At 64.9% G+C, this 56,058-nt stretch carries 60 protein-coding genes and 1 tRNA gene (1 of these 61 cut by a window edge); 4 read left to right on the forward strand and 57 right to left on the reverse strand.

Annotated features, from left to right (window positions below; genetic code table 11):
* Positions 1-166: 166 nt before the first annotated feature.
* Together F7O44_RS10845 and F7O44_RS10850 are read right to left on the reverse strand one after the other, a co-directional pair.
* Positions 167-2,182 carry a CocE/NonD family hydrolase gene (locus tag F7O44_RS10845; protein WP_162450258.1) on the reverse strand — a complete coding sequence of 672 codons (2,016 nt, stop codon included), beginning with the start codon at positions 2,180-2,182 and terminating at the stop codon, positions 167-169.
* A 152-nt stretch (positions 2,183-2,334) separates the two neighbouring features.
* Positions 2,335-4,812, reverse strand: a complete 2,478-nt coding sequence (locus F7O44_RS10850) for an FIMAH domain-containing protein (RefSeq protein WP_162450259.1) — start codon at positions 4,810-4,812, stop codon at positions 2,335-2,337.
* Between the two features lie 171 nt (positions 4,813-4,983).
* On the opposite strand from F7O44_RS10850, the gene argS reads away from it, so the two are divergent.
* Positions 4,984-6,747, forward strand: coding sequence for an arginine--tRNA ligase (gene argS, locus F7O44_RS10855; protein WP_162450260.1), 1,764 nt, complete (start codon positions 4,984-4,986; stop codon positions 6,745-6,747).
* Positions 6,748-6,801: 54 nt separating this feature from the next.
* Here the strand turns inward: argS and F7O44_RS10860 are convergent, their stop codons facing one another.
* From F7O44_RS10860 to F7O44_RS10890, 7 genes are all read right to left on the reverse strand, one after another.
* On the reverse strand, positions 6,802-8,586 hold the full coding sequence (locus F7O44_RS10860; RefSeq protein ID WP_162450261.1) for a peptidase M64: 1,785 nt from the start codon (positions 8,584-8,586) through the stop codon (positions 6,802-6,804).
* Positions 8,583-9,542 (reverse strand): M64 family metallopeptidase, encoded by a 960-nt coding sequence (locus F7O44_RS10865; protein ID WP_162450262.1) that lies wholly within the window; start codon positions 9,540-9,542, stop codon positions 8,583-8,585. Before F7O44_RS10865 ends, F7O44_RS10860 begins: the two co-directional genes overlap by 4 nt.
* Positions 9,543-9,791: 249 nt before the next feature.
* Positions 9,792-10,262: a methyltransferase family protein gene (locus F7O44_RS10870; RefSeq protein ID WP_162450263.1), complete on the reverse strand. Its 471-nt coding sequence runs from the start codon at positions 10,260-10,262 to the stop codon at positions 9,792-9,794.
* 358 nt (positions 10,263-10,620) lie between these two features.
* A complete protein-coding gene (locus F7O44_RS10875; RefSeq protein WP_162450264.1) occupies positions 10,621-12,252 on the reverse strand; it encodes a LuxR family transcriptional regulator in 1,632 nt (543 codons plus the stop codon).
* A gap of 67 nt (positions 12,253-12,319) precedes the next feature.
* Positions 12,320-13,408, reverse strand: coding sequence for a flavin-containing monooxygenase (locus F7O44_RS10880; protein WP_162450265.1), 1,089 nt, complete (start codon positions 13,406-13,408; stop codon positions 12,320-12,322).
* A 172-nt stretch (positions 13,409-13,580) separates the two neighbouring features.
* Positions 13,581-14,876, reverse strand: coding sequence for an alpha/beta fold hydrolase (locus tag F7O44_RS10885; protein ID WP_222851265.1), 1,296 nt, complete (start codon positions 14,874-14,876; stop codon positions 13,581-13,583).
* 94 nt (positions 14,877-14,970) lie between these two features.
* Complete coding sequence (locus F7O44_RS10890; protein ID WP_162450266.1) at positions 14,971-15,387, reverse strand: hypothetical protein; 417 nt, start codon at positions 15,385-15,387, stop codon at positions 14,971-14,973.
* Between the two features lie 126 nt (positions 15,388-15,513).
* On the opposite strand from F7O44_RS10890, the gene F7O44_RS10895 reads away from it, so the two are divergent.
* Positions 15,514-15,972: a DUF6098 family protein gene (locus tag F7O44_RS10895; protein WP_162450267.1), complete on the forward strand. Its 459-nt coding sequence runs from the start codon at positions 15,514-15,516 to the stop codon at positions 15,970-15,972.
* A 39-nt stretch (positions 15,973-16,011) separates the two neighbouring features.
* Here the strand turns inward: F7O44_RS10895 and truA are convergent, their stop codons facing one another.
* From truA to F7O44_RS11130, 47 genes are all read right to left on the reverse strand, one after another.
* Positions 16,012-16,890: a tRNA pseudouridine(38-40) synthase TruA gene (gene truA, locus F7O44_RS10900; RefSeq protein WP_162450268.1), complete on the reverse strand. Its 879-nt coding sequence runs from the start codon at positions 16,888-16,890 to the stop codon at positions 16,012-16,014.
* Between the two features lie 146 nt (positions 16,891-17,036).
* Entirely contained in the window at positions 17,037-17,666 is a 630-nt protein-coding gene (gene rplQ / locus F7O44_RS31750; protein WP_162450269.1) for a 50S ribosomal protein L17, read from the reverse strand.
* A 60-nt stretch (positions 17,667-17,726) separates the two neighbouring features.
* Positions 17,727-18,740, reverse strand: coding sequence for a DNA-directed RNA polymerase subunit alpha (locus tag F7O44_RS10910; protein ID WP_162450270.1), 1,014 nt, complete (start codon positions 18,738-18,740; stop codon positions 17,727-17,729).
* Positions 18,741-18,843: 103 nt separating this feature from the next.
* The gene (gene rpsD, locus F7O44_RS10915) at positions 18,844-19,449 is read right to left on the reverse strand and encodes a 30S ribosomal protein S4 (protein ID WP_162450271.1); all 606 of its coding nucleotides are present in this window, start codon (positions 19,447-19,449) and stop codon (positions 18,844-18,846) included.
* Positions 19,450-19,481: 32 nt separating this feature from the next.
* Positions 19,482-19,880, reverse strand: a complete 399-nt coding sequence (gene rpsK, locus F7O44_RS10920; RefSeq protein WP_162450272.1) for a 30S ribosomal protein S11 — start codon at positions 19,878-19,880, stop codon at positions 19,482-19,484.
* A 170-nt stretch (positions 19,881-20,050) separates the two neighbouring features.
* Positions 20,051-20,428 carry a 30S ribosomal protein S13 gene (gene rpsM, locus F7O44_RS10925; protein WP_162450273.1) on the reverse strand — a complete coding sequence of 126 codons (378 nt, stop codon included), beginning with the start codon at positions 20,426-20,428 and terminating at the stop codon, positions 20,051-20,053.
* 210 nt (positions 20,429-20,638) lie between these two features.
* Complete coding sequence (gene rpmJ, locus F7O44_RS10930; RefSeq protein ID WP_129665307.1) at positions 20,639-20,752, reverse strand: 50S ribosomal protein L36; 114 nt, start codon at positions 20,750-20,752, stop codon at positions 20,639-20,641.
* A gap of 67 nt (positions 20,753-20,819) precedes the next feature.
* The gene (gene infA / locus F7O44_RS10935) at positions 20,820-21,041 is read right to left on the reverse strand and encodes a translation initiation factor IF-1 (protein ID WP_162450274.1); all 222 of its coding nucleotides are present in this window, start codon (positions 21,039-21,041) and stop codon (positions 20,820-20,822) included.
* Between the two features lie 239 nt (positions 21,042-21,280).
* Positions 21,281-21,760: a DUF1707 SHOCT-like domain-containing protein gene (locus tag F7O44_RS10940; RefSeq protein ID WP_162450275.1), complete on the reverse strand. Its 480-nt coding sequence runs from the start codon at positions 21,758-21,760 to the stop codon at positions 21,281-21,283.
* 116 nt (positions 21,761-21,876) lie between these two features.
* Entirely contained in the window at positions 21,877-22,701 is an 825-nt protein-coding gene (gene map / locus F7O44_RS10945; RefSeq protein WP_162450276.1) for a type I methionyl aminopeptidase, read from the reverse strand.
* Positions 22,702-22,717: 16 nt separating this feature from the next.
* Positions 22,718-23,293, reverse strand: coding sequence for an adenylate kinase (locus F7O44_RS10950; RefSeq protein WP_162450277.1), 576 nt, complete (start codon positions 23,291-23,293; stop codon positions 22,718-22,720).
* Positions 23,290-24,600, reverse strand: coding sequence for a preprotein translocase subunit SecY (secY, locus tag F7O44_RS10955; protein ID WP_162450278.1), 1,311 nt, complete (start codon positions 24,598-24,600; stop codon positions 23,290-23,292). Before secY ends, F7O44_RS10950 begins: the two co-directional genes overlap by 4 nt.
* Positions 24,601-24,784: 184 nt before the next feature.
* A complete protein-coding gene (gene rplO / locus F7O44_RS10960) occupies positions 24,785-25,237 on the reverse strand; it encodes a 50S ribosomal protein L15 (protein ID WP_162450279.1) in 453 nt (150 codons plus the stop codon).
* Complete coding sequence (gene rpmD, locus F7O44_RS10965) at positions 25,230-25,424, reverse strand: 50S ribosomal protein L30 (protein ID WP_162450280.1); 195 nt, start codon at positions 25,422-25,424, stop codon at positions 25,230-25,232. Before rpmD ends, rplO begins: the two co-directional genes overlap by 8 nt.
* On the reverse strand, positions 25,421-26,038 hold the full coding sequence (rpsE, locus tag F7O44_RS10970; protein ID WP_162450281.1) for a 30S ribosomal protein S5: 618 nt from the start codon (positions 26,036-26,038) through the stop codon (positions 25,421-25,423). Before rpsE ends, rpmD begins: the two co-directional genes overlap by 4 nt.
* 52 nt (positions 26,039-26,090) lie before the next feature.
* Entirely contained in the window at positions 26,091-26,474 is a 384-nt protein-coding gene (gene rplR / locus F7O44_RS10975) for a 50S ribosomal protein L18 (protein WP_162450282.1), read from the reverse strand.
* A gap of 3 nt (positions 26,475-26,477) precedes the next feature.
* Complete coding sequence (gene rplF / locus F7O44_RS10980; RefSeq protein ID WP_162450283.1) at positions 26,478-27,017, reverse strand: 50S ribosomal protein L6; 540 nt, start codon at positions 27,015-27,017, stop codon at positions 26,478-26,480.
* 22 nt (positions 27,018-27,039) lie between these two features.
* Complete coding sequence (gene rpsH / locus F7O44_RS10985; protein ID WP_162450284.1) at positions 27,040-27,447, reverse strand: 30S ribosomal protein S8; 408 nt, start codon at positions 27,445-27,447, stop codon at positions 27,040-27,042.
* Between the two features lie 107 nt (positions 27,448-27,554).
* Positions 27,555-27,740 (reverse strand): type Z 30S ribosomal protein S14, encoded by a 186-nt coding sequence (locus F7O44_RS10990; protein WP_162450285.1) that lies wholly within the window; start codon positions 27,738-27,740, stop codon positions 27,555-27,557.
* A 30-nt stretch (positions 27,741-27,770) separates the two neighbouring features.
* A complete protein-coding gene (gene rplE, locus F7O44_RS10995) occupies positions 27,771-28,337 on the reverse strand; it encodes a 50S ribosomal protein L5 (RefSeq protein ID WP_162450286.1) in 567 nt (188 codons plus the stop codon).
* A gap of 16 nt (positions 28,338-28,353) precedes the next feature.
* A complete protein-coding gene (rplX, locus tag F7O44_RS11000) occupies positions 28,354-28,689 on the reverse strand; it encodes a 50S ribosomal protein L24 (protein WP_162450287.1) in 336 nt (111 codons plus the stop codon).
* Between the two features lie 3 nt (positions 28,690-28,692).
* Positions 28,693-29,061, reverse strand: a complete 369-nt coding sequence (gene rplN / locus F7O44_RS11005; RefSeq protein ID WP_162450288.1) for a 50S ribosomal protein L14 — start codon at positions 29,059-29,061, stop codon at positions 28,693-28,695.
* A gap of 76 nt (positions 29,062-29,137) precedes the next feature.
* A complete protein-coding gene (rpsQ, locus tag F7O44_RS11010) occupies positions 29,138-29,446 on the reverse strand; it encodes a 30S ribosomal protein S17 (protein ID WP_162450289.1) in 309 nt (102 codons plus the stop codon).
* A complete protein-coding gene (gene rpmC, locus F7O44_RS11015; RefSeq protein ID WP_162450290.1) occupies positions 29,443-29,715 on the reverse strand; it encodes a 50S ribosomal protein L29 in 273 nt (90 codons plus the stop codon). Before rpmC ends, rpsQ begins: the two co-directional genes overlap by 4 nt.
* Positions 29,715-30,134 carry a 50S ribosomal protein L16 gene (gene rplP / locus F7O44_RS11020; protein WP_162450291.1) on the reverse strand — a complete coding sequence of 140 codons (420 nt, stop codon included), beginning with the start codon at positions 30,132-30,134 and terminating at the stop codon, positions 29,715-29,717. The genes rpmC and rplP overlap by 1 nt, the downstream gene beginning before the upstream one ends.
* 4 nt (positions 30,135-30,138) lie before the next feature.
* The gene (gene rpsC, locus F7O44_RS11025; RefSeq protein WP_162450292.1) at positions 30,139-30,999 is read right to left on the reverse strand and encodes a 30S ribosomal protein S3; all 861 of its coding nucleotides are present in this window, start codon (positions 30,997-30,999) and stop codon (positions 30,139-30,141) included.
* Positions 30,999-31,370, reverse strand: a complete 372-nt coding sequence (rplV, locus tag F7O44_RS11030; protein WP_162450293.1) for a 50S ribosomal protein L22 — start codon at positions 31,368-31,370, stop codon at positions 30,999-31,001. Before rplV ends, rpsC begins: the two co-directional genes overlap by 1 nt.
* 29 nt (positions 31,371-31,399) lie before the next feature.
* Positions 31,400-31,681: a 30S ribosomal protein S19 gene (gene rpsS, locus F7O44_RS11035; protein ID WP_162450294.1), complete on the reverse strand. Its 282-nt coding sequence runs from the start codon at positions 31,679-31,681 to the stop codon at positions 31,400-31,402.
* Between the two features lie 16 nt (positions 31,682-31,697).
* The gene (rplB, locus tag F7O44_RS11040; RefSeq protein ID WP_162450295.1) at positions 31,698-32,534 is read right to left on the reverse strand and encodes a 50S ribosomal protein L2; all 837 of its coding nucleotides are present in this window, start codon (positions 32,532-32,534) and stop codon (positions 31,698-31,700) included.
* Positions 32,535-32,569: 35 nt separating this feature from the next.
* Complete coding sequence (gene rplW, locus F7O44_RS11045; protein WP_162450296.1) at positions 32,570-32,878, reverse strand: 50S ribosomal protein L23; 309 nt, start codon at positions 32,876-32,878, stop codon at positions 32,570-32,572.
* Positions 32,875-33,549, reverse strand: coding sequence for a 50S ribosomal protein L4 (gene rplD / locus F7O44_RS11050; protein WP_162450297.1), 675 nt, complete (start codon positions 33,547-33,549; stop codon positions 32,875-32,877). The genes rplW and rplD overlap by 4 nt, the downstream gene beginning before the upstream one ends.
* Positions 33,546-34,220 carry a 50S ribosomal protein L3 gene (gene rplC, locus F7O44_RS11055; protein ID WP_162450298.1) on the reverse strand — a complete coding sequence of 225 codons (675 nt, stop codon included), beginning with the start codon at positions 34,218-34,220 and terminating at the stop codon, positions 33,546-33,548. The genes rplD and rplC overlap by 4 nt, the downstream gene beginning before the upstream one ends.
* Before the next feature lie 13 nt (positions 34,221-34,233).
* On the reverse strand, positions 34,234-34,542 hold the full coding sequence (gene rpsJ / locus F7O44_RS11060; RefSeq protein WP_026877498.1) for a 30S ribosomal protein S10: 309 nt from the start codon (positions 34,540-34,542) through the stop codon (positions 34,234-34,236).
* A 625-nt stretch (positions 34,543-35,167) separates the two neighbouring features.
* A complete protein-coding gene (gene tuf, locus F7O44_RS11065; protein WP_162450299.1) occupies positions 35,168-36,367 on the reverse strand; it encodes an elongation factor Tu in 1,200 nt (399 codons plus the stop codon).
* 118 nt (positions 36,368-36,485) lie between these two features.
* A complete protein-coding gene (fusA, locus tag F7O44_RS11070; protein ID WP_162450300.1) occupies positions 36,486-38,591 on the reverse strand; it encodes an elongation factor G in 2,106 nt (701 codons plus the stop codon).
* A 60-nt stretch (positions 38,592-38,651) separates the two neighbouring features.
* The gene (gene rpsG / locus F7O44_RS11075; protein ID WP_162450301.1) at positions 38,652-39,122 is read right to left on the reverse strand and encodes a 30S ribosomal protein S7; all 471 of its coding nucleotides are present in this window, start codon (positions 39,120-39,122) and stop codon (positions 38,652-38,654) included.
* Entirely contained in the window at positions 39,122-39,496 is a 375-nt protein-coding gene (rpsL, locus tag F7O44_RS11080) for a 30S ribosomal protein S12 (RefSeq protein ID WP_162450302.1), read from the reverse strand. Before rpsL ends, rpsG begins: the two co-directional genes overlap by 1 nt.
* Before the next feature lie 343 nt (positions 39,497-39,839).
* Entirely contained in the window at positions 39,840-43,751 is a 3,912-nt protein-coding gene (locus F7O44_RS11085; protein ID WP_162450303.1) for a DNA-directed RNA polymerase subunit beta', read from the reverse strand.
* Positions 43,752-43,850: 99 nt separating this feature from the next.
* The gene (gene rpoB / locus F7O44_RS11090) at positions 43,851-47,318 is read right to left on the reverse strand and encodes a DNA-directed RNA polymerase subunit beta (RefSeq protein ID WP_246220955.1); all 3,468 of its coding nucleotides are present in this window, start codon (positions 47,316-47,318) and stop codon (positions 43,851-43,853) included.
* Positions 47,319-47,724: 406 nt separating this feature from the next.
* Positions 47,725-48,114, reverse strand: coding sequence for a 50S ribosomal protein L7/L12 (rplL, locus tag F7O44_RS11095; protein WP_162450304.1), 390 nt, complete (start codon positions 48,112-48,114; stop codon positions 47,725-47,727).
* A gap of 57 nt (positions 48,115-48,171) precedes the next feature.
* Entirely contained in the window at positions 48,172-48,720 is a 549-nt protein-coding gene (gene rplJ, locus F7O44_RS11100; RefSeq protein ID WP_162450305.1) for a 50S ribosomal protein L10, read from the reverse strand.
* 410 nt (positions 48,721-49,130) lie between these two features.
* On the reverse strand, positions 49,131-50,915 hold the full coding sequence (locus F7O44_RS11105; RefSeq protein ID WP_162450306.1) for an alpha/beta hydrolase: 1,785 nt from the start codon (positions 50,913-50,915) through the stop codon (positions 49,131-49,133).
* Positions 50,916-50,969: 54 nt separating this feature from the next.
* A complete protein-coding gene (gene rplA / locus F7O44_RS11110) occupies positions 50,970-51,680 on the reverse strand; it encodes a 50S ribosomal protein L1 (RefSeq protein WP_162450307.1) in 711 nt (236 codons plus the stop codon).
* Positions 51,681-51,782: 102 nt separating this feature from the next.
* Positions 51,783-52,211 (reverse strand): 50S ribosomal protein L11, encoded by a 429-nt coding sequence (gene rplK, locus F7O44_RS11115; RefSeq protein WP_162450308.1) that lies wholly within the window; start codon positions 52,209-52,211, stop codon positions 51,783-51,785.
* Positions 52,212-52,288: 77 nt separating this feature from the next.
* Positions 52,289-53,110, reverse strand: coding sequence for a transcription termination/antitermination protein NusG (gene nusG, locus F7O44_RS11120; RefSeq protein WP_162450309.1), 822 nt, complete (start codon positions 53,108-53,110; stop codon positions 52,289-52,291).
* Positions 53,111-53,119: 9 nt separating this feature from the next.
* The gene (gene secE / locus F7O44_RS31060; protein WP_162450310.1) at positions 53,120-53,368 is read right to left on the reverse strand and encodes a preprotein translocase subunit SecE; all 249 of its coding nucleotides are present in this window, start codon (positions 53,366-53,368) and stop codon (positions 53,120-53,122) included.
* 103 nt (positions 53,369-53,471) lie between these two features.
* Positions 53,472-53,544 (reverse strand) — tRNA-Trp (locus F7O44_RS11130).
* A gap of 245 nt (positions 53,545-53,789) precedes the next feature.
* Between F7O44_RS11130 and F7O44_RS11135 the strand changes: the two genes are divergently transcribed.
* Together F7O44_RS11135 and F7O44_RS11140 are read left to right on the forward strand one after the other, a co-directional pair.
* Positions 53,790-54,401, forward strand: coding sequence for a DMT family transporter (locus tag F7O44_RS11135; RefSeq protein ID WP_162450311.1), 612 nt, complete (start codon positions 53,790-53,792; stop codon positions 54,399-54,401).
* Between the two features lie 40 nt (positions 54,402-54,441).
* A complete protein-coding gene (locus F7O44_RS11140; RefSeq protein WP_162450312.1) occupies positions 54,442-55,674 on the forward strand; it encodes a pyridoxal phosphate-dependent aminotransferase in 1,233 nt (410 codons plus the stop codon).
* Positions 55,675-55,774: 100 nt separating this feature from the next.
* On the opposite strand, the gene F7O44_RS11145 is transcribed toward F7O44_RS11140, so the two are convergent.
* On the reverse strand, positions 55,775-56,058 hold the end of the coding sequence (locus tag F7O44_RS11145) for an SDR family oxidoreductase (RefSeq protein ID WP_174255910.1). 583 nt of this gene lie beyond the right edge of the window; only the last 284 of its 867 coding nucleotides appear in the window; the start codon falls outside the window, past its right edge; the stop codon is at positions 55,775-55,777.

Genomic DNA, 56,058 nt, shown 5'->3' on the forward strand with positions numbered 1-56,058 from the left:
TATAGCGCCTAAACGGGGACAATGATCAAGCCCGGCCGCAAGTGGTGTGGGGTTGATGGGATGGTTGAAGCCCGACGGGGTGCGGACGGGCATCGAAAGGCGAGGAACGAGCCTTTCGCGGGCGAGGAGGGCTTCAACCATCCCGGCAACCCCTCACCACCCCCAATCAGTTCAGGGCCCGCCGCAGGGCGTTCGGACCGCCGACCACCGGCAGGTGCACGTGGCTACCGTTCAGGTTCACCTCGATGTCGTTGCCGTGGTTGAACCTCGCCTGGATGTTCGTGTCGATCCCGGCGATCACGATGCCGATCCGGTGGCCGGCTTCGAAGGTGTAGTCGTCGGTCATGATGTCCCACTCCAGCCGGTGCCCGGAACCCGGTCGCAGTTCGTCGGCATCGGCGAGGAAGCTTGCGCTCGCCCAGCCTCGGGCCACGGCTTCGTGTCCCAGCGTACGGGTGTTGCGCTCGACGTCCGGGTAGCAGCCGGTGTCGGCTTCAGTGCCCTGCCCGAAGCAGCTGATGGTCTCCAGGTTGCGGATCCCGCCGCTGGCGGTCCAGTTGGTGCGCTCGGCGGTGCCGTAGTCCACCAAGTACGCGGACAGCCCCGCGTCGGTCCCGTCGATCGACGCCCGCAGCGACACCGTCGCCGAGCCGCTGATCCGTACCGGTTCGGTGAGCTCGCCGGTCATGAAGACGAGCCGGTGATCATCGTCGGCGAAGCCGTTCTGGACGACCGTGTTAAGCGGGCGCCGTGCCTCGGTGAAGGACTGTGTCCGCGGCGAGAGGTTGCGCTGGTCGAGACTCAACACACCCTGGCGGACGTCGTCGGCGTTCTCCGGCTGCCCGAGCCGGAGCAGAGTGTGTGTGCCACCAGGCCAGTCGTCGTACGTCTCCCAGCGGTCGCGGTCGTATTCGACGTCGGCGACCGGCTCGTCCATGATGCCGTTCTCGATGCCGTGCAGCCAGTGGTCGAACCAGCGGTGGATCGTCACGAGCCACTCGTCGCGCCGGAAATCGAACGCCTTCTCGTGCGCCACGGGCGACAGCCAGATCTTGCGTGGCACATCGTTGTCGGCCAGCGCGTCCCACCACTCGCCGTAATTGACCGGCTTGACGTTGTAGTCCTGGGTGCCGTGGACGATGAACACACTCGCCTTGACCTGGTCGGCGTTGCGGATGTAGTCGCGTTCGACCCAGAACTCGTGATCAGGGTCCCGGGTGATGTCACCTAGAGCCAGCTCCTCGCGCACGCCGGTGCACTCCGAGAACGGAGGAAGCTGGTTGGAGTTCTGGATCGATGTCGCCAGGCTCAGCGCGGTGTGTCCCTGGAAATGGACGCCGTTGTGCCAGTACCAGTGGTACCAGCTCGAGATCGCCGTGATCGGCACGATGGTCGCCAGGCCTTCGACTCCGGTCGCTGCCACACCGTTGGCGACGGTGCCGTCCCACGACTTCCCGACCATCGCCGACAACCCGTTGGACCAGTCGGCTTCGACTTCATTGCCGTCAAGGTCGTAGGCGACGCCGGACCCATTGAGCCATTCGACGAGTTTCACGGTGTTCTCGATCTCGGCCGGACCGCCGATGTCCAGGCAGCCGGTCGAACCGCGGGTGCCGGCCAGGTCCAGCAGCGCTACCGCATAGCCGCGAGGGACGAAATAGTTGTCGTAATACAACGGGAAATGGTCGAGCGGTTCGCCCGGGGTCGCCTTTCGCTCGGCCAGCCGGCCGCGACCGTTGGCATGGTAGTAAGGGCTCGGGACGATGATCGTCGGCACTTTCAAGTCGCCGTCGGATGCCGCGGGGCGGATGATGTCGACATATAGGGTGTCGGTTTCGTCGCCGTCGACGCTGCTCACCGCGCCGGGGATCTCGACGGCCTCACGGACCGCGCCGGCGTAGTCGAACACCGGCTGGGTGACGCCGTCATCGACGACGATCTCGTCCGGCTCCGGAACCGACAGCAGCCGCGCCCGCGTGTCGTCGAACCGCTGCCGGGCTTCCCAAGCTTCGCCCTCGTCGAGCTCGGCCTCCTCGGGAAAAATATCGACCGCCGGTTGCCCAGGCAGCTGCGACTCCGCGCCCGGTTGGGCTTGGCCCGCCAGCGGCACTGCCATGGCGGTGATCAAGCCAGCGCCGACGGCGATCACGGCTACCCGCCTGACGTGCATGAATCTTCGCATCGATCCTCCTACACCTCGTGCTCGGACATCGATCCTGATCAAGCGACGGGGTGCTCCGGAGCCGGGGGATGGAAGGCTCCGGAGCACCGCCGTGTGGGTGCTGCCCCACCGCCGGCCGATCAGCCCGCGGTGACGCTTCCCCTTGGGCCGGCTTACAACTCAGCGCGCAAATCATCGGCGAGCGATACGAGAGCCGCGCTCGCCAGGCTGTACACGCCGGTGTCGCCGATGTTCTCGGCCAGGTCCACGAACCGGTTCAGCGCCTGTTCGGCACCTCGCCCGCTCGCACGCTCGGCCGCCCGGAGGTGGGCGAGCAATTGCTGCCGCTCCGGACGCTCCAAGAGACCGTCCGCGTAGTAGGAATCCACCAGTTCGGCAGCGCCGCCAAAGGTCACCTTCAGATCGGTGGTGGTGAGCTCCACCTCGAAGGTCGACGTCGCGTCCGGGTCGGACTCGCTGGTAGCGGTGATCGTCACGGTGGCCGACTCGGCAGCGCCATCGTCCGCGGCCGCGTAGACATAGGCCGGAGCCGTCTGACCCGCGTTGACCGCCTTGACCTCATACGGCAGCCACACGTCCCAGCCGTCCTCGTCGACGGACGCCGAAAGCCGGTAGACGTCCGCGCTGTAGAGGTCCTGGCCGGCCTCGCCGTTGTTGGTCAGTGGGAGCCGCAACAGGCCGGTGGAGTCGCCGACGGCGAACGTGTCCACGCCGCCCAGTGAGACGTCCCGGCCGAAGTCACCAGCGCCGTCGAGGTGCCGTACCGCGACATCGTAGAGCAGCACGCCGGCGTCATCGCGGTACGTGTCGAGGATGTAGAAATGCAGCTTGTTGTGCTCGTCGACGAACTCGAAGCCGCTGTCGGAGTCCGTGCCGGCATGCCAGGTGGCGTTGTTCACCTGACGCGGGTCTCCGCGCAACACCGGGACAGGCGTGCCATCCGGACGGTGATAGTCGATCAGGTCGAGAGTCTCCGGATTCGGATCGATCAACCACACCTGCGGGAAGGTGTTGTTGTTCCTCGTCATCGCGATGAGGACACCGTGACCCGGGACGAAGGAGTCGTTGCCGACGGTGTCGACGACCTCCACCTCGTAGTTGTGGTAGTTGTCGTTCCCGTGACACCAGAACGAGTCGTCACCGACGTGCCCCAGGGCTTCGCAGGTGCGCAGGTTCTGACCGTTCGCGGTGGTCTCGCCGAACCGGACGCGCATGCCGAGCTGCCCGTCGGCGCCAGGCTGGTGCGCCCGGGCCTGCAGCGTCGCCACGGCGATCCCGTCGTCCGGCAAATCGTCGCGCTGGAGCTCGGCGATCTCACCCGGCTGGAAGAAACCCATGTCCCGCTTGTACTTGGTCATGTGGTGCGGGCCGAGCGCCGAACCACCCTGGTTGGGGACCTGCCATCGGTTGTGGGTGCCGCCGGGGCCGTTGAAGGTGCCCCGCGACATCATCTCCCAGTAGCCGGTGGCGGTGCGCATGTTGTCCGCGAACGGGTTGTTGTAATTGTCCGGCAGGCCGAACAAGTGGCTGATCTCATGCGCGAACGTACTCTGGCCGGAGGACTCCGCCTGGGTGGAGCTCGGCCGCGCACCTCCGGTCGCGTTGGGCCATTGGCTGGCGCCGGCCCGCCAGGAGGTGAAGCCGCCTTCCTCGGGCGTCAGGCCGGCGGCGTGAAGATACCGGGTGCCGACGTAGTTGGGAATCGGATTGCCGGCGCTGTTGAGCACCGGCCCGTCCTCGGCGCCCGGAGGGCCGAAAGCATCTGGGACGTCCTCGTGCGTCTGGAAGATCATCCTGCCTTGTTCTTCCCACGTCGACGACTCGTCGTGCCCCGCGGTCACGTACAGCACGAAGTCGTAGCCGCAGTCGGCCACGTCGAGATTCGTCGCCGTCGGGCAGGACAGGCCCTCCGCCTCCATCTCGGCACGCCATGGCAGGTTGCCGTCGCGGCGGATGTTGCGCCCGTCGGGATTCTGCGTCGAGAAGGTCGTGCAGTTGTCGCCGGCCGGGCAGACCGAGTCGGGCTCGTCGCCCAATGAACGCCCGCCGGTCGGGCCGTGTCCGAGTCCCCACTCGTGGTATTTGCCCGGCAAGGTGTACGGGCCGAACGTATCGACGCTGACGCCGGTGCGGCCGTGGCTGGTCTCCATCCAATACGAGTGGATGGTCTGGCCGCCGTTGAACTCGTTCGGCGTCGTGAAGTAGTCGTCGAACCACCCGCGGACGTCGTCGACGGGCTCCCACTCCCCTTCCCACGGCGATCCTGGAGGCGCCGGGTTGCCGAACGGGTGCGCGCCTTCCTCCTGGGCGATCAAGAACGGCTCGTCTTCGAAGTCAAGGAGTATGACGGCGGCCTCGAACTGCGTCTCACTGCCGTGGTTCGAGTCGTCGTTCCATTCCTCGGGCCGGATCGGCACGTAGTCGTCCCAGGTTTTGAACTCCATGTCGACCCAGTCCTGCGGGTCTACCGGGACGATGGGCCCGGTGCCGGGAGCTTGCGATGGCTCGTCCTGCGCCGTCGCCATGCCGATGCCACCCAGCATCGACAGCGCGAGGACAACTGAGCCGGTGATACCGGCTGCTCGTAGGCGGGTTGCTCGTCGTGGTGGGTGGCCTTTCCGTACTGCCATGTGACCCTCCCAAGGCCGCGCGAAAGCCGGCCGACGTGGGCACTGATTTCTGGGACCCTAAGGGAGGCAGACACCGGCCGTCACCGCGCATCTGACCTGAAATCTCAGCAAATCGTGCGACATCTGTTGAGACCGCCGCCGTTGGATAGCCTGACCGAAGGAAGCGTTCCAATGAGCCACCACGAGGTACCGCCGTTACTCGACCGCGTCGCCGGAATCGTGTCAGAGGCGATCAGTCGAGTTCGTCCCGAGTTCTTTGGAACGGATTCCGTGGTCCGACGTTCCGAACATGCCGACTTCCAGTCCAACGCCGCTCTCGCGCTGGCCAAGCGGGCACGTACCAGACCCGTGGATCTTGCCGCTGAACTGAGTACCGCGCTCAACAACGCCCACGACGGACCAGTGGGACTCGTGGAGGTGTCTGGGCCGGGCTTTCTCAACATCGCCGTTCCCGACCACGCGATATGGCAGCACGTGTCCGGTCGCCTTGCCGATTCTCGGCTGGGCGTAGGCCTTGTCGGCGAACGCCGGGTCGTCATCGACTACTCAGCGCCGAATATCGCCAAAGACATGCACGTGGGGCACCTGCGCACCACCGTCATCGGCGACTGCCTCGCCCGTGTGCTCGGCTTTCTCGGCGCCGACGTGCTCCGGCAGAACCACCTGGGCGACTGGGGCACTCAGTTCGGCATGCTGATCCAATACCTGGACGAGCATCCGGACGCGGTCTGGCACCACAACGAACTCACGTCCGGCACGTCCACGGTCTCGGCGCTGGACGGGCTGTACAAGTCCGCGCGCGCATTGTTCGACGCCGACCCCGAATTCGCCGAGCGCTCCCGCGCACGCGTCGTGGCCCTGCAGTCCGGGGATCCCGCCACCCTCGCCCGGTGGGAGGAGATCGTCGCGGAGTCCGAGAAGGCCTTCCGGGACATCTACGATCGGCTCGGCGTGCTGCTCACCCCGGAGGACTCCGTGGGCGAGTCGTTCTACAACCCGATCCTCCCAGACACGGTCGCCGAACTCGTGGCCGCGGGCATCGCGGTCGAAAGCCAGGGTGCACTCGTCGTCTTCTCGCAAGAGGTCAAGGGCCCTGAGGGCACGCCGGCTCTGCTCATGGTGCGCAAAGCCGACGGCGGATATGGCTACGACACCACCGATCTGGCCACCATCAGGTACCGCCTCAAGGATCTCGGAGCCGACCGGCTGCTCTACGTCACCGACTCGCGCCAAGCGCTGCACTTCCGGTTGATCTTCGAATCGGCTCGCCGCGCGGGCTGGCTGACCGATGACGTCAGTGCCGAACACGTCGCCTACGGCACGGTGCTGGGTCCCGACGGACGCCCGTTCAAGACTCGTGCGGGCGGCACCGTACGTCTGATGGACCTCCTGGACGACGCCGTGCAGCGCGCCCGGGCCGTGGTTGCCGACCGGGAGACGGTGCTGAGCGAGACAGAGCTCGCCCAGATCGCCGAGCAGGCCGGCATCGGCGCGGTCAAGTACGCCGATCTCTCCGCGTCGCGGGTCAAGGACTACACCTTCGACCTGGAACGTATGGTGTCGCTGACCGGCAACACCAGCGTCTATCTCCAGTACGCGCACACCCGCATCCGGTCGATCCTCCGCAAGGCGGGCGATCAGACCGTCGAGATCGATCACACCATCCCGCTCGAACCGGCCGAACGTGCGCTGGCGCTGGAGCTGGACGCCTACTCCACCGTGCTCGCGGAGGTCCACGACACACTCGAGCCGCACCGGCTCTGCAGCTACCTCTACGAACTCGCGCGTGACTTCACCACGTTCTACGAGGCGTGTCACGTGCTCAGCGCCGACGAGCCCGTGCGCAGCAACCGGCTCGGGCTGTGCCAGCTCACCGCCCGGACGCTACGCCACGGGCTCGGGCTCCTCGGCATCACCGCTCCCGAACACATGTGACGCCCGGACGGCGGTGCCGCGTGCCCTCCGGCAATGGAGGGCACGCGGCCTGTGTCACAACCGCGCGCAATCGCCCGCCGCGGGACCGTTGATCTCATTGGTCGCCCCGAAGTCGCTCGCCGGTGCGTTGTTGCCCGAGCAGGACAACCGGCCGTTGACCGTATTTCCGGCCAGAATCGGCCCGTACTCGCCCTCGTACTCGGCGAAGCGCTCGGCCGACTCATCGTGGGGAACCTGTTCGTTGCCCGTCAGGGTCAGCGCACCGCGGAAGGTGCTCCCGACGACGGTGACCCCCGTGGTTGTCCCCGAGATCCGGGTCTGGCCGCTGACAGCCGTGTCGAATATCTGAACGACGCCGGCCCGGTCGGTCAGCACGCTGCCGTTGACGGACCCGCCGTGGACCACGAGCGACGCTCCGCCTCGGACGGTCACCGTGCCGTTCACCTGCGCCTCGTCCAGGCAGATCACACCGCTGGTGACGAGAAGGTTGCCGTTGTGCGTGCCGGAGACGGTCCGGGTGCATTCCGGCGACTCGCCAGGCAGAACGGTGGCCCGGTACTCCTCGGCGTCGCCGATGTTGCCGGCCGGGTCGATGGCGCGATGTTCCACCGTGTGGGTGCCGTACCCCGGGATGAACGGGCCGTTCGGGTCGTCGGGACCGTATTCCTGCTCGAAGGTGGCCTTGGACAGCCCTCCGGTGCCGAGGTTGCCGTACGTCAGCGCTTTGACGTCCGTTCCGGAGTGGCGGAAGCGGAACGGCGACTCCGGCATCGGCTCCTCGGGAAAGCCGAAGTAGTTGAACCACCCGTCGTGGTTCAGCCGGAGTTCGCCGACGACGTAGGGCTCGCCGTCGTACCCGGTGAGATCGTCCTGCGGCTCCAGCCACATGTCCCAGCCCTCGAAGTACACCGGATGCTCCACGTCACCGCCGACGGTGGCCAACGGCTCCGAAAGTGTCCGGGGCGCCGTGGGAAGGACGTTGTCAACCGTCCACGCGATGGTGTCGCTGCCGGCATGCGGGCGGCCCGGGTCGGTCACAGTGGCGGTGAGTTCGTACGTCCCGCTCGGCAGGCCGAGCGCGCCGAGATCGAGGTTCCGGCTGTTGAGCGGGTTCGCCAGCTCTTCCCCGTCGAGGTGCCACGCCACGTCCAGAACCCGGTCGGCGGGGTGCGTGGTCTCGACATAGACGACTTCATCACCGGCGACCGGCCGATGGGCCGGCGTCGAGTCGGTGAACTCCACCGGCGGCGACGACGGCACTACCCGGTTTCGTCCCACCGTCCATTCGCGGGTCTGGACGAAACGTGGGCCGTTGTAACCGGAGTCCGTTGCGCCGCTGCCCGTCGACGGATTGCGCACCCAGTCGATCCCATCCGGGCCGACCGGATCCCGGACCTCCACATGGACCACTGTGCCTGGCTCGAGCCCGAGCGGACCCAGTTCGAGACTGCGGCTGCTGGCGTTGTCCACGATCTCGCCTTCGGGCCCACCGATCCGCCAAATGACGTCCAGTTCGTGGTACTTCGGATGCATCGTCTCGACCCAGATCACGCTGCCGCGGCGGACCTCGCCTTCGGGGGTGTGGCGCAGATTCATCTCGCCGAGGTCACGCTGGCCGGTGATGCGGGCCACCATGTGCTCGCGACCGACCTGATCGAAGTAGGACCCGATCCACCGCATCATCGAGTTCGGGCTGGGCCGCCACACGTTCGAGCCGCGGTAAAGGCCACTCTCATAGCCGTCCGGATCGGCCGCTCGGATGATGCCACCTGACTCGCTCTCTTCGCCCAGCCAGCGCCACCATTTGGCCTCGGCCTCGATCATCTCCTCCGATGTCATCCGGGTGTGGTGGAACGAGCTCGGTTCCGAATCCGGGTGTGGTGGAACGAGCTCGGTTCCGAATCCGGATGTGGCGGCCCCGGCTCCGGCCGGTTCGAGTACGGGTATTCGTCCTGCATCGTGCCCAGTGAATGCCCGAGTTCGTGCAGGGAGATCAACGGTGCCTGCGGGCTGCCGCCCGACGTGGTCGCGTCGCGGCCACCGATCCCGCCATAGGTGAACGTGTTGGAGATCGCCAGTGTCTGGATGTTCTGCGGCCCGGAATTCTGACCGCCGGTGGGCCGGAAACTACCCGCGGGTACACCGAGCGCCGGGGCGACATAGCTGTTCAGGTACATGGCCCGTTGCTGGTGGCCATTACACCTGGGGTCGCCCAGGATGCCGGCGTCCAGCGGATACTCCGGGTTCGTCGTCGGTGTGGGATGCCCAGGACACCCGCTGCCGTTCGACGGACCTTCCAGCGGTTGCCCATAGGTGATACCGCGCGCCAGCGGGTTAGTCAGGCCGTCGGCGTACCAGAGGCGCAACGGCGTGTTCTTGGCGTCACGCTCCTCCGGTGGTGCGTCCTCCTCGGGGTCACGACGGATCCCGCTGTCCTCCGAAGAGATCTCCAGCAGATAGACGTTGATGTAGTCGCGGTACGTCCGGAACGGCTCCACGCTCCACTGAACTGCCTGGTTGCGGTCGACGTCTTCGTGACATGCGTCGACTTCCGCGGCCTGATATCCGTCGCAGATGACGATCAAATTGAGCCGCTCGTCGGCCGGTCCGGTCTCCTGCAACGGGACCACTCGGGCGCTTCCAGGCTCCGGCCAGGGTGGCAGGTTCTCGGTGTTGGCCTCCGGCCGCGCCGGTTCGGCCGGCTCATCGGCTGCAGTTCCGGCGACGGGCACCGTCAGCAACCCGGCCACCAGGAGAATAGATGCGAGAGGAACTAGTGTCCTGCGGGGTCTCATCGGGCTCACCACGAACGCGATTGGGGCGGCGGCCCGATCCGCATCAGCCGGTACACTAGCGCTGCGCCGAGCCGTGGGAACTACCAGCACGGTAGTAGGAACCGGCGCAGGCGAGCACCCGTCATCTGACGGAACTTCACCCTCCCCACTCCGTCCAACGTCGAAGGCACCCTTTCCCTTTCCATCGCCCCCGTTATTCCCTCGCGCCGGCGTCATTGGCGATCCCGCAAAAGACGAGACGCACGGGCGTCAACGATGCCGGGAGCGACGCCGGCCGGCGTAGCGCGGCACGTGCATCCGGTACTCCTCGTATTCACGGCCGAACCATTCGAGTAGCCACCCTTCCTCCCGGAACACCCAACGGTGCAGCAGCAGGGCCGACACCGGCCAGGTGGCAGCGGTCCACGCATTACGCGTGGCCAACGCCAGCCCCAGGTGCAGAGCCTCACAGCCGACGTACATGGGGTTACGAGACCAGCCGTGCACGCCAGACGTGGCGAGGAACTGCGGCTCGTCCAGTGATCCCGGTCCTCGCTCCAGCGTCGCGCGCCCCGCCAACACCACGCCCGCGACGACGAGTGTCATGCCGGGCGCCCGCAGATACCCGGGCAAGGTCACCGGTCGCCACCGCTGCAGCAGCGCACCGAGCACCATTGCACCTGCGGTTTCCGCTGGAAGCGGCACTCGTTCCCACAGGTTCCGCACTCGTGCGTAACGCATTTCGCGCTCCCCTCAAAGGACCATGGCGGTACCGCACCCACCAGAAAAGCATGAGGGCGGAAGTCAGCAGATAGAAACTGTGCAGGAACCAGATCGGACCAAACGGCAGGTGAAAGACGTAGATCGAATGAATCCCGTTACCGGTGTTCGCGAGTATCAGATTGCCGACACTGTACGACGAGAGGTCCTGGGTCCTGGCCGCTTTGACCAGCATCGGCAGCGCGCTGCCGGCGAAGACGGCGGTCGAGACCATCCCCGCTATCACCGGAAGCGTCGTACCCATGCGTCGACGGTACGGAGCTGTCCCTCCATCCCACATCGGGCAGATTCCGCATTTCGGAGCTCCTCGATGGGTCGTTCACACCAGATGGTGCTCGTACGCATACGCCGCAGCGGCCGTTCGAGAGTTGACGTCGATCTTGGTGAAGATGTTGCTCAGGTGCCGGGAGACGGTCTTCTCGCTGAGAAAGAGCTCCCCCGCGATCGCGGCGTTGCTCTTACCCGCCGCCACCAGCCGCAACACTTCGACCTCACGGGTGGTGAGGCCGCCCGGTGCCGGCGCTCGGCCAAGGAGTGCCTGCGCCTCAGCGAGCAGCGGGCCCGCACCCAGCTCCCCGAGCACGACGGCGGCCGCCGATACCTCCATGCGAGCGGAGTCCTCGTCCCCCGCCTTCAGGCACGCTCGCCCCAGCTGGAGCCGGGCCCGCGCCGCCTCATAGCGGGCGCCGAGGTGGTACCAGTGCTGCCACGCCTCGCGGAGGCCCACCAACGCGGCGGACGCGTCACCATCCGCAAGAGCCACGACGGCTCGGCTGGCGGCGGCCTGCGCCAGGAGCGCCGTACACCCGAATCTCCGTGCAATGTCAGTGAGCTCGTGTGCGACTGCGCGGGCGGCATCAATGTCACCGTCCGCGAGAAGAATCTCGGTGCATGCGGCCAAGATCCCCGACCGCTTCACCACGTCGTCGGCCTCATCGAGCAACCTGCGGACCGCTGCGACAGCGACGTCGGTTCGCCCCTGGGCGAGCCGTAGCAGCGCGAGGCCCGGCTGCGGGTCGCAGCCGAGACTGCTGGCTTCCTGGTAGGCAGCTTCGGCGGCAGCGTAGGCACCGCGCATCCGGTACACCTCGCCCAGCTCGTAGACGGCGAGTCCAGAGGCATAGATCGCACCGCTGTCGGCGTACCTTCGGCACGCGAATCGCAGCTCCTCGATCGCGTCCTGCAACGCTCCGTGCAGCCGCATCAGTTGCCCGCGGTGTACAGCGCACTGCCCGGTGTACGGAACGAGGTCGGGCTGCTCGTCGCACCACCGGGTCAGGGCCTTCGTCCACTGGCGAGCACGGTCGAAGTCGGAAATCTCCTGGCACGCCTCGATGGTGCTGCAGTAGATCGTTCCAGCGATGACCGGTGAGACCTCACCAGCAGCGACGCCGACGAGTGCCTCGTCCATGAGAGCGACACCCTCCGGAACGCGATCCTGGTACAGCAGAGCGCGCCCGCGTGCGTGCAACCCCATGGCGATCAGGTCTGCGTCTGCGAACCTGCGCCCCAGCCGTTCCACCTCGGCGCCGGTCTCAACGGATGCGGCAACGTGCCCAGACTTGATCTGTTGGATGCCCTGCGGGATCAACAGGTAACCCCGCTCCACCGTGTCCGTGCCCAGCTCCTCCACCAGCCGCCAGCCGCGGCTCCACCAACCTCCGGCGACCGCCGTGTCGCCGGCGAGCATGTGGGTCATGCCGAGCCAGAAACAACAGCGAATGGCTCGCTCCATGTCACCGTCATCGAGATGCTGCTGGAACGCGCGCTGCAAGGCGCGCAGGCAATCATCCGTGCGGCCGAGCAGATGCGCGGCGGTCGCCCACATCGCCAGCGCGTCCGCCGGGAGCGGACCGTCCGCATCGGCCTCGGAGAGATGACCATAGGCAGCGGCCCAGTCGCGCCGCTCGTACGCCTCGCGACTCCTGGCCAGCTCCTCGACCACGCCCATGGGCACACCTCTGCAACAAGGCTAACCGCATGCGCGTGTCGGGCGCAGCACACGTGGGCGGTCGGTCTCACGCGGCCACGGAAGCCGGCGCCCGCTCTGCGATCCGTCCAGCGATGTACGCCGCGTCGTCACCTGCACCACCGACCAGCATCGACCGGAACGACCACTGCAACGACAGACCGCAGAAGAACAGACCCGGCACCTCCGCGACCACACCCCGCCGCTCACGCGGCCAGCCGCCGTCGCCCTCGATACTCGGCTGTATCCAATCCAAACGCTGCCGGAATCCGGTCGCCCACACCACCGCGGCCACCTCCAGGACCCTGCCATCGGCAAGAACGGGCTTGCCACTCTTCACACCGACGACGCGCTGCGTCACACGTTCGACCCCCGCGTCGAGCAGATCGGCGCGCCGTACCCGCAACGCCGGCCCACCGTGGAACCGGACATGCCGTACGGCCCTGCGGCCCATCGGTGTCCTCCGATTCACAACGTTTCCCCAGACGAACCACAGCAGCGGGAAGAGCGCTTGCATACGTCGGCTCTCCAGCGGCACCGGGATCTGTCCACAGTCGCGCCCCGCGAGGATCACAGGGCGAGTGCGCACTAGCTCGAAGGCGATGTCGTGACCCGAATGCGATGCGCCGACCACAAGCACCGATCCCGCTGGCAACTGTCCCGGGCGGCGGTACTCGCTGGAGTGAAGTTGCGTTATCGCCGGATCCAGGTCCGGAGCGAACTCGGGGATCTCCGGCGTGCGGCCAAAGGTACCAGTGGCCACGACCACGTTATGGGCCGCATACGTTCCCGTCGCCGTGTCCACCCGGAATCCGTCGCCGTCAGCGACGACCAGGTGAACCCGCGCTCCCAGTCGTACCGGCAACGCGTTCCGGCGGGCGTAGAGCTCCAGGAAATCCGCGGTTTCGTCCTTGGTCGGATAGTGCCACGGCTTCGCCGGGAAGGCCATGCCTGGTAGCCCGCAGTACTTCGCGGGAGTGTACAGGCGCAATGAATCCCACTGCTGTCGCCAGTTGTCCCCGATGCGCGCGTTGCTGTCCAGCACCAGGCATTCCCTGCTCTGACGCGTGAGGTGGTAAGCGGTGGCCAGGCCAGCCTGGCCGGCTCCGATGACGAGTGTTTCGACATGTGTGTTCATGCTGGCGACGGTAAAGACGTGGGCCTGCCTACCGCGTCGGGTATCCACCCCATCTCCGCAACTCGGCTTGAGGTGAACTATGCATTTCGGCCGGTTGCGCCCTCCCAATGATCATCAGCGATATCGGGCAAATGCGGTGCGAGGAGGTCAACGATCACGGGAGAGGACAGGGCTATATCTCGCCGCGCGCCATCCGGATCAGGCGGTCCAGAACGTCCTCGCTTTCGCGCAACCCGTCATGTTCAAAGGCATTTGTCTTCCATACCCGCAGCCCACGCACCGCCTCAGCGGTCTGCGCCGACAGGTCCGCATCCACGTACATGTCGTCGAGGTAGAGCGCCGCCGCTGCCGGCACCTCGTTGCTGGCAAGCACCCTTGGGTCGTACAGCGGCGGCCAGTCCGCACGCTCGGCCAGCACATGCGCGGCATCGCGGAACGGACGCAGCGCGGGGTCGTCGTCGAACATCCACGGATAGATCATTTCGCCGGTCAGCAGAAGCGGTACGGCATCGGGAGCGAAGTCGGCCGGACGCAAGCGCTCGGCTGCCCAACGCGGCGCCGAACCTTGTGCGTAGATCGGCTCATGCAGCGCAGCGAAGAGCGGCCGCCCGGCGAAGGAGAGCATGCCGTGTACATCTGCGAGGAATGTGTCCGACAGCTCCCGCCCGTCCGGCCCATCAACGAATGCCTCCTCGAGCAGGTACTGGAGCGACGGAGCCCGGCCACGGCTCCCCAGGGCGTCGCCGGCGCTTTGCATCCGGCGCACCGACAGCGGTGATCCGTCCGGTAGCCGCACGTCGTGCGACCGGAGGTGTTCCGCCACGGCCTCCAGCTTGGCCCGGGCCTCGGGAAAGGCGGCGTGAAACGCACTGTTCTTGGCTCGAACATGCTGATACGTCCGCTGGTAGACGTCGTCGGCCGCGGCGAGGATCGGCGCCAGCCCACCGGTGATGTACGCGGCGGCAAGGCCGCCCGGAGCGAACGAGAGGTAGGTCAAGGTACAGAAGCCGCCGAACGACTGTCCTAGGACACTCCACTTGCCGTCCGCTCCGAGAAGACGCGTCCGGATCAGCTCGGCGTCGGCGACGATCGAGTCCGCCCGGAAATGGCCCAGATAGCTGGCCTGGCCCGCAGCGTCGCCGTGCCGGAGGATGGTGCGGGATGTGACAGGTGCCGAGCGTCCGGTTCCCCGCTGGTCGAGCAATAGCACGCGGAAGTCCTGGACGGCCCGGCCGAGCCAGCCGCTCGCGTTCGCGGGCCGAGGGCCTTTTCCACCCGGACCACCCTGGAGAAACAGCAGCCACGGCAGACTGGTGTCGTCGGCTTTGCCGGCCGCCGCGACCTCACGCCCGAATATCCGGATGGTCTCGCCGCCGGGCGCGCTGTGATCCAGCGGTACCTCGAACCAATGATCACGTAGGGCAAGCCCGCCCAGCCGCACGGTTGCGTCGGTCCTCGCCGGAATCACTCTGATCTCCTTCTCGGCGCTCACGGGTCAGCGCAAGAGCCCATGCGGCCGCGCCGCGGCCGGGCAGCTGCCCGGCCGCCGTTATCTGGTCGCCCTATTCGATGCCGTGCTTGCGCAAGATCGCCTGGATGTCGTCGAAATCGTCGTCGACATCGTCGCCCTTGGACTTCTTCCTGCCCTTGGGGGACTGCTCAACGGCGGGCTTCTTCTTCCCGGACTCCTCGACCTTCTTGGTCTTCTCCGGTTTGGCGGAGGGGCCTTCGAGTTTCTGCCCGACCACGAACAAGACACCTGCCAGCGACAATAGCCCAACACCGATCCACGCCAGCGGGTTGAAGGCGATCTGGGTCACGAAGCGGACCAAACCGGTCGCGGAGGCGCCCACCAGCAAGAGGCCGAACGCTGCCATCTGCAATGCCGCGGCAGCGCCCTTGGTTCGGACCTCCCGGACGGAGACGGCAACCATGCCTGTGCCGAGGACGGCGACCAGAATCGAGATCAAAGTGCCCATACCTCCAGGCTACGCGTCATGGCCGCCGGATGTCTCAGGGAGATCCCCCAGTTTCCGTCGTCCGACCGCCGTGGACCCACCTGATCGGCACGCATATTCCTGTGGTGCCCGGGTACAAATGCGCACATGTTGCGGGGTCGCGAGTTGCCGGTCGTTCCCGACCTACACACCTTGAACGAGCTTGTCAGGTGCAGGCCCGGACTTTTCCTCCGGCAATCCGAAGGGCCTGAGGTGGATCTGTTGTCACCCACAAGCCGGGACTACGAGTCCGGCGTGGAGATGCCCGGCCTCTCGGTGACCACGATCGCACCGGAACCGTGGTGGCCGCGGCCGGCCATAGACTGGCTCGCCCGCAGGATTTGCAAGTACGCCGACCTGGGACTCACCGAACAACGACGTCCGTGGCTCCTGCAGGGACGAGTTGTCGGCAGAGGTCCTGACCACGAACCCCTCGTGACCGACGTGCAACCAGTGGCCTGGCTCGACGACACCGTCATCCGCGAAGCCAGGGATCGGTACCAGTCGTGCTTCGACGTCGGCAACGATTCGAAGAACGGCCACCGCCGGCGCCGGGTGGCAAGCTGACCACCAAGGGTCCTCCGCCGCCTCGCAACGCGGCCCGGCCTAACCAGGCGGCAGGGTGCGGACCCGCCGCGTCCGACGCGCCTGTTCAGCTAGCTGAGCATCCGGCGGATAGCCGACCTGTTCGAGAGTCAGCCCGTGCGGCGGAACCACAACAACCGCCGAGTCACGGGAACGACGCGACAACACCGTCGCCGGCCAATCGACGCGACGACGCCCGTCGCCCACCGAGAGCAGCGCACCAACCATGGCCCGGACCTGATTGTGACAGAACGCGTCCGCCTCGACGGTGCCGCACACAACCCCGTCAAGGTTTCGCTCCCAGTGCAGCGCGCGCAGCGCACGGATCGTCGTCGCGCCTTCTCTCGCCCGGCAGTACGCAGCGAAGTCGTGCTCACCGAGTAGACCGACGGCGGCCGCGTTCATCGCTTCCAGGTCGAGCGGGCGATCATGTCGCAGCACGTGTGATCGCACGAGCGGATCGACGCCATACGGACGGTCCGACACCCGGTAGACGTAACGACGCCATGTCGCCGAGAAGCGTGCATCGAATCCGGCCGGCGCGATGCTGGCGGCGGTGACTCGCACGTCGTCCGGCAACACACCCGCGAGGCGCCGCACCAGAGCTTGCTCAGGGCGCCGGGATGAGCGCCCAGGCACCGCCTGCCAGGCCGAGGACGCGATGTCGGCATGGCAGACCTGGCCCCGCGCATGCACCCCGGCATCGGTCCGGCCGGCGACGGTGAGCTGTGGCGATTCGCTGCGCAGGATCATCCCGAGTGCCTCTTCGAGGACGCCCTGCACGGTCCGCCGGCCTGGTTGTCTCGCCCATCCGGAGAAGTCGGTTCCGTCGTAGGCGACGTCCAAGCGCACACGCAGCAGCCCACCGTCCCGGGTGCGGGATTCGGTGGGCTGCATCATGCGTCGCTCAACGGTTCAGTGATCATGCGCGGCTTTCTGCTCTCCCCCTCGGTGATCGTGTACCGAATCAGGTCGCTATAGCGACCTCATATCGCTCACGATCACCGGGGGAATGGGCGCAAATCTGCTCACGATCACCGGTGTGGTCAGGACTTCGCTTCGTCGTCCGAGGCGTTGTCGTCCGACTCGGCGTCCACGGACTCGCTGGCGTCGTCGCTGCTGTCAGCGGCGGCCTCCGGCTCGTCCTGGGACCCCTCGGCTTCGTCGACAGCCGCTTCGGGGGCTGTCGGCTCGGCCTTCGAAGTGTCGGCCGCATCGGCGGTCACGTTGGCCTCGTCCGCTGCCTCAGCAGCCGGAGCCGCGGTGTCAGCCGCCGCACGCCGGGTGGCGCTGGTTGCTTCCTCGACGACCTGCTCTGCCAGCGGCTCAACGAGCTCGATGACAGCCATCGGTGCGTTGTCGCCCTTGCGGGGGCCGACCTTGACGATGCGGGTGTAGCCGCCGTTGCGGTTCTGGTAGCGCGGCCCGATCTCGGTGAACAGGACGTGCACGATCTCCTTGTCACGGATCGTGCTCGCTACCTGCCGCCGAGCGTGCAGGTCGCCTCGCTTGGCCTTGGTGATCAGCCGCTCCGCCACCGGGCGCAGCCGACGAGCCTTGGTCTCGGTGGTGGTGATGCGACCGTGCTCGAACAGCGCAGTGGCCAGGTTGGCGAGGATCGCACGCTGGTGCGACGGCGAACCGCCCAGGCGAGCACCCTTGGTGGGCGTGGGCATCGTGATCTTCTCTCCTGTGTTGTCAGTAGTCGGCCTCGGCGTCCAGAGGCGTCATGACGGTTAGTACTGCTCGTCCTCGGCAAAGGACTGGTCGTCGTCACCGTAGCTGTCCACAGCCGCGGTGGGGTCGAAGCCCGGGGCACTGTCCTTCAGCCCGAGGCCCATAGTGACCAGCTTGGCCTTGACCTCGTCGATCGACTTCTGCCCGAAGTTGCGGATGTCGAGCAGATCGGCCTCGCTACGCGAAACCAGCTCACCCACGGTGTGGATGCCCTCCCGCTTGAGGCAGTTGTACGACCGGACCGTGAGTTGAAGGTCCTCGATCGGCAACGCGAGATCGGCGGCAAGCTGCGCGTCGACCGGCGACGGGCCGATCTCGATACCCTCGGCCTCGACATTGAGCTCCCGCGCCAGGCCGAACAGCTCGACGAGGGTGCTACCGGCCGAAGCAAGGGCATCACGAGGCCGCAGCGCAGCCTTGGTCTCGACGTCGACGATCAGCTTGTCGAAGTCGGTGCGCCCCTCAACCCGCGTGGCCTCGACCTTGTAGGTCACCTTCAGCACCGGCGAGTAGATCGAGTCGACCGGAATCCGGCCGATCTCGGCGTCGTTGCGCTTGTTCTGAACCGCGGAGACGTAGCCACGGCCGCGCTCGACCGTCAGCTCCATCTCGAGCTTGCCCTTGCCGTTCAGGGTGGCGATGTGCAGTTCGGGGTTGTGCACCTCGACGCCGGCCGGCGGCGCGATGTCCGCCGCGGTGACGGCGCCCGGTCCCTGCTTGCGCAGGTACATGACCACCGGCTCGTCGTGCTCCGAGGACACGACCAGACCCTTGAGGTTCAGGATGACGTCGGTGACGTCCTCCTTGACCCCGGGGATGGTGGTGAACTCGTGCAGCACACCGTCAATCCGGATTGAGGTGATGGCCGCGCCGGGAATCGACGACAGCAACGTACGGCGCAACGAGTTGCCGAGCGTGTAGCCGAAGCCAGGCTCGAGTGGCTCGATGGTGAACCGAGAGCGGTAATCCGACAGCGACTCTTCGCTGAGATTTGGACGCTGGGTGATGAGCACGGGAACTTCCTTTCCGCGACGCCCGCTATATGACGGCCGCGATCAGGGACGGTGCTGGACGAGCGGCAGCCCGCCCAGCACCATGACGTTTTCTGGTGGTGCCTTACTTAGAGTAGAACTCGACGATCAGCTGTTCCTGCACCGGCGTGTCGATCTGCTGCCGGGTCGGAAGCTGGTGGACGAGGATCCGCATGGCGTTGGGAATGACTTCGAGCCACGCGGGGACCGGGCGCTCGCCGTGCGTCTCGCGAGCGATGATGAACGGCGTCATCTCCTTGGACTTGTCCCGAACGTCAATGACGTCGTGTGCGCTGACCTGGTACGACGGGACGTTGACCTTGCGGCCGTTGACCACGAAGTGGCCATGGACGACGAGCTGCCGGGCGTGCCGGCGGGTACGCGCAAGACCTGCTCGGTAGACGACGTTGTCAAGACGGGACTCAAGAATCTGCAGCAGCCGCTCGCCGGTGCGACCCTTGGTCTTGTTCGCCTCTTCATAGTAGCGCCGAAACTGCTTCTCCAGGACGCCGTACGTGTAACGCGCCTTCTGCTTCTCGTGCAGCTGGACGCGGTACTCGCTCTCCTTCTGTCGCGCCCGTCCGTGCTGGCCGGGCGGGTAGGGGCGGCGTTCGTAGGCTTTGTCCTCGCCGAGCAGGTCGACGCCGAGCCGACGCGACTTCTTGGTGATAGGACCGGTGTAACGAGCCATGGTGGTTCAGATCTCCTCGGGTCTCGTGCGGCTCAGACGCGCCGGCGCTTGGGCGGACGGCAACCGTTGTGCGCCTGCGGGGTCACGTCGGAGATCGACCCGACCTCCAGACCGACGGCCTGCAGCGATCGGATGGCGGTCTCACGGCCTGATCCCGGGCCCTTCACCAGGACGTCGACCTTGCGCATGCCGTGCTCCTGCGCCCGGCGAGCCGCTGCCTCAGCGGCCATCTGCGCGGCGAACGGCGTCGACTTGCGCGAGCCCTTGAATCCAACCTGCCCTGCGCTGGCCCACGAGATGACGTTGCCCTGCGGGTCAGTGATGGACACGATGGTGTTGTTGAACGTGCTCTTGATGTGCGCGACACCATGAGCGACGTTCTTTCGTTCCTTACGACGCACCTTCGTAGTGCGCCCCTTTGCTGGCGGCATTTAGTGATCTCCTGTCAAGAAAAGTCTGTTGTAGTCAGCGTTCATGCTTCGCACCCGACCGCTTCGAGTGGCAGGTATCGCCTGACGCCGTTCGGGGTTCGGACGGGCATCGGCGAGGAACGAGCCGCGGGCGGGAACGGCGTCAGGCGATGCCTGACACACCACGAAGCTCACTTACCGGCCTTCTTCTTGCCGGCCACCGTCTTCTTACGGCCCTTGCGAGTACGGGCATTGGTGTGCGTGCGCTGACCGCGGACTGGGAGACCACGGCGGTGCCGGATGCCCTGATAGCTGCCGATCTCGATCTTGCGGCGAATGTCACCCTGGACTTCGCGGCGAAGATCACCCTCGGTCTGGTAGTTGGCCTCGATCCAGTCACGAAGCTTCACGAGCTCGTCGTCACCGAGGTCTTTGACACGGAGGTCCGGGCTGATGCCGGTTGCCTTCAACGTCTCGAGCGAACGGGTACGGCCGATGCCGAAAATGTAAGTCAGAGCGACTTCCAGGCGCTTGTCGCGCGGGAGGTCGACACCAACGAGGCGTGCCATTGAGTCTCTTGTCTCCTAGATAAACGAAGGTCTGTGCGCGCCGCGTCTCGTATCGAGCCGATGCCGGCCCCGAGCCCCGGCCTTCGCTCCGGGGGTTGGCTATCACCTGACGAGGCTGCCCCCGGTGGTGATAGCTGCTGGCACGCTGTTCATTGAGTATTCAGTTGTGTCAGGCGACTGGCCCGGGTGAGCGTGGCTGCAGCCTTCTTCTCAACCCTGTCGTTGCTTGTGACGCGGGTTGCTGCAGATCACCATCACCCGACGGTGACGACGAATCACTCGGCAGTGGTCGCACATGGGCTTGACGCTCGGCTTGACCTTCATCAGATCTCTCTCATCAAACGCGTGCTGCGGGGTCGGACAGGGCCCGCGCCTCAACACATGTGGATGGTTACTTGTAGCGGTAGACGATGCGACCGCGGGTCAGGTCGTACGGACTCAGCTCCACCACAACCCGATCCTGCGGGAGAATCCGGATGTAGTACTGGCGCATCTTGCCGGATATGTGCGCGAGCACCTTGTGACCGTTGTCGAGCTCGACCCGGAACATGGCGTTCGGGAGAGCCTCGGCCACGGTGCCCTCGATCTCGATGACCCCGTCTTTTTTCGGCATAGCCTCCGCACTTCTTCGGTCTTGGTCGTCTGCCTTTGGCACACTGCTGCCACCGCCATGGATGTTTCCGGCGATGAAACCCGATAGTCCCTCATCCCCAACTACCCATTCACCAGGGGATCAGCCGCGAGGGCGCGACCAGGTAGGCCACAGTGGGCCAACGCCAGATTCTACGCCACCATGCACCGTTACGCCAAACCGTCGGCGCAGCGTACGGCTACCGGCCTATGCGCGTCTCTTCACGGGCGAACGGAGCGATCCGGCCACCGCCGACGGTAAGCGAGCTCGCCGGCGCCAAGCAACACGCCCCAAGGTCCGGCCACCCACAACGGCCAGAAGTACTGAGCCCCGACGTCCGTGGTCGCGAGCACCAGCAACCAGATCATCATGGACAACGCCACGGTGGCGCCGTACATCCACCAGCTCACCGTGAGCAGCGTCCTGGCCACCCGCTGCACCGTGATCCGGCTAGGCGGTTTCGGCTCCGAACGAGGACGACGCATGATCTGGCCGGCTATGTCCCCGCCGGGGCGCCGCGCCAGCGGGAGGTCCTCGATCACCTGGTCGAGGTCGTGGTAGGTCCTGGCTTCATACACGGCGTCCAGCCGTTCCAAGAGCTCCTCTTGGCCAAGGCGCCCGTCACCATGGGCATCACGGAGTATCTCCGACACCCGCTCCCGGTCGGAATCACTCGCTCGCATATCGGGCCGACTCGCCATGCCTCAAGTATCGGCCTTTCAAGACAGGCTCACCATAGGGGTAGCCCCCTATTCGCGCCTCGGGGTCCCCGACGTGCGCTCAGGTAAGCGCCGCACTGCGCACTCGGCCAACGATGTCAGGCCAGATCGATCGGGGCCGCGATGCCGAACTCGGCCAGCCGGCTGGCGCCGCCGTCTTCCGCGGTCAGCACAAACGGCCCATTCTCGGTCACAGCCACACTGTGCTCGAAATGAGCCGCCCACCCACCATCGGAACTCTTGACCGTCCAACCATCGGCCATGGTGTACGTATCGGCATCGCCGAGAATCATCATCGGCTCGATCGCCAGGCACAGGCCGGGTTCGAGCTTGGGGCCGCGTTGCCGGGTCCGGTAGTTCATGACATGCGGATCCTGATGCATCGCCGTCCCGATGCCATGCCCGCCGTACTCTTCGACGATTCCGTAGCGGCCACGAGACCGGATCAGACGCTCGATAGCCGACCCGATTTCACGCAGGCGATCCCCCGCTTGCATCGCGGCGATACCGGCCCAGAGCGCGTCCTCGCAGTCGATCAGCAGCCGTGAAACGTCGTCGGTCACCTCGCCGACCGGAATGGTCACCGCGGCGTCGCCGTGCCAGCCGTCCAGAACCGCTCCGAAATCGAGCGACACGATGTCACCCGGCTCGAAGGGTGTGTCGTTCGGGATGCCGTGCACCACGACGTCGTTGACGGAGACGCAGACCGTGGCGGGGAACCCGTGGTAGCCCAGGAAGTTCGACGTCGCGCCGCGCGCCGAAAGCTCCCTACGGGCGATCGCGTCCAACTCCAGCCCGGTGGCACCTGGCTGCACCGCCTCGCGCATCACGGCGTGAATTTCGGCGACCACACGCCCGGCCGCTCGCATGCCCGCGAGGTCAGCCTCGCTCTTGATCTCCAAGTCCGAACGCCGTGTCCGCATCAGTCCGGCTGTCCAGCTACCGGCCGTCCGCGGTGATCGCCTTCTCGACCCGGACGGCGACCTCCTCGATCGGACCCGTTCCGTCGACCCGGACCAGCACGCCACGTTCGGCGTACAGCGCCGTCAACGGCGCGGTTTGTTCGTTGTAAACCCGGAGCCGGTTGCGGATGACCTCTTCGGAATCGTCCGTGCGGCCTTCGTCGGCCGCACGCTTCAACAGCCTGGACACGATTTCGTCTTCGTGGACAACCAGTTCGATGGCATGTTCCAGCGAAGCATTCTGCTCGCTCAGCACCGAATCGAGAAAGTCCACCTGCGCGGTGGTTCGCGGATATCCGTCGAGTAGAAAACCGCCGGCGGCGTCCGGCTGCGAGAGCCGGTCCCGAACCATGTTGTTGGTGACCTCGTCCGGTACGTAGTCGCCGGCGTCCATGTATCGCTTCGCTTCGATACCGAGCGGCGTGCCTTCGGAGACGTTGGCTCGGAAGATATTGCCGGTGGAGATCGCCGGAACGCCGAAATACTCCGCCACCAGCTCGGCTTGGGTCCCCTTGCCGGACCCAGGAGGGCCCATGATCAGTAAACGCGTCACTTCAAGAAACCCTCGTAGTTGCGTTGCTGAAGTTGGCCCTCGATCTGCTGCACCGTCTGGAGGCCCACCCCGACCATAATCAAGATACTGGTGCCTCCGAAGGTATTGCTGAACGCCATACCCTGGCCCGGATTGATGACGTTGAACGCCATCAGTGGCAACAGTGCCACCAGCCCAAGATAGATCGAGCCTGCGGACGTGATGCGGTTCAGAATGTAGGTCAGGTATTCCTCGGTCGGCCGGCCTGCCCGGATGCCCGGAACGAAGCCGCCGTACTTCTTCATGTTGTCCGAGATGTCCTTCGGACTGAACGTGATGCTCACGTAGAAGAAGGCGAATCCGACGATCATGAAGAAGTAGAACGCCAGGTACAGCGGGTGGTCCCCACGTTGGAAGTGCCGCTCGACCCAGCCTGCCCACGCAGTATCGGCGTTGAACTGCGCGGCCAGCATCGGTACATAAAGCAGTGACGACGCGAAGATGACCGGGATGACGCCAGCCTGGTTGATCTTCAGCGGAATGTATGTGGACGAGCCACCGTACATCTTCCGCCCGACCATCCGCTTGGCGTACTGGACCGGTATTCGACGCTGCGCCAGCTCGACGAAGACAATCAGCGCGACCACAACCAGGGCGACCACGAGAACCAGAGAGAAGATGCCCCAGCCGCGAGTGACCTGGATGTTCCAGAACATGCTCGGCACACTGGCCACGATCTGGGTGAAGATCAGCAGCGACATCCCGTTGCCGATACCCCGGTCGGTGATGAGCTCTCCCAGCCACATGACCACCGCGGTACCGGCCGTCATGGTCAGGATCATGATCGCCAGCCACGCAACAGAGTTGTTGACGACGATGTCCTCACCACATTGCGGGAAGAACCGGCCACTCTCCACGAGCGTGACGATGGTGGTGGACTGCAGAACTGCCAAGCCGATCGTCAGGTATCGCGTGTACTGCGTGATCTGCGCCTGACCGGACTGCCCTTCCTTCTTCAGGGCCTCCAGCTTCGGAATGACAACAGTCAACAGCTGGAAGATGATCGCGGCTGTGATGTAGGGGATGATCCCGAGCGCGAAGATCGCCAGCTGGAGCAGAGCTCCACCAGTAAACAGGTCAAGCATCCCGTATAGCCCGAAGCCCTCTGACTCCCGAGCCTGTTCGGTACAGATCTTGACCGAATTCACGTCGACGTTCGGCGTGGGTATGGCCGAACCAAGCCGGAACAGCACAATGATGCCCAGCATGAACAGCAGCTTCTGGCGCAGGTCAGGCGTACGGAACGCCTGAGCGAACACTCTGAGCACTTTGGCTGCCTCCTGGATGCCGGCGACGCCGCCGGGTCTGGGTGATGAGAAACCGTCAGCGGGCTACCGCCACACGGTTTCCCACTCCCGGGACGATAACCTATCCGGCCGCCCAGGACCTACTCTGGTTCGCACGGCGATAGCCGCGCGGAGCAAGTTCACCGGGCGCCCGGACAGACGATTCCTACAGTTCAGTTGTACTGCCGCCAGCGGCAGCGATCTTTTCCTTGGCGGAGCCGGAGAACGCGTGCACTGTCACATCGAGCTTGACCGTGACTTCGCCGCTGCCGAGGATCTTCACCGGGTGACCGCTGCGTACGGCACCATTGGCGACAAGGTCGTCAACTGTGACCGTTCCACCCTCGGGGTACAGCGAGGCCAGCTTGTCCAGGTTGACGACCTGGTACTCGGTGCGGAAGGGATTCTTGAATCCCTTCAGCTTCGGCAACCGCATGTGCACCGGCATCTGACCGCCCTCGAAGCGAGCAGGTACCTGGTTGCGTGCCTTGGTTCCCTTGGTTCCGCGGCCGGCGGTCTTGCCCTTGGACGCCTCACCACGGCCGACCCGGGTCTTCGCCTTCTTGGCGCCCGGAGCCGGTCGCAGGTGGTGCGGCTTGAGCGGGGATGGATTACTCATCGCCTTGGTCAACCTCCTCGACGGTGACGAGGTGCGACACCGTCTTCACCATGCCGCGGATCTCGGGACGGTCGTCTTTGACGACCTCGTCGCCAATTCGCTTCAGACCTAAAGAACGCAACGAATCGCGCTGCACCGAGGTTCCGCCGATCTTGCTCTTGACCTGTCGGATGCGAAGGCTGCTCACGAGTTCGCCTCCGCTCTGGCCCGAAGCAGCGCTGCCGGTGCCACCTCTTCCAGCGGCAACCCGCGCCGTGCGGCCACCTGCTCCGGCCGCTCGAGCTGGCGCAACGCCGCAACCGTGGCGTGCACGATGTTGATCGCGTTGGACGAGCCCAGCGACTTACTCAGAATGTCGCTGATACCCGCCGCCTCCAGCACGGCGCGGACCGGACCACCCGCGATCACACCGGTACCGGGAGAGGCGGGACGTAGCAGTACTACGCCTGCGGCCTTCTCGCCCTGCACCGGGTGCGGGATCGTGCCCTGAATGCGCGGCACCTTGAAGAACTGCTTCTTGGCTTCTTCGACGCCCTTGGCGATAGCCGCCGGCACCTCTTTGGCCTTGCCGTAGCCCACTCCGACCGTGCCGTCGCCGTCTCCGACCACCACAAGCGCGGTGAAGCTGAAACGACGGCCACCGGACACGACCTTGGCGACTCGGTTGATGGCGACGACGCGCTCGATGTAAGCGGTCTTGTCCGCCCCGCCGTCACCGCGACGGTTGTCGCGGTCGCCACGGCCACGGCGCTCGCGGCGCTCGCCACCCGCACCGCCACCGCGGCGCTGTGGTTCAGCCATGATGTCCTCTTTCCTTCGAATTCGTCGTCGATCTCATTGGTCGCCCTCGGATCTAAAGTTCCAGGCCCGACTCACGGGCGCCGTCGGCCACCGCCGCGACCCGGCCGTGGTACCGGTTGCCTCCGCGGTCGAAAACCACCGACTCGACGCCGGCTGCCTTCGCCCGCTCGCCCACCAGCTCGCCCACGCGACGTGCCTTCGCACGCTTGTCACCCTCGAGTGCACGCAGGTCGGCTTCCATGCTCGAAGCCGAGGCGATGGTGTGGCCGGTGGTGTCGTCGACAACCTGGGCCACCATGTGCCTCAGCGACCGGCTGACAACCAGCCGCGGACGCTGGGCCGTTCCGTTGACCTTCTTACGAACCCGCAGGTGACGCCGCGCCCGCGCGGAAGCTTTGTCGCCCCGCCGTACGCGACCGTTGATCGCGATACCCATCGTTTACTTACCAGCCTTTCCGACCTTGCGCCGGACATGCTCGCCCGCGTAGCGGATTCCTTTGCCCTTGTACGGCTCCGGAGGCCGCAGACCGCGGATGCGGGCCGCGATGTGACCAACCCGCTGCTTGTCGATGCCCGACACCGAGAACTTGGTCGGCGACTCCACCGCAAACGTGATGCCCTCCGGGGCCTCTACGAGGATGGGGTGGCTGTAACCCACCGCGAACTCGAGATTCGAGCCCTTCGCGGTGACGCGGTACCCGACGCCGACGATCTCCAGCTTCTTTTCGTATCCGCTCGTGACGCCTGTGACCATGTTCGCCACCAGTGTGCGGGTCAGCCCGTGCAGCGCCTTGTTACGACCCTCGTCATCCGGACGCCGCACCTCGAGGGTGCCGTCTTCGGCACGCTCCAGATCGATCGTCTCGGGCAGCGTGTGCTCGAGCGTTCCCTTCGGTCCCTTGACCGTGACACCACGACCTTCGATGGACACATCGACACCCGCGGGGACGGGAATGGGAAGTTTGCCAATACGCGACATGTTCCTTCTACACTCCTTCCCGCTACCAGACGTAAGCGAGGACTTCCCCGCCTACTCCCTGTTTGGTGGCTGCTCGATCCGTGAGCAAGCCGTGTGATGTCGAGATGATCGCGACGCCGAGACCACCGAGAACCTTGGGCATGTTGTTCGCCTTGGCGTACACCCGCAGACCCGGCTTACTAACCCGGCGCAGGCCGGCGATGGAACGCTCCCGCGTGGGTCCGTACTTCAGGGTCAACACGAGCGACTGGCCGGCGACACCCTCGGGGGTGTCTTCAACCTTGAAGCTGCTGATGAAGCCCTCTTGCTTGAGGATCTCGGCGATGTGCGCCTTGAGCTTGCTGTGCGGCATCGCCACGGTGTCGTGGTATGCCGAATTGGCGTTGCGCAGACGGGTCAGCATGTCTGCGATGGGATCAGTCATGGTCATGGTCGTATGTGCCACTTTCCCGCCGGGGTTTCCGATGCTCGGACCTACGGCGATGGGGGTATGTCACCAGCTTGGCCAATCAGCTCAGCCAATGACCGGGTTGACGATTACCAGCTTGACTTCGTCACGCCGGGCAATTCACCGCGGTGCGCCATCTCGCGCAGGCACACCCGGCACAGACCGAACTTGCGGTACACCGAGTGCGGACGGCCACACTTCTGACACCGTGTGTATGCCCGAACCGCGAACTTAGGCTTCCGCTTGGCCTTGTTGATCAACGCTTTCTTGGCCACGTCTAGTTCTCCCTGGTCATGGTCGCGTGGTCACTGCTCCTTGAAGGGAAAACCGAGATGCCGAAGCAACGCGCGCCCTTCGTCGTCGTTCGTAGCAGTGGTGACGACCGTGATGTCCATACCTCGCACCCGGTCGATCTTGTCCTGATCGATCTCGTGGAACATCGACTGCTCGTTGAGGCCGAACGTGTAGTTGCCTCGCCCGTCGAACTGCTTCGGCGAGAGCCCCCGGAAGTCACGGATACGCGGCAAGGCGATAGTCACGAGGCGGTCGAGGAACTCCCACATGCGGTCACCACGGAGCGTGGTGTGCGCGCCGATCGGCATGCCTTCGCGCAGCTTGAACTGCGCGATCGACTTGCGAGCCTTGGTCACCGCGGGCTTCTGGCCGGTGATGTTGGCCAGGTCACGGATGGCTCCATCGATCAGCTTGGCGTCCCGAGCCGCTTCACCCACGCCCATGTTCACCACGACCTTCGAGACCGTGGGGACCTGCATGATGTTGGCGGTGCCGAACTCGTCCCGCAACGCGGACACGATCTCGTCGCGGTAGCGCTGCTTGAGGCGAGGGATTGTGGTTGTCGCTGTGTCGTTCATCAGCCTTCCCTGCCCATCAAATCGTCTCGCCGGTTCGCTTCGCATACCGGACTTTCTTGCCGTCGTCGTCGAACCGGTAGCCGACCCGGGTGCCGACGGTCTTCGTCGTGCCTTCGACGTCGGTTTCCACGGCGAGCTGCACGTTCGACACGTGAATCGGCGCTTCCTGGTGGACTATTCCGCCACCTTCGCTGCCGCGTGCCGTACGGCTCGGCTTCGTGTGCTTCGTGATCCGGTTCACGCCTTCGACGAGCACTTTCTGCTCGGCCGGGTACGCGGTGATCACCTTGCCGACAACACCCTTGTCGCGCCCGGCGATCACAATGACTTTGTCGCCCTTCTTGACACGCATGATCTAAAGCACCTCCGGAGCGAGCGAGATGATGCGCATGAAGCGCTTATCCCGGAGCTCGCGGCCGACCGGGCCGAAGATACGCGTTCCGCGTGGGTCTCCGCCTTCACGGATGACCACGGCCGCGTTCTCGTCGAACCGGATGTAGGAGCCATCCGGCCGACGCCGCTCTTTGACCGTGCGTACGATCACGGCTTTGACGACGTCACCCTTTTTCACATTGCCACCGGGGATGGCGTCCTTGACGGTGGCCACGACGACGTCGCCGATACCGGCGTAACGCCGGCCCGAGCCGCCGAGAACACGGATGCACAAGAGCTCCTTGGCACCCGTATTGTCAGCGACACGTAGTCGCGACTCCTGCTGAATCATCTCTCTGGCTCCTGTTTGTCGCGCCGGTTCTCAGTCCGTGAGCGGCTGCCCGCGGGCGAGCCTGGCGGAACGGTCGTTACTTCGCCTTCTCGAGGATCTCGACGACACGCCACCGCTTGGTCGCCGACAACGGCCGGGTCTCCATCAGCAGTACCCGGTCGCCGGTGACGGAGTTGTGCTCGTCGTGGGCCTTCAACTTGCGGGTCCGCCGTACGACCTTGCCGTACAACGGGTGCTTGAATCGGTCCTCGACGGCCACTACGACCGTCTTTTGCATCTTGTCGCTGACGACGCGGCCCTCGCGAATCTTACGGAACCCGCGGGCCTGCTCGTTCTTCTCAGAGCTTGTGTCATTCACTGCGGTGTCCTCGTTCGTCGGACTCATGCGGCATCACCCTTCGCCGCCTTCTCGGGGGCGGCTTCCGGCTCAACCACCGGGATGATGCCGAGCTCGCGCTCACGCATGATCGTGTAGAGCCGCGCGATATCACGTCGGACCGCCTTCAACCGGCCGTGGCTTTCCAGCTGCCCGGTGGCAGCCTGGAAACGCAGGTTGAAAAGCGACTCTTTGGCCTTGCCGAGCTCTTCGGTCAGCTCCTCGTCGGTCTTGTCGCGCAGCGACGCCGCGTCGAGGTTCTTCGAACCGATGGCCATCACAGATCACCTGCTTCGCGTGTCACGATCTTGGCCTTCATCGGCAGCTTGTGAATCGCCCGCGTCAGCGCTTCTCGAGCCACGGTCTCGTTCGGATACGAGAGCTCGAACATGACCCGGCCCGGCTTGACGTTGGCGACCCACCACTCCGGCGACCCTTTACCGGAACCCATGCGGGTCTCGGCCGGCTTCTTGGTCAGCGGACGGTCCGGGTAGATGTTGATCCACACCTTGCCGCCACGACGAATGTGCCGGGTGATCGCGATACGAGCCGCCTCGATCTGACGGTTAGTGACGTAGTGTCCCTCAACCGCCTGGATTCCGTACTCGCCGAACGCAAGCGACGTGCCGCCCTTGGCGACACCGCGCCGCTTCGGGCTGTGCTGCTTACGGTGCTTGATCTTGCGTGGAATCAGCATGACCTCACACCCCCTGCTCGTTCTTCGTCTCGGTCGTGGCCACTGCCTCGGACGCCGCCGTTGGCTCGGTGGTGGGCTCGGCCTCGGTCGCAGCAGCCGGTGCCTGCTGTTCGGCGCCGCGCTCACCGCGGTCGCCTCGAGCCGGCCGACGGCGCTCCGGACGACGCCGCTCGCGCTGCTGGGCGCGGGCCTGAGCAGCCTGCTCCGCCGCGCGCTCGGAACGCGATCCCGTGACGTCACCCTTGTAGATCCACACCTTCACGCCGATACGCCCGAAAGTGGTGCGAGCCTCGTAGAACCCGTAGTCGACATCGGCGCGCAGCGTGTGCAGCGGCACCCGGCCTTCACGGTAGAACTCCGACCGGCTCATCTCGGCACCGCCCAGACGGCCCGAGCATTGGATCCGGACGCCCTTGGCGCCAGCGCGCATCGTCGTCTGAATCGCCTTACGCATCGCGCGCCGGAAGGCGACACGAGCGGACAACTGCTCGGCAACACCCTGAGCCACCAGCTGAGCATCGATCTCAGGCTGCTTGACCTCGAGCACGTTCATCTGGACCTGCTTGCCCGTGAGCTTCTCCAGCTCGGAGCGCAGCCGGTCGGCCTCGACACCACGACGGCCGATCACGATGCCCGGACGTGCGGTGTGGATGTCGACCCGGACGCGGTCGCGCGTACGCTCGATCTCCACGCTGGAGATGCCCGCGCGCTCCATGCCCGTGGTCATGAGCTTGCGGATCGCCACGTCCTCGGCCACATAGTCGCGATAGCGCTGGCCCTCGTTGGTGCTGTCGGCAAACCACCGGCTCTTGTGGTCGGTGGAGATGCCCAGCCGAAACCCGTGCGGGTTGATTTTCTGACCCACTAGCGGGTCCCTCCCTTCGTGCCAGCGGCGGCCGGCTGCTTTTCCTCGAGCACAATCGTGATGTGACACGTGCGCTTCTTGATCCGGAAAGCACGTCCCTTGCCGCCCGGCCGGAACCGCTTCATGGTCGGTCCCTCGTCGACATACGCCGCCCCGACCACCAGCGTGTCACGCTGAGTTCCGGTGAGGTCGTTCGCGTTCGCCACGGCGCTCTCCAACACCTTGCGGACCGGCTCAGCCGCCGCAATGGGTGTATGACGCAACAGCGCCGACGCCTCGTCGACGTCAAGGCCACGGATGACGTCCACCACGCGGCGCGCCTTCATGGGCGTGACGCGGACGAACCGCGCTTGTGCCCTGGCTGCTTCCATCGTTGACTCCTAGATTCCCGTGGTGGATGTCACCGGCGCCTGGCGCGACGGTCGTCCTTCTCGTGGCCCCGGAACGTTCGCGTGGGCGCGAACTCGCCGAGCTTGTGGCCGACCATCGCTTCGGTGATGAACACCGGAACGTGCTTGCGGCCATCGTGGACGGCGATCGTGTGACCGATCATGTCCGGCACGATCATGGACCGGCGTGACCACGTCTTGATCACGTTCTTGCTGCCTTGGTCGTTCTGCGCCTGAACCTTTTTGGCCAGGTGCTCGTCGACGAAGGGGCCCTTCTTGAGACTGCGCGGCATCTTCGTAACTCCCGACTCAGCGCTTCTTACCGGTCTTGCGACGGCGGACGATCTGACGGTCACTTGGCTTGTTCTTCCGGCGGGTACGTCCCTCAGGCCGGCCGTTCGGGTTGACCGGGTGACGGCCACCCGAGGTCTTACCCTCACCACCACCGTGGGGGTGGTCGACCGGGTTCATGACGACACCGCGGACGCTCGGGCGCTTGCCCTTCCAGCGCATCCGGCCGGCCTTGCCCCAGTTGATGTTGGACTGTTCGGCGTTTCCGACCTCACCGACCGTGGCACGGCAGCGGACATCGACGTTTCGGATCTCGCCGGACGGCATCCGCAACTGGGCGGAGGTGCCTTCCTTGGCGACGAGCTGCACACTGGCTCCGGCCGACCGGGCGATCTTCGCGCCACCGCCTGGGCGAAGCTCGATCGCGTGGATGACGGTGCCGACCGGGATGTTGCGCAACGGAAGGTTGTTGCCCGGCTGGATGTCAGCCCGTGGGCCCGACTCGACCTTGCGGCCCTGAGTCAGGCGGGTGGGCGCCAGGATGTATCGCTTCTCGCCATCGGCATAGTGCAAGAGCGCGATGCGCGACGTGCGGTTCGGGTCGTACTCAATGTGCGCGACCTTCGCCGGCACCCCGTCCTTGTCCGCCCGGCGGAAGTCGATGACCCGGTACTGGCGCTTGTGGCCACCACCCTGATGACGCGTGGTGATGCGGCCGCTACTGTTCCGGCCACCCTTCTTCGCCAGTGGCCGCAACAGCGACTTCTCCGGCTCGGACCGGGTGATCTCGGCGAAGTCGGCAACGCTGGAGCCACGCCGGCCCGGCGTCGTCGGCTTGTACTTTCGGATTCCCATTCCAGACCTCGATAACTCGTGTCCGTGTCTGTCTCTTACGAGACCGGACCGGAGAAGATGTCGATGCGCTGACCGTCTGCGATGGCCACGATCGCCCGCTTGGTGTCCGGCCGCTTGCCCATGCCGAAGCGTGTGCGGCGGCGCTTACCCGGCCGGTTGGCCGTGTTGACACTGACGACCTTGACGTTGAACACCTTCTCGACCGCGATCTTGATCTCGGTCTTGTTCGCCGAAGGGTCGACGATGAAGGTGTACTTGTTCTCATCGAGAAGGCTGTAGCTCTTCTCCGAGACAACCGGCTTGAGCAGGATGTCCCGGGGATCTTTACCAGCTGTGCGGCTCATTTGGCTTCCTCCGTCTCAGCGGTCTCGGCCGCGGACGACGTGCCCTTCTGCGGGCCCGCCAGGAACGCCTCGAGCGCCGGCTTCGTGAAGACGATGTCGTCGGCGCACAGCACGTCGTAGGTGTTGAGCTGATCGGCTTGGATCAGGTGGACCTCGGGCACGTTCCGCAGACTGCGGACCGTGACCTCGTCGTCTCGCTCCACCACCACGAGCACGCTGTTGCGCTCAGTGATGGACTTCAGTGTCGCGAGCGCGGCCTTCGTCGACGGCTGCTCGCCCTCGATGAAACCGTTGACCACGTGTACCCGCTCGTGCCGCGCGCGGTCCGAGAGAGCACCCCGCAAGGCAGCGGCCTTCATCTTCTTGGGCGTGCGCTGCGAGTAGTCGCGCGGCTGCGGACCGTGGACGATACCGCCGCCGGCGAACTGCGGAGCGCGGATCGAGCCTTGCCGGGCCCGGCCGGTGCCTTTCTGCCGGTACGGCTTGGCACCACCGCCGCGGACCTCGCCGCGAGTCTTGGTGGAGTGCGTGCCCTGGCGCGCCGCGGCAAGCTGGCCGACAACCACCTGGTGAATCAGCGGCACATTGACCTGAACGTCGAAGATCTCGGCTGGCAGCTCGACCGTTCCGGCCGCTTTGCCACCGACATCCAATACGGACACCGTGGTCATTTCGCAGCCCCCTTCGCGGCCGTGCGGACCAGAACCAGGCCGCCGTTCGGACCGGGCACCGCTCCCCTGATGAGCAGCAGGCCCTTCTCGGCGTCAACAGCCTGAACACCTAGGTTCTGCGCGGTGACCCGCACACCACCCATGCGCCCGGCCATCTTCTGCCCCTTGAACACACGTCCCGGGGTGGCACAGCCTCCGATGGCGCCAGGCGAGCGGTGCTTGCGCTGAACACCGTGCGATGCGCGCAGGCCGTGGAAGCCGTGGCGCTTCATCACACCGGCGAAGCCCTTGCCCTTGCTGGTACCGGTCACGTCGACTTCCTGCCCGGCCTCGAACACTTCAGCCGTGAGCTCCTGGCCCAGGGTGTATTCGGAGGCGTTGGCGGTGCGGATTTCCACGACATGCCGCCGCGGTGTCACACCGGCCTGGTCGAAGTGGCCCTTTGCCGGCTTCGTCACCTTGCGCGGATTCGGCGCACCGAACCCGATCTGCACCGCGTCGTACCCGTCCTTCTCGGGGGTACGGACCTGGGTGACCACACAGGGACCGGCTTTGATCACGGTCACGGGCACAACCTGCTGGTTCTCGTCCCAGACCTGGGTCATGCCGAGCTTCTCGCCGAGCAGGCCGGATACGACCCGGCTCGAGCCTTGAGTTACGTCGATAGTCATCGCAATCGGCTCCTCAGAGCTTGATCTCGATATCGACACCAGCCGGCAGGTCGAGACGCATCAGCGAGTCGACTGTCTTCGGCGTGGGATCGATGATGTCGATGAGCCGCTTGTGTGTACGCATCTCGAAGTGCTCGCGGCTGTCCTTGTACTTGTGCGGCGAGCGGATCACGCAATACACGTTCTTCTCGGTCGGTAGCGGCACCGGGCCCGCAACCTGCGCACCAGTACGCGTCACCGTGTCGACGATCTTGCGCGCCGACGTGTCGATAACCTCGTGGTCGTAGGCCTTGAGCCGGATGCGGATCTTCTGTCCCGCCATGGCTGCTAGTCGTCCTTTTCCTTCGTACCGCTTACCGAATACTGCTGCTGCTCGACCGACCCCCGCGGTCGGGCGTGTCGCCCGGATAACGGGCGCATGGCGCCACGTTCCGATGACGTGCGTCTCGTCGGGGAGTTCGGCTGGACCAGACCCTCCATGCGGGCCGGGCCGCTGACGAGGAGGTCTCCGTATCGGCAGCGACCACCCGAATTGACTTTGGGCAGCGCGCCACGGCGGCCTCCGCCGAGCAACCTGAACAGTATGCCAAAGAAAACCGGTCTTTGGCCAATCCGGTGATCAGAAGGGGTGCGGCTCCGAATTAACAACCCGGCCGCCAACCTCAACCTGACCTTTTTCACTTATTTACCCCGGCCAGCTCGCGCGACAAAAATGCCGCCCACGCTCACCGATCGTCGAGTTCTATGGTGTTGACCGACCCCGGACGGAAAGCCGCGCCATCAAGGTGGGGCGGGGACTTCCCGTCCAGGGCGTGGTCGGGCGCGCGTAGGGCGAGCATTCCAGCCCACGAAGTGGGAGGGAATGCGAGCCCGAAGCGGGCGGGGACGGGAAGTCCCCGCCCCACCGGCACGCGAACCCGACCAGCGGTCAATCAAGCAAACGGAAACTACTTGATGATCTTCGTGACGTGGCCGGCACCAACCGTGCGCCCGCCCTCACGAATAGCGAACTTCAGCTGCTCTTCCATGGCGATCGGCTGGATCAGCTCGACCTTCATGGTGGTGTCGTCACCAGGCATGACCATGGAGTCCGGGCCGTCGGGAAGCGTGACCACACCGGTCACGTCCGTGGTCCGGAAGTAGAACTGCGGACGGTAGTTGTTGAAGAACGGCGTGTGCCGGCCACCCTCGTCCTTCGACAGGATGTAGACGGTCGCCTCGAACTCCGTGTGCGGGGTCGTGGTGCCAGGCTTGACGACGACCATGCCGCGCTCGACGTCTTCCTTCTTGGTGCCTCGCAGCAGCAGTCCGACGTTCTCACCCGCACGCGCCTCGTCGAGCAGCTTGCGGAACATCTCGACGCCCGTGACGGTGGTCTTCTGAGCCGGCCCGGGACGGATCCCGACCAGCTCGACCTCCTCGTTGACGTTGAGGTTGCCGCGCTCGACACGGCCGGTGACAACGGTGCCACGGCCGGTGATGGTGAAGACGTCCTCGATCGGCATCAGGAACGGCTTGTCCGAGTCACGCACCGGGTCCGGCACGTTCTCGTCGACGGCGTCCATCAGCTCTTCGACGGTCTTGACCCACTCGGGGTCGCCTTCAAGAGCCTTCAGCGCCGAGACCTTGACCACAGGAACGTCGTCGCCCGGGAACTCATACTCGGTGAGCAGCTCACGGACCTCGAGCTCGACGAGCTCGAGAATCTCTTCGTCGTCGACCATGTCGGCCTTGTTCAGGGCGACCAGGATGTACGGCACACCGACCTGGCGGGCCAGCAGCACGTGCTCCTTTGTCTGCGGCATCGGGCCGTCAGTGGCCGCGACCACCAGGATGGCGCCGTCCATCTGAGCCGCACCGGTGATCATGTTCTTGATGTAGTCCGCGTGCCCCGGAGCGTCGACATGCGCGTAGTGGCGCTTGTCGGTCTGGTACTCGACGTGCGCGATGTTGATGGTGATACCGCGCTGCTTCTCTTCCGGAGCCTTGTCGATGTCATCGAACGGGAACGCTTCGTTCAGGTCCGGATGCTTGTCGTGCAAAACCTTGGTGATAGCCGCCGTCAGTGTGGTCTTGCCGTGGTCGACGTGACCGATGGTTCCGATGTTGACGTGCGGCTTCGTCCGCTCGAACTTCGCCTTAGCCACTTTAGGTCCTCTCCGTATCTAGGACTCGAAGGTTTTCGTATAGCCGGTACACTGCTCGGCTGCCTTGTTTTGTCGGGAACCGGTTGACGACCCCCGAGCGAGATTACTCGCTCGTTGGTCACTCTCCCCGAACTTTTTTGATGATCTCCTCAGCCACGTTCTTGGGAACTTCGGCATAAGAGTCGAAATGCATCGAATAGTTCGCCCGGCCCTGGGTCTTGCTGCGGAGGTCACCGACATAGCCGAACATCTCCGACAGCGGAACCAGCGCTTTGACTACGCGCTGGCCTGCACGCTCCTCCATGGCTTGAACTTGACCACGGCGGGAGTTGAGATCGCCGATCACGTCGCCCATGTATTCCTCGGGCGTGGCTACCTCGACATCGAACACCGGCTCGAGGAGCACGGGGTTCGCACGCCGCGCGGCCTCCTTGAAGGCCATCGATCCGGCGATCTTGAATGCCAGCTCCGAGGAGTCGACGTCATGGTATGCGCCGTCCTGGAGCGTGACCTTGACATCGACCAATGGGTAGCCGGCCACGACGCCGAATTCCATCGCCTCTTGGCAGCCTTCGTCCACCGCGGGAATGTACTCGCGCGGGATCCGGCCACCGGTAACGTTGTTGACGAATTCGTAACCGCCGTCGCCCTCGCCGCCCGTGGGCTCGATGTCGATGATGACCCGGCCGAACTGGCCGGAACCACCGGTCTGCTTTTTGTGGGTGTACTCGACCTTCTCGACCTTACGCCGGATGGTCTCCCGGTAAGACACCTGCGGCTTACCGACATTCGCCTCGACCCGGAACTCACGCTTCATCCGGTCGACGAGCACCTCGAGGTGGAGTTCACCCATACCCGAGATGATGGTCTGGCCGGTGTCTTCGTCAGTGCGAACCTGGAATGTCGGGTCCTCATCAGCCAACCGCTGGATGGCCGTCGAGAGCTTGTCCTGGTCGCTCTTGGTCTTCGGCTCGATAGCCACCGAGATGACCGGCGCCGGGAACTTCATGGACTCGAGAATGATCGGCTTCTGCGAGTCGGACAGGGTGTCGCCGGTGGTGGTGTTCTTCAACCCCATCACGGCGATGATCTGTCCAGCGCTCGCCCGCTCGATCTCCTCACGCTTGTTCGCGTGCATCCGGTAGATCTTGCCGATCCGCTCCTTGTGACCCTTGGTGCTGTTGAGCACCTGGGTGCCGGCGGTCACGGTGCCGGAGTAAACCCGGACGAACGTCAGCTTCCCGAGATGCGGGTCGGCCATGATCTTGAAGGCCAGCGACGACAGCGGAGCGTCCTCGTCAGGCTGCCGGGTGATCAGCTCGTCTTCGTTGTCGACGACGTGCCCTTCAACGGCGCCGGCGTCGAGCGGCGACGGAAGGTAGCTGACCACGGCATCGAGCATGGGCTGTACGCCCTTGTTCTTGAACGCCGAGCCGCACAGGACGGGGGTGATGGCGTTGTTGATCGTGGCCCGCCGGATCGCCGCGACCAGCTCGTCCGCCGAGGGCTCCTTGCCCTCGAGGTACAGCTCCATCATCGCGTCGTCGTTCTCCGCGATGGTCTCCAGCAGCTTGTCGCGGTATTCCGCGGCGAGCTCAAGGTGAGTGTCCGGGATGTCGACGGTGTCGTACATCTCCCCCAGCGGCGTCTCCGCCGACCAGACCAGAGCACGCATGTGGACCAGGTCGACCAGACCGCGGAAGTCAGCCTCCGCGCCGATGGGCAGCTGGAGCACCAGCGGGGTCGCCTTGAGTCGCGAGACGATCATGTCGACGCAGCGGTGGAACTCTGCACCGGTGCGGTCGAGCTTGTTGACAAAACAGATGCGGGGCACGCCGTACTTGTTCGCCTGATGCCAGACGGTCTCGGACTGCGGCTCCACACCGGCAACACCGTCGAACACTGCGACGGCGCCGTCGAGTACCCGTAGGTTCCGCTCGACCTCGACGGTGAAGTCGACGTGTCCCGGAGTGTCGATGATGTTGATGGTGTGGTCGTCCCACTCACAGGTGGTGGCAGCCGAGGTAATGGTGATACCCCGCTCCTGCTCCTGCTCCATCCAGTCCATCGTGGCCGCACCGTCGTGGACCTCACCGATCTTGTAATTGATACCGGTGTAGTAGAGGATCCGCTCAGTGGTCGTGGTTTTGCCCGCGTCAATGTGCGCCATGATCCCGATGTTGCGGACCTTGGCGAGGTCTACCTTGCGGAGGTCGGTCGCCATCTTAAGTGTGCGTCTTCCTACGTCGTCAGTGGCCGGATGCCGGATCACCAGCGCTGGAAATTACCAGCGGTAGTGGGCGAAGGCCTTGTTGGACTCGGCCATCTTGTGGGTGTCTTCGCGGCGCTTCACGCTGGCACCTAGGCCATTGGATGCGTCGAGAATCTCGTTCATGAGTCGCTCGGTCATGGTCTTCTCGCGGCGCGCACGCGCGTAGTTGACCAGCCAGCGCAGCGCCAGCGTGGTGCTACGGCCAGCGCGCACCTCGACCGGGACCTGGTACGTCGCGCCGCCGACCCGGCGGCTGCGGACCTCGAGCGTCGGCTTCACGTTGTCCAGAGCACGCTTCAGCGTGACGATGGGGTCGGTACCGGTCTTCTCCCGGCAGCCTTCCAACGCGCCGTGCACAATGCTCTCGGCCAACGACTTCTTGCCGTCCTCGAGGACTTTGTTGACCAGCTGAGATACCAGCGGCGAGCCGTAGACCGGATCGACCACCAGCGGCCGCTTCGGAGCGGGACCCTTGCGGGGCATCAGCTCTTCTCCTTCTTCGCGCCGTACCGGCTACGAGCTTGCTTCCGGTTCTTCACACCCTGGGTGTCGAGCGAACCGCGGACAATCTTGTAACGAACACCGGGCAGGTCCTTCACCCGGCCGCCACGCACGAGCACCATGGAGTGCTCCTGAAGGTTGTGGCCCACACCGGGGATGTACGCCGTGACCTCGATCTGGCTGGTCAGCTTGACACGCGCAACCTTACGCAGGGCTGAGTTGGGCTTCTTAGGGGTGGTCGTGTAGACGCGCGTGCACACGCCCCGCCGCTGCGGACTGCCCTTGAGGGCAGGCGTCTTCTTCTTCGCGACCTTGTCCTGGCGGCCCTTGCGGACCAGCTGCTGGATCGTGGGCACTACGTCTCCGTCATCCTTGTTGGTCGGCCGGGGCGCATGCCCCGGAGTTGCTCTATCTGTGTCGACTCGCATCCGGTTAGTGCCGGACCAGAGAAAACCGGAGGTCTTGGCGACCCCCGCGGTCGGGCGTGTCGCCTAGTCTCGGTCCCGCACCCGCTCGGATGAAACCGATCGGCATGATTGGTAATTCAAACTCGCCCGCTGTAGGCAGACAAGGTGGCCCGGTGGACTCCAGGCACGAAGAGTGAGACTACCCGCTCGGGCAGCCCCAGGTCAAAGCGGAGGCACAAAAGGGGGTGCCTCCGCTTTGACCATAGCAGCTGCCTGGCGACCGACACTAGTGTCAGCCGAACGAGCCGAAGTCGTAGTCTTCGAGCCGGACCGCTTCGCCGGAACCTTGACCGAACTGGTACTCAGAGTAGTCAGCGCCGTAATCGACCATCGAATACATGGCCGCCTTGGCTTCTTCGGTGGGCTCCACCCGCAGGTTGCGGTAACGGGCCAAGCCCGTGCCGGCCGGGATGAGCTTACCGAGAATGACGTTCTCCTTCAGACCGATCAGAGGATCGGACTTGGCGTTGATCGCGGCCTCGGTCAGCACCCGGGTCGTCTCCTGGAACGAGGCGGCGGACAGCCACGAGTCGGTCGCAAGCGACGCCTTGGTGATACCCATCAACTGCGGACGGCCGGACGCCGGCTGCGTGCTCTCGGCCACCACCCGCCGGTTCTCCTCCTCGAAGCGCGCGCGCTCGACGAGCTCACCCGGCAGCAGGTCCGTCTCACCGCTTTCCAGCACGGTGATCCGGCGCAGCATCTGCCGCACGATGATCTCGATGTGCTTGTCGTGGATCGACACACCCTGCGACCGGTAGACCTCCTGCACCTGATCAGTCAGGAAGATCTGCACCGCCCGCTGGCCCAGCACCCGCAGGATGTCGTGCGGATCGGCAGTGCCGGAATGCAACAGCTCACCGACCTCGATGTGGTCGCCATCTTGCACACGCCACTGAGCGATCCCGGGCGCACGACGGTTGCTCCATTCGTACACACGCCGGCTGATCGGGAAGCTCTGCTCGTCCGTGCCGTCGTCCGGCACGATGACGACCCGCGCTCCCTTGCCGTCTTCCTCGATGCGAACACGACCGGAGACCTCTGCGATAGGCGCCTTGCCCTTCGGGGCACGCGCCTCGAAGAGCTCGACCACACGCGGCAGACCGTGGGTGATGTCCTCACCAGCGACACCACCGGTGTGGAAGGTCCGCATGGTCAGCTGCGTGCCAGGCTCACCGATCGACTGCGCCGCGATGATACCGACGGCCTCACCGACGTCGACGAGCTTGCCACTGGCCAGCGACCGCCCGTAGCACATCGCACAGACCCCGGTCTTGCTCTCGCAGGTGAGCACGCTACGTACCCGCACCTGTTCGACTCCGGCCTCGGCGAGCCGCCGGATCTCGACGTCACCGACGTCGTCGCCGGCCGTGGCCACCGTCTTACCGTCCGGATCCTTGGCGTCCTCGGCCAGTGAGCGCGCGTAGACCGAGGTCTCGACCAGCTCTTCGACCTTGAGGTTGCCGTTGGCGTCCGGCGAAGCGATCGGCAGCATCAGCCCGCGCTCGGTGCCGCAGTCGATCTCCCGGACGATCACGTCCTGTGAGACATCGACCAAGCGCCGGGTCAGATATCCGGAGTCGGCTGTACGCAGCGCGGTGTCAGCCAGACCCTTACGCGCACCGTGGGTGGAGATGAAGAACTCCAGCACCGACAGACCCTCACGGAAGCTGGACTTGATCGGCCGCGGGATGGTCTCACCCTTCGGGTTCGCGACCAGTCCGCGCATACCGGCCAGCTGCCGGATCTGCATCCAGTTGCCACGAGCGCCGGAGTGCACCATCCGGTGGATGGAGTTGTCCGGCGTGAAGGCCTCACGCATCGCCTCGTCGACCCGGTTGGTCGCGTCGGTCCAGATGTCGATGAGCTCTTCACGACGCTCACCGTCGGAGATGACACCCCGGCTGAAGTTCCGCTCGACCTTCTCGGCCTTGCCTTCGAACTCCTCAAGGATCTGCTGCTTGGACGGCGGCGTGATGACGTCGTCGACCGACACCGTGACTCCGGACCGGGTCGCCCAGTAGAAGCCCAGGTCCTTCAGCGCATCGAGGGTGTAGCCGACCTCGACCTTCTGGTAACGCTCGGCGAGGTCGTTGACGATCTCTCCCAGCTTGCGCTTCTCGATCATCTCGTTGACGAACGAGTAGTCCGCGGGCAGAGCCTCGTTGAACATGGCCCGTCCGAGCGTGGTGCTCAGCGTCACCGGCTGACCAGGCTCCCAGCCCTCCGGGGCTTCCCACCCAAGCGGTGGGACGGTGTCAGTCAGCCTGATGGTGATCGGCGCCTGCAAGGCCAGTTCACCCTTGTCGAATGCGCTGACTGCCTCGGCGACCGACGAGAAGGCCCGGCCTTCGCCCACAAGGCCTTCGGTCTGGGTGGTCAGCACATAGATACCCAGGACCATGTCCTGCGTCGGCATGGTGACCGGGCGCCCGTCGGCGGGCTTGAGGATGTTGTTGCTCGAGAGCATCAGCACCCGGGCCTCGGCCTGAGCCTCGGCTGACAGCGGCAGGTGAACCGCCATCTGGTCACCATCGAAGTCCGCGTTGAACGCGGTGCAGACGAGCGGGTGAATCTGAATCGCCTTGCCTTCGACCAACTGCGGCTCGAAAGCCTGAATGCCCAGACGGTGCAGCGTAGGAGCTCGGTTGAGCAGCACGGGGTGCTCGGCGATGACCTCCTCGAGGACATCCCACACCACCGGACGCGCTCGCTCCACCATCCGCTTGGCGCTCTTGATGTTCTGCGCATGCGAGAGGTCAACCAGCCGCTTCATGACGAATGGCTTGAACAGCTCAATCGCCATGCCCTTCGGCAGACCACACTGGTGCAGCTTCAGCTGCGGACCGACCACGATCACCGAACGACCGGAGTAGTCGACTCGCTTACCGAGCAGGTTCTGCCGGAACCGGCCCTGCTTACCCTTGAGCATGTCGGAGATCGACTTCAACGGCCGGTTACCCGGACCGGTGACCGGGCGACCCCGGCGGCCGTTGTCGAACAACGCGTCCACGGACTCTTGCAGCATCCGCTTCTCGTTGTTGACGATGATCTCGGGAGCGCCGAGGTCAAGCAGCCGCTTGAGGCGGTTGTTCCGGTTGATCACCCTACGGTAGAGGTCGTTGAGGTCGCTCGTGGCGAACCGGCCACCGTCGAGCTGCACCATCGGGCGCAGGTCCGGCGGCATGACCGGGACGGCGTCGAGCACCATCCCCCGGGGATCGTTCCGGGTGGTCAGGAACGGCGAGACCACCTTCAGCCGCTTGAGGGCACGGGTCTTCTTCTGGCCCTTGCCGCTGCGGATGACCTCGCGCAGCTTCTCAGCCTCCGCGTCGAGATCGAAGTGGTCGAGTCGCTCCTTGATGGCCTGGGCACCCATGCCGCCGCGGAAGTACGTCCCGAAGCGGTCCCGCATCTCGCGGTACAGCATCTCGTCGCCCTCGAGGTCTTGAACCTTGAGGTTGCGGAAGCGGTCCCAGACGGCATTCAGCCGGTCCAGCTCAGCGTCGGCGCGCTTGCGTAGCTGGCTCATCTCGCGCTCGGCCGACTCCTTGACCTTGCGGCGGACATCGCCCTTCGCGCCCTCGGCCTGCAGTTCAGCGAGATCGGCTTCGAGCTTCTTGGCTCGCGTCTCGATGTCGGAGTCGCGACGCTGTTCGATCTGCTTGCGCTCGACATCGATCTGACCTTCGAGCGACGACAGGTCACGGTGCCGGGCTTCCTCGTCGACCCAGGTGATCATGTAGGCGGCGAAGTAAATGACCTTCTCGAGATCCTTCGGCGCCAAGTCGAGCAAGTACCCAAGCCGCGACGGCACGCCCTTGAAGTACCAGATGTGAGTGACCGGCGCGGCGAGCTCGATGTGGCCCATCCGCTCCCGGCGCACCTTGGCACGAGTGACCTCGACGCCACAGCGCTCACAAATGATCCCCTTGAAGCGGACCCGCTTGTACTTGCCGCAGTAGCACTCCCAGTCCCGGGTGGGACCGAAGATCTTCTCACAGAAGAGCCCATCCTTCTCAGGCTTGAGCGTGCGGTAATTGATGGTTTCCGGCTTCTTGACCTCACCATGCGACCAGTCGCGGATGCTCTCCGCGGTAGCAAGGCCAATGCGCAGCTCGTCGAAGAAATTGACGTCGAGCACGTGGTTCCTTCTCTCAGATCAGTCTGTGTTCCGAATGCGAGTACGTCGGGCTCCAGAGGTCTAGTGGCCTGCCATGAAGCGTGCAGGCCACTAGCCACCTCATACCTCTTCGACGCTGCTCGGCTCTCGCCGCGACAGGTCGATACCGAGCTCTTCAGCGGCGCGGAACACGTCCTCGTCGCTGTCGCGCATCTCGATCTGTGTGCCGTCACTCGAGAGGACCTCGACATTGAGACACAGCGACTGCATCTCTTTGATGAGCACCTTGAACGATTCCGGAATACCTGCCTCCGGAATGTTCTCGCCCTTGACGATCGCCTCGTATACCTTGACTCGGCCGAGAATGTCGTCGGACTTGATCGTCAGCAGCTCCCGCAGCGCATACGCGGCGCCGTAGGCCTGCAACGCCCAGACCTCCATCTCACCGAATCGCTGCCCACCGAACTGCGCCTTACCACCCAGCGGCTGCTGTGTGATCATCGAGTACGGGCCGGTGGAGCGAGCGTGGATCTTGTCGTCCACGTGGTGGTTGAGCTTGAGCATGTACAGGTAGCCGACGGCCACTGGATCCGGGAACGGTTCACCGGACCTGCCGTCGATCAGCCGGGCCTTACCGTCACCCCCGACCATCTGCTTGCCATCACGGTTGGGCAAGGTCGATTCGAGCAGTCCGGCGATCTCGTCCTCACGAGCACCGTCGAAGACCGGAGTCGCAACCTTCGTGACCGGTGGCGCTTCTGTGACACCGATCTCGCTCAGCCGCTGCTTCCACTCTTCGTCTTCGCCTTCGACCTTCCAACCGGTCTGTGCCACCCATCCGAGGTGGGTCTCCATCACCTGGCCGAGGTTCATCCGGCTCGGCACACCGAGCGGATTCAGAACGATGTCGACCGGAGTGCCGTCCTCGAGGAACGGCATGTCCTCGACCGGGAGGATCTTGGAGATGACGCCCTTGTTGCCGTGCCGGCCGGCGAGCTTGTCGCCGTCCTGAATCTTCCGCATCTGGGCGATGTACACCCGGACCAGCTGGTTGACGCCCGGGGGAAGCTCGTCGCCCTCGTCACGATCGAACAACCGGACGCCGATGACCTTTCCGGACTCGCCGTGGGGCACCTTCAACGAGGTGTCCCGCACCTCACGAGCCTTTTCACCGAAGATGGCCCGGAGCAGGCGCTCCTCCGGAGTCAGCTCGGTCTCGCCCTTCGGGGTGACCTTGCCGACCAGGATGTCACCGTTGGTGACCTCCGCGCCGATCCGGATGATGCCGCGCTCGTCGAGATCGGCGAGCACCTCTTCGGAGACGTTGGGAATGTCCCTGGTGATCTCCTCGGGGCCCAGCTTCGTGTCGCGAGCATCGACCTCGTGCTCTTCGATCTTGATCGAGGTGAGGACGTCTTCCTCAATCAAGCGCTGGGACAGCAGGATCGCGTCCTCGTAGTTCTGCCCTTCCCAGGGCATGAACGCGACCAGCAGGTTCTTGCCGAGCGCCATCTCACCGTTGTCGGTGGACGGTCCGTCGGCGATCACGTCGCCGGCCTCGATCCGGTCGGACTCGTTGACTATCGGCTTCTGATTGATGCACGTACCCGCGTTGGACCGGCGGTACTTCGCCAACTGGTACGTCTGGTACGTGCCGTCGTCGGCCATGATCGTGACGTAATCGGCCGAGACCTCGGAGACCACGCCGGCCTTCTCGGCCACGACGACCTCACCCGCATCGACAGCGGCACGGTGCTCCATGCCGGTACCGACCAGCGGCGATTCCGCACGGAGCAACGGCACGGCCTGACGCTGCATGTTGGAACCCATGAGCGCGCGGTTCGCGTCGTCGTGCTCCAGGAACGGGATCATCGCGGTGGCGACCGAGACCATCTGCCGGGGCGAGACGTCCATGAAGTCGACCTCGTCACCCGTGACCAGCTCGACCTCGCCACCACGCTTGCGGACGAGCACCCGATCGGCGACGAAATGCCCGTCATCGGTCAACGGCTCGTTCGCCTGCGCGATGACGTTGTGATCCTCGACGTCGGCACTGAGGTACTCGATCTCGTCGGTGACGACGCCGTTGCGCACCCGGCGGTACGGCGTCTCGACGAACCCGAACGCGTTGATCCGCCCGTATGTGGCCAGCGAGCCGATGAGACCGATGTTCGGCCCCTCAGGGGTCTCGATGGGGCACATCCGGCCGTAATGCGAGGGGTGGACGTCACGAACCTCCATGCCGGCCCGCTCACGAGAAAGACCACCCGGTCCGAGCGAGTTCAGCCGGCGCTTGTGGGTCAGTCCGGCCAACGGGTTGGTCTGGTCCATGAACTGCGACAGCTGGGAAGTCCCGAAGAACTCCTTGATCGCGGCGACGACCGGCCGGATGTTGATCAGCGTCTGCGGCGTGATCGCCTCGACGTCCTGCGTGGTCATGCGTTCGCGGACCACGCGCTCCATCCTCGACAACCCGGTACGCACCTGGTTCTGGATAAGCTCGCCCACCGTACGAATACGGCGGTTACCGAAGTGGTCGATCTCATCCGTCTCGACGCGGACCTCGCCATCGACCCCGGGCATCTCCTCTTCACCGGCATGCAGGCGTACCAGGTAGCGCAGCGTCGAGATGACGTCGTCGAGCGTGATGGTGTTCTGGCCGAGCGCGAGATCGAGACCGAGCTTCTTGTTCAGCTTGTACCGGCCGACCTTCGCGAGGTCGTAACGCTTCGGGTTGAAGTAGGCGTTCTCCAGCAACTGCTGAGCTGCTTCACGCGTCGGGGGCTCACCCGGACGCATCTTGCGGTAGATGTCGAGCAGCGCTTCTTCTTGCGTCGTGGTGTGGTCCTTCTCGAGCGTGGAGCGCATCGACTCGTAGTCGCCGAACTCTTCGAGAATCTGCTCATTGGTCCACCCAAGGGCCTTGAGCATCACCGTGACGTTCTGCTTGCGCTTGCGGTCGAGCCGGACACCGACGGTGTCGCGCTTGTCGACCTCGAACTCGAGCCAAGCACCGCGAGACGGGATGATCTTGGCCGTATAGATGTCGCGATCCGACGTCTTGTCGAGCGAACGCTCGAAGTAGACGCCGGGAGAACGGACCAGCTGGGAGACAACGACGCGCTCAGTGCCGTTGATGATGAACGTCCCCTTGGGGGTCATCAGCGGGAAGTCGCCCATGAACACCGTCTGGGACTTGATCTCGCCAGTCTCGTTGTTGATGAACTCGGCGGTGACGAAGAGCGGCGCAGAGTACGTGAAGTCACGCATCTTGCATTCGTCGATGGTGTTCTTGGGGTCTTCGAATCTCGGGTTCGAGAACGAGAGCGACATGGTGCCGGAGAAGTCCTCGATGGGACTGATCTCGTCTAGAATCTCTTGAAGCCCAGACGTGGTGCTGATGTCTTGGCGGCCTTCTGCTTCCGCGGCGGCGACACGCGCTTGCCAGCGCGAGTTGCCGAGCAGCCAGTCGAAGCTATCGACCTGCAGAGCAAGGAGACTCGGAACTTCAAGAGGCTCTCTGAGCTTGGCAAAAGAGATTCGGCGGGAACCGTTGGTGAACTTTGGGGTGCTAGGCGTGACGGCCAACAGGGGTCCTTCCGAGGGCACACGGTCGGATTAAGTCGAGTCAATCGTTTGGTGCGCAGACCTCAACCCCATACGGGCGACAGGGCAGCGGACAGCGCAAAGTCGCAGTCTAGCCTAAAAGGCTCACTGCTGTCGAGTGGCGGCCCATCGCTCGTTCAGGACGCTTCCTATCTTGCTTGACTTCATTAAGAAGGATCTCCCGGACGTATCGCTCACGTCAAGCACCGACGCGGCGATATACCCGTGACCAGCGGTTCGATATGTCCGAAAAATGGGCAAGGACCCGGCGAGCCAACTCACCGGGTCCTCACCACCGAAGTCGTGCCTGAGCACAAAGAACGGTGCCGGCGTCCCAGGATCTGGCGTCCCGGACGCCGGCACCGCTCCGCGCTCGATAAGCGAGCTCTTACTTGATGCTCACGCTGGCACCGGCGGCCTCGAGGGCCTCCTTGGCCTTCTCGGCAGCTTCCTTGTTGACCTTCTCGAGCAGCGGCTTGGGCGCACCTTCGACGAGGTCCTTGGCCTCCTTGAGGCCGAGGGACGTCAGCCCACGGACCTCCTTGATGACCTGGATCTTCTTGTCGCCGGCCGACTCGAGGATGACGTCGAACTCGTCCTGCTCGGCTTCGGCTTCGGCTTCGCCACCGGCGGGCGCGCCGCCAGCTGCCGCAACGGCAACCGGAGCAGCCGCGGTGACCTCGAAGGTCTCCTCGAACTTCTTCACGAACTCCGAAAGCTCGATCAAGGACATCTCCTTGAAGGCATCCAGGAGCTCGTCGGTGTTGAGCTTCGCCATGGTGGCGGTTCCTTTCTGGTAATTCGGCTGCGTGCCGGATGGATCGGGCTAGGCGGGTTAGCCCTCGTTCTGGTCCGTGGTGGCGCCGCCGCTCGCTTCGACCTTCTGGCGAAGCGCATCGACCACACGAGCCGTCTGGGACAGCGGTGCGGCGAACAGCGACACCGCGTTCTGCATGGACGCCTTCATCGCGCCGGCCAGCTTGGCCAGCAGAACCTCGCGCGACTCGAGATCGGCGAGCTTCTTGAACTCGTCAGCGGTGAACGGCTGGCCGTCGAACAGGCCACCCTTCACCGTGAGCACAGGATGGTTCTTGGCGAAGTCGCGCAAACCCTTGGCGACCTCGACCGCGTCGCCCTTCACGAAGGCGATGGCCGACGGGCCCGAGAGGTGTTCCTCGATGCCCTGCACGCCGGCCTCTTTGGCCGCGAGCTTGGTCAGGGTGTTCTTCACCACGGCGTACGACGCATTCCCGCCGAGCGAACGGCGGAGTTCCGTCAACTCCTTGACGGAGAGACCGCGATACTCGGTCAGGACGACGGCGGAGGAACTGCGGAACTCCTCGGCCAGTTCGGTGACCGTGGCTGCCTTGTCAGGCCTCGCCATGGGACTCCTTATGACGTACGGATGGGCGTGTTGATTCCGAGGGCCCACCGGCAACGTCTGCCCGCATGGCGACGTCCTGCACATGAAAAGCGCCCCGGCGCAGGGCACGGGGCGGAGGCCGTGACACACACGGCGCTTCGTCTTACGTACCTGCGCGGGCCGCCCGCATGGATGCGGGACCTTCGTCATGCCTTGCGGCGTGAAACCGGCGGTCTTCGGCAGGCACCATGCTACGGCCTCGCTGCCCGCATCACCAAACTGGCACTCTCCCCGGTGATCGTGAGCGGATTTTAGCTGCTGGTGACGGCACAAATCAGGGCAAAGAGCATCGGAGAGCAGCTAAAATCCGCTCACGATCACCGGGAGTTGACGGCGGGGCCGGGGTTCCCAATCCACTGCGAAGGCGCCTTCTACCAGAGCCGGCCCTCGTCGTCGAGATCGAACGACTGCACCATCTCGCGAAGCTCTTCGAGGCGCTCCTCCGGCCAGTCGTAATCCGGCGGTACAACCTTCAGCCAAGCGTCGACCAACTCACCACCGTAGTTGTGCGCGTGTCCCTCCGGCATGAGTGCCGAAACCGCCATGTCGGCGGTCAGCTGCCAGAACGTCACGAACGGATACCAGTTGAGGTGCGGGAGGACGTCAGGTCCCTCCGGCTCGCGCATCCAGTCCGGCTGTGACCAGATCAGTTCAGGTGACCAGAAGGACACCGGATCGGAGGCGTGCTGAAGGAACAGCACCCGCGGCGGCTCCCAGTCGGAGACATTAAGGGGTTCCAGCCAACCGCCCCAGAACCGGACGGTCTCCCCGCCTCGATAGACCGGCAACCGTTCATGACTCCCCGGATCCCGGTTCTCGGTCACATATTCCCGCAGCGGATGCCACTCGGGCGACCCGACCCACAACGCGCCGTCGACCTTGGCCACTAGATCATCGAGATCATCGAACGCGGCCACGCTGCCTACCGCGCCAAAGCTCTCGCCATAAACCACCAACCTGGGGCGGTCGGCCTCGGGCAGCCGTGACCAACGTTCGTACACGGCGTCGAACAACTCTTGGCCGGCGATATCGACTTGTTCGTGATCAGCCAGGAAGGAGAGCCAGCTGGGCAGATAAGAGTATTGGATCGAGACGATCGCCGTATCCCCGTTGTACAGGTACTCCAATGCATCAGCCGCGGCCTCGTCGACCCAACCGGTACCGGTGGCGGTCACCACGACGAGAACCTCACGCTCGAAGCCGCCGGCCCGCTCCAGCTCCCGGATCGCCAGTGAGGCCAGCCCGGCCAGTGTCTCGGCAGAATCCAGGCCGATATAGGTCCTGACCGGGTCCAGAGCCGGTCGATTGCTGAACGCTTCGAGGTCCTCGGCTGTTGGACCGTCCGAGATGAACTCACGGCCTTTGCGGCCCAGTGAGTCCCATGTCACGAGTGACCCTGGCCCGCCCGCATGTGTGGTGATGGCCGGCGGGCGCTCGCCTGCCTCGGTCTCCTGGTTGATGGCCGCGAACGCATTGTTGGCCACGCCGAGCATCCATGGATAGAACAATCCTGTCCACGACCAGATCGCGATCCCGGCCACGACCAGTGCGGAGGTGACAACCGCTACCGGTATCGGCACCCACCGTGCCAGATGGCTACCGAGCCAGCGTGAAGCACCGCGGAGCAGCCTTCCCAGAGCGAGGAAGGCCGTGAAGATGATGAACGAGACGATCAAGATCAGGACATAGTGGATCAAGCGCGGGCTGTCCACGTTCATCAGCTCACGCAAGTCGCTCTGCCATCGGGCCGAGCCGAACAGGTACCACGTAGCGGAGCAGGTACCCACGACCCCGAAGATCGTCCACGCGGTTACCACGGTCCGTCGGGACAACCTGTGACCGCGCCGGACCCTTCGGTAAATGAACCGGACAAGCACGCCGATCAAGCTGCCGATCGCGTAACCGGCAGCCGCGGTCACACCTGTGACCAATGCCTGGTAGAACCAGATGCGAGGCAGCAACGAGGGCGTCAGCGACCAGCAGAAGAAGAAGGTCCCGACCACCGAACCCGCGAAATCGAGCCGTAGCCAGTCAATGACCCGGCCGAGGACCGGCACCTGCCGGACAGCAGAGGCCGTCCTCTGCACGGCGGGCAGCCCACGACGAATCGGGGCCGCCCTTTCGGCCAACGCGGCCATCATGGACATGACAGCCATCCCAGCACAGCAATCTCCGCGGCCTGCTCATCCCTGAGGGTGAAAAATACCCTCCTACACACCGGCTGAGTCGACGGCGCGCACCTTGCCCGGATCCAGGGGGATGCCCGGACCCATGGTGGACGTCATGGTCGCCTTCTTGATGTAACGGCCCTTGGAGGACGACGGCTTGAGCCGATTGATCTCGTCGAGAGCCGCCGAGTAGTTCTCCACCAGGGCTTCTTGAGTGAAGGACACCTTGCCGATCACAAAATGGAGATTCGCGTGGCGATCGACGCGGAACTCGATCTTGCCGCCCTTGATGTCCGACACAGCCTTCGCCACGTCCATGGTGACGGTTCCGGTCTTGGGGTTCGGCATGAGACCACGGGGGCCGAGGACCCGGCCCAGACGGCCGACCTTGCCCATCAGGTCCGGTGTAGCCACGACGGCGTCGAAGTCGAGCCGGCCGCCCTGGACCTCTTCGATCAGTTCGTCGCTGCCGACGATGTCGGCGCCGGCGTCGGTCGCCTCCTGCGCCTTGGCTCCCACGGCGAAGACCAGGACCTTGGCGGTCTTACCGGTGCCGTGCGGGAGGTTGACTGTGCCGCGGACCATCTCGTCGGCCTTACGAGGGTCGACGCCGAGCCGCAGAGCGACCTCGACGGTGGCGTCGTACTTCGTGGGCGAGGTCTCCTTGACCAGCCGGACGGCTTCGGCGGCGGGGTAGAGCCGGTTGTGGTCGATCTTCTCAACCGCTGCCCGATATGCCTTGCTGCGCTTCATCTGTCTCTCCTTGGAGTGATTCGAGAGGGTGTGGTGCGGGCAAGCGCTGCCCTTCCACGGGCCGGATCACGGCTCACCAGAGCCGGGCCGGCGGACTACTGTTTACTTGACGTCGACGCCCATCTGGCGCGCCGTTCCAGCGATGATCTTCTCCGCCGCGTCGAGATCGTTGGCGTTCAGGTCCTCGAGCTTCTGCTCCGCGATGGCACGGACCTGATCGCGGCTGATGCTCGCCACCTTGACGCGGTGCGGCTCACTAGAGCCTTTCTCGACTCCGGCAGCCTTGAGAATCAAGGTGGCAGCCGGCGGTGTCTTGGTGACGAACGTGAACGAGCGGTCCTCGTACACGGTGATCTCCACCGGAATGACGTTGCCACGCTGGCTCTCGGTGGCGGCGTTGTAGGCCTTGCAAAACTCCATGATGTTCACGCCGTGCTGGCCGAGTGCTGGGCCAACCGGGGGCGCGGGTGTCGCCTGACCGGCCTGGATCTGGAGCTTGATCAGGCCAGCGACCTTCTTCTTCGCGGGCATCTTCTTCGCAGTCCTCGTCGTCTCGTGTAGTGGGTCGGGATGTGTTCGTGATCGATGTGCCGCAATCGCGGACGCCGTCACAGCTTCTGGATCTGGCTGAACGAGAGTTCGACCGGCGTCTCCCGGCCGAAGATCTCCACCAGGCCCTTTACCTTCTGCGAGTCGGCGTTGATCTCGTTGATAGTCGCGTGCAACGTCGCGAACGGCCCGTCGACCACCATCACCGAGTCGCCAACCTCGAAGTCGAGCACAGCGACCGGCTTCTTCTCGTCAGGCTGCTTCGCCGGCTCTTCGATCTTGGGGGCAAGCCAGCGCTCAACCTCGTCCAGCGTCAATGGCAGCGGCTGGTTGCCATGGCCGACGAAGCCGGTGACGGCCGGCGTGTGCCGCACGGCGGCCCAGGACTCGTCGGTCATCTCCATGCGGACCAGCACGTAACCAGGGAAACGGTTACGCTTCACCATCCGGCGCTGGCCACCCTTGATCTCTGCCACCTCTTCGGTGGGCACGACGACCTCGAAGATGTGTTCTTCCATGTTGAGGCTGCTGATCCGGTTCTCCAGGTTGAGCCGGACGCGGTTCTCCATCCCGGAGTACGTCTGGATCACGAACCATTCGCCGGGCTTGGCCCGCAAAGCGCGCCGGAACTCTTCAAGCGGACTCGCCTCGGCATCCGCCGCGCCAGGCACTTCGGCGTCGGTAGGCCCTTCCGCCTCCGCGGCGTCCTCAGCCTCGCCGGTCTCTTCAGCACCGTGGATCTCGTCAGTGGCGTCGTCGGCCACAGCGGATTCGGTCTCGTCGTTCATCGCCCGCTCTGGCTCCACTGCGGAAGCCTCATCGAGGGGGGTCTGCTGTTCGGACACGGTGCGGACTTCTTCCTCCTGGTAGCTACTGGACATTGGCGCGGCTCAGCCGAAAATCTCGAACATCGCCCAGCCGAAGCCCAGGTCGAGCATAGAGACGATAGCGATCATGATCGCGACGAACACCAGAACCACCGCGGTGTACGTCATGAGCTGTGGCCTGGTCGGGTAGACGACCTTGCGGAGCTCGGCCACTACCTGCCGAACCCAGAGCGACAACCTCGAGATCGGCCCACGTCGCCTTGGCGGGCGCGGGCGATCGGGTGTCGCGGTCTGGCCGCTCGTCTCCGTCACGTGCTACCTCACTTGATACTTGTTCGCCGCCCGGACGGACGGCGTGGCCGTTGCGGCCACCACTAGCCCGGCGCCGAGTGGCGGCCCGGGCCGAGGTGACCAGCAGGGCAGGAGGGACTCGAACCCCCAACCGCCGGTTTTGGAGACCGGTGCTCTGCCAGTTGAGCTACTGCCCTTCAGTGGACGGGCTTCACCTACTTACCGTAGCGCTGTGGGCACAGTCGAGTAGGGTCAAACGACCACCGAAGACAAGAGTGTACGGGGTGAATGCCACGATGGTCGAACTCGCGCGGCAATTGGCCCGTTACATGCGGGCGGACCAGCCGTTCGCCCGATAGCACAACCGCGGACTAAGGTGCTGTGGTGAGAGCGGTACCACACTAGCTGGACAACATCTATCTTGGTTGGGAGCACACGAGACATGAGCGGGACAACGCCCGGTGGCGGCCCCAAACGCGAGCCTGAGCAGGATCCGTTCAGCCAGCCGGACGAGCATGCTGCGCAGGCCCCTCCGCCGTGGCGCGAGAATCAGCCTCCGTCCTGGCCGGGCGAGGATTCCGGTGCACCGCTGAATCAGCCCGTGCAGCCTACGCCCAAACCCATCATCACCGCGGCCAAGCTGATGTACGTCGGCGCGCTGCTGTCGCTGATTGGCGGAGTCTTCGCCATTCTCGGCCGCGATGCCGTCCGTGAAGAAGCCATCCGGCAGGACCCGGACGCCACCGCAAGCGACATCGACGCGTTCGTGAACACGTTCACCGGATTCATGGTGGTGGTGGCGCTGTTCGCAGTCGCGCTGTGGCTGTGGATGGCCTCGGCCAACAAGAAGGGCCGCTCCTGGGCCCGGATCGTGGCCACCATCTTGGGTGGCCTGAACATCTTGTTCGGCCTCTGGGGACTCACTGGCGGCGCCTTCGACATCGGCACGCTGATCAATCTCATCTCACCCGTGCTCGCAGCCGTCATCCTGTACCTGCTGTACCGCCCGGAGTCCAGCGAGTACTACCGGCAGATGTCCGCCAAGCGGTTTTAAGCCTTCGCGCAGGCCCAGAACGTGATGACAGGATAAGGACATGACCCTGGCTACTCCGGCGGACGCAGCCGCCGGCACCGCACGCAACCGCATTTCACGTCGAATCGCCTCCATCACCGAATCGGCCACGCTCGCCGTCGATGCCAAGGCCAAGGCGCTCAAGGCCGAGGGCCGCCCGGTCATCGGTTTCGGCGCCGGTGAGCCGGACTTCCCAACGCCGGATTACATCGTCGAGGCGGCTGTCGCAGCGTGTACCGACCCGAAGAATCACCGGTACACACCGGCGGGCGGTCTGCCGGAGCTGCGCCAAGGCATCGCGGCCAAGACCGCCCGAGACTCCGGTTACGAGGTCGAGGCCGCGCAGGTACTCGTCACCAACGGCGGCAAACAGGCCGTGTACGAAGCCTTCGCCACGATCATCGACCCAGGCGACGAGGTTCTCCTGCCCGCTCCGTACTGGACCACCTATCCGGAATCCATCCGGCTGGCCGGCGGATCGCCGATCGAGGTGGTGGCCGACGAATCCACGGGCTACCGCGTCAGCGTGGAGCAGTTGGAAGCGGCCCGCACCGATCGCACCAAAGCGCTGCTGTTCTGCTCCCCTTCGAATCCGACCGGTGCGGTCTACTCCCGCGACGAGATCCAGGCGATCGGTCGCTGGGCCCATCAAAATGGCATCTGGGTGATCAGCGACGAGATCTACGAACACCTCGTCTACGGCGCCGCCACGTTCTCTTCAATGCCCGTCGAGGTTCCCGAACTCGCCGACACGTGCATCGTCGTCAACGGGGTCGCGAAGACATACGCCATGACCGGCTGGCGGGTGGGTTGGCTGATCGGCCCGAAGGACGTCGTCAAGGCCGCCACCAATCTGCAGTCGCATGCGACGTCCAACGTCGCCAACGTCTCGCAGCGCGCGGCGCTGGCAGCGGTGAGCGGCGACCTCAGCGCCGTCGCCACGATGCGCGAAGCTTTCGATCGCCGGCGGCAGACCATCGTCTCGATGCTCAACGCCATCGACGGTGTTGTCTGCCCGGAGCCTGAGGGCGCGTTTTATGCCTACCCGTCCGTCAAAGGTGTGCTGGGACGCGAGATCGCCGGCCGCACACCGACATCCAGCGTGGAGCTGGCCGAGTTGATCCTCGAGGAGGCCGAGGTCGCCGTCGTGCCGGGAGAAGCCTTCGGTCCGAGCGGATATCTCCGGCTCTCGTATGCCCTGGGCGACGACGACCTCATCGAGGGAGTCTCACGAATCCAGCGGCTGCTGAGCTGACGCCGTTACAAGAGCCTGTTCCTGCGCCTCGATGGTCAGGAACAGGCTCTTCGCCGTTCAGGGGCGGATCTTGAGACGCGTATACAGCGACCCGGCCTACCTACCCGCCGTCCACATAGCGCGGATCAGCGCCGCGGGCGCGCCACCGGCCGAAGCCTCCCTCGGTGTTGAGCACCTGCCCGGTGATCCACCGTGCTTCATCCGTGGCCAGCCAGGCGATGAGCCGGGCCGGGTCGTCCGGAAACCCATAGCGGCCGCCGGGGAACATCGGCGCTACGTAATCCCACATCGCTTGATCAAGATATCCGGTCTGCACCGGTCCAGGATTGATCGTGTTCACGCAGATCCCGCGGTCGGCTAGATAGTCGGCGATGGTCAGAGTGA

It is taken from the genome of Phytoactinopolyspora mesophila (assembly GCF_010122465.1).
Lineage (GTDB): Bacteria > Actinomycetota > Actinomycetes > Jiangellales > Jiangellaceae > Phytoactinopolyspora > Phytoactinopolyspora mesophila.

Coding starts and splice junctions, on each gene's coding strand:
- rpsM (WP_162450273.1), bottom strand. CDS start 20,428: ATGGCACGCCTCGTTGGTGTCGACCTCCCGCGCGACAAGCGCCTGGAA.
- rpsH (WP_162450284.1), bottom strand. CDS start 27,447: ATGACCATGACTGATCCCATCGCAGACATGCTGACCCGTCTGCGCAAC.
- infA (WP_162450274.1), bottom strand. CDS start 21,041: ATGCCGAAAAAAGACGGGGTCATCGAGATCGAGGGCACCGTGGCCGAG.
- nusG (WP_162450309.1), bottom strand. CDS start 53,110: ATGTCCAGTAGCTACCAGGAGGAAGAAGTCCGCACCGTGTCCGAACAG.
- fusA (WP_162450300.1), bottom strand. CDS start 38,591: ATGGCGACCGACCTCCGCAAGGTAGACCTCGCCAAGGTCCGCAACATC.
- F7O44_RS10870 (WP_162450263.1), bottom strand. CDS start 10,262: ATGCGTTACGCACGAGTGCGGAACCTGTGGGAACGAGTGCCGCTTCCA.
- rpmJ (WP_129665307.1), bottom strand. CDS start 20,752: ATGAAGGTCAAGCCGAGCGTCAAGCCCATGTGCGACCACTGCCGAGTG.
- rplD (WP_162450297.1), bottom strand. CDS start 33,549: ATGACCACGGTGTCCGTATTGGATGTCGGTGGCAAAGCGGCCGGAACG.
- rplE (WP_162450286.1), bottom strand. CDS start 28,337: ATGAACGACACAGCGACAACCACAATCCCTCGCCTCAAGCAGCGCTAC.
- rplA (WP_162450307.1), bottom strand. CDS start 51,680: ATGAAGCGCAGCAAGGCATATCGGGCAGCGGTTGAGAAGATCGACCAC.
- rplV (WP_162450293.1), bottom strand. CDS start 31,370: ATGGAAGCAGCCAGGGCACAAGCGCGGTTCGTCCGCGTCACGCCCATG.
- rpsK (WP_162450272.1), bottom strand. CDS start 19,880: ATGCCGCCAGCAAAGGGGCGCACTACGAAGGTGCGTCGTAAGGAACGA.
- rplQ (WP_162450269.1), bottom strand. CDS start 17,666: ATGCCCACGCCCACCAAGGGTGCTCGCCTGGGCGGTTCGCCGTCGCAC.
- F7O44_RS10865 (WP_162450262.1), bottom strand. CDS start 9,542: ATGAGACCCCGCAGGACACTAGTTCCTCTCGCATCTATTCTCCTGGTG.
- argS (WP_162450260.1), top strand. CDS start 4,984: ATGAGCCACCACGAGGTACCGCCGTTACTCGACCGCGTCGCCGGAATC.
- rpsD (WP_162450271.1), bottom strand. CDS start 19,449: ATGGCTCGTTACACCGGTCCTATCACCAAGAAGTCGCGTCGGCTCGGC.
- F7O44_RS10845 (WP_162450258.1), bottom strand. CDS start 2,182: ATGCGAAGATTCATGCACGTCAGGCGGGTAGCCGTGATCGCCGTCGGC.
- rpmC (WP_162450290.1), bottom strand. CDS start 29,715: ATGGCCATCGGTTCGAAGAACCTCGACGCGGCGTCGCTGCGCGACAAG.
- rplO (WP_162450279.1), bottom strand. CDS start 25,237: ATGAGTAATCCATCCCCGCTCAAGCCGCACCACCTGCGACCGGCTCCG.
- rpsG (WP_162450301.1), bottom strand. CDS start 39,122: ATGCCCCGCAAGGGTCCCGCTCCGAAGCGGCCGCTGGTGGTCGATCCG.
- rplC (WP_162450298.1), bottom strand. CDS start 34,220: ATGACTATCGACGTAACTCAAGGCTCGAGCCGGGTCGTATCCGGCCTG.
- F7O44_RS11105 (WP_162450306.1), bottom strand. CDS start 50,915: ATGGCTGTCATGTCCATGATGGCCGCGTTGGCCGAAAGGGCGGCCCCG.
- rplL (WP_162450304.1), bottom strand. CDS start 48,114: ATGGCGAAGCTCAACACCGACGAGCTCCTGGATGCCTTCAAGGAGATG.
- F7O44_RS10850 (WP_162450259.1), bottom strand. CDS start 4,812: ATGGCAGTACGGAAAGGCCACCCACCACGACGAGCAACCCGCCTACGA.
- rplX (WP_162450287.1), bottom strand. CDS start 28,689: ATGCGTGTCAAGAAGGGCGACAAAGTCATTGTGATCGCCGGGCGCGAC.
- F7O44_RS10940 (WP_162450275.1), bottom strand. CDS start 21,760: ATGGCGAGTCGGCCCGATATGCGAGCGAGTGATTCCGACCGGGAGCGG.
- truA (WP_162450268.1), bottom strand. CDS start 16,890: ATGATGCAGCCCACCGAATCCCGCACCCGGGACGGTGGGCTGCTGCGT.
- rplJ (WP_162450305.1), bottom strand. CDS start 48,720: ATGGCGAGGCCTGACAAGGCAGCCACGGTCACCGAACTGGCCGAGGAG.
- rpsE (WP_162450281.1), bottom strand. CDS start 26,038: ATGGCTGAACCACAGCGCCGCGGTGGCGGTGCGGGTGGCGAGCGCCGC.
- F7O44_RS10860 (WP_162450261.1), bottom strand. CDS start 8,586: ATGACATCGGAGGAGATGATCGAGGCCGAGGCCAAATGGTGGCGCTGG.
- F7O44_RS11140 (WP_162450312.1), top strand. CDS start 54,442: ATGACCCTGGCTACTCCGGCGGACGCAGCCGCCGGCACCGCACGCAAC.
- rplP (WP_162450291.1), bottom strand. CDS start 30,134: ATGCTGATTCCACGCAAGATCAAGCACCGTAAGCAGCACAGCCCGAAG.
- rpsS (WP_162450294.1), bottom strand. CDS start 31,681: ATGCCGCGCAGTCTCAAGAAGGGCCCCTTCGTCGACGAGCACCTGGCC.
- rplR (WP_162450282.1), bottom strand. CDS start 26,474: ATGGGTATCGCGATCAACGGTCGCGTACGGCGGGGCGACAAAGCTTCC.
- rplF (WP_162450283.1), bottom strand. CDS start 27,017: ATGTCGCGTATTGGCAAACTTCCCATTCCCGTCCCCGCGGGTGTCGAT.
- rplK (WP_162450308.1), bottom strand. CDS start 52,211: ATGCCCGCGAAGAAGAAGGTCGCTGGCCTGATCAAGCTCCAGATCCAG.
- rpsQ (WP_162450289.1), bottom strand. CDS start 29,446: ATGAGTCCGACGAACGAGGACACCGCAGTGAATGACACAAGCTCTGAG.
- map (WP_162450276.1), bottom strand. CDS start 22,701: ATGCGGACACGGCGTTCGGACTTGGAGATCAAGAGCGAGGCTGACCTC.
- rplB (WP_162450295.1), bottom strand. CDS start 32,534: ATGGGAATCCGAAAGTACAAGCCGACGACGCCGGGCCGGCGTGGCTCC.
- F7O44_RS11135 (WP_162450311.1), top strand. CDS start 53,790: ATGAGCGGGACAACGCCCGGTGGCGGCCCCAAACGCGAGCCTGAGCAG.
- F7O44_RS10890 (WP_162450266.1), bottom strand. CDS start 15,387: ATGGGCACTTTGATCTCGATTCTGGTCGCCGTCCTCGGCACAGGCATG.
- rplN (WP_162450288.1), bottom strand. CDS start 29,061: ATGATTCAGCAGGAGTCGCGACTACGTGTCGCTGACAATACGGGTGCC.
- rplW (WP_162450296.1), bottom strand. CDS start 32,878: ATGAGCCGCACAGCTGGTAAAGATCCCCGGGACATCCTGCTCAAGCCG.
- rpsJ (WP_026877498.1), bottom strand. CDS start 34,542: ATGGCGGGACAGAAGATCCGCATCCGGCTCAAGGCCTACGACCACGAG.
- F7O44_RS10880 (WP_162450265.1), bottom strand. CDS start 13,408: ATGAACACACATGTCGAAACACTCGTCATCGGAGCCGGCCAGGCTGGC.
- F7O44_RS10875 (WP_162450264.1), bottom strand. CDS start 12,252: ATGGGCGTGGTCGAGGAGCTGGCCAGGAGTCGCGAGGCGTACGAGCGG.
- F7O44_RS10895 (WP_162450267.1), top strand. CDS start 15,514: ATGTTGCGGGGTCGCGAGTTGCCGGTCGTTCCCGACCTACACACCTTG.